This is a genomic window from Actinomycetota bacterium (assembly GCA_030019255.1).
Lineage (GTDB): Bacteria > Actinomycetota > Geothermincolia > Geothermincolales > RBG-13-55-18 > Solincola_A.
Genome location: JASEFK010000007.1, coordinates 1 through 57,671 on the forward strand (window position 1 = coordinate 1; position 57,671 = coordinate 57,671).

Annotated in this window: 52 protein-coding genes (1 of these 52 running past the window's edge); 6 read left to right on the forward strand and 46 right to left on the reverse strand. The window is 65.0% G+C overall.

Features of this window, described 5'->3' with window-relative positions:
• From QME84_07495 to QME84_07505, 3 genes are all read left to right on the forward strand, one after another.
• On the forward strand, window positions 1-544 hold a 544-nt coding region (locus QME84_07495; protein ID MDI6874110.1), incomplete at its 5' end, for a methyl-accepting chemotaxis protein.
• Between the two features lie 611 nt (window positions 545-1,155).
• A complete protein-coding gene (locus QME84_07500) occupies window positions 1,156-2,124 on the forward strand; it encodes a protein-glutamate O-methyltransferase (protein MDI6874111.1) in 969 nt (322 codons plus the stop codon).
• A complete protein-coding gene (locus QME84_07505) occupies window positions 2,121-3,230 on the forward strand; it encodes a chemotaxis response regulator protein-glutamate methylesterase (protein MDI6874112.1) in 1,110 nt (369 codons plus the stop codon). The genes QME84_07500 and QME84_07505 overlap by 4 nt, the downstream gene beginning before the upstream one ends.
• 118 nt (window positions 3,231-3,348) lie before the next feature.
• On the opposite strand, the gene QME84_07510 is transcribed toward QME84_07505, so the two are convergent.
• The 14 genes from QME84_07510 to QME84_07575 all read right to left on the reverse strand — a co-directional run bounded on the left by QME84_07510 (window position 3,349) and on the right by QME84_07575 (window position 15,537).
• Window positions 3,349-3,990: a response regulator transcription factor gene (locus QME84_07510; GenBank protein ID MDI6874113.1), complete on the reverse strand. Its 642-nt coding sequence runs from the start codon at window positions 3,988-3,990 to the stop codon at window positions 3,349-3,351.
• Window positions 3,991-4,542: 552 nt separating this feature from the next.
• Complete coding sequence (locus QME84_07515; protein ID MDI6874114.1) at window positions 4,543-4,869, reverse strand: hypothetical protein; 327 nt, start codon at window positions 4,867-4,869, stop codon at window positions 4,543-4,545.
• Window positions 4,870-4,974: 105 nt separating this feature from the next.
• On the reverse strand, window positions 4,975-5,250 hold the full coding sequence (locus QME84_07520; GenBank protein ID MDI6874115.1) for a hypothetical protein: 276 nt from the start codon (window positions 5,248-5,250) through the stop codon (window positions 4,975-4,977).
• A 55-nt stretch (window positions 5,251-5,305) separates the two neighbouring features.
• Window positions 5,306-6,334 carry a hypothetical protein gene (locus QME84_07525; protein ID MDI6874116.1) on the reverse strand — a complete coding sequence of 343 codons (1,029 nt, stop codon included), beginning with the start codon at window positions 6,332-6,334 and terminating at the stop codon, window positions 5,306-5,308.
• Between the two features lie 36 nt (window positions 6,335-6,370).
• Complete coding sequence (flhA, locus tag QME84_07530) at window positions 6,371-8,458, reverse strand: flagellar biosynthesis protein FlhA (protein MDI6874117.1); 2,088 nt, start codon at window positions 8,456-8,458, stop codon at window positions 6,371-6,373.
• Between the two features lie 99 nt (window positions 8,459-8,557).
• On the reverse strand, window positions 8,558-9,625 hold the full coding sequence (gene flhB / locus QME84_07535) for a flagellar biosynthesis protein FlhB (protein MDI6874118.1): 1,068 nt from the start codon (window positions 9,623-9,625) through the stop codon (window positions 8,558-8,560).
• Window positions 9,626-9,675: 50 nt separating this feature from the next.
• Entirely contained in the window at window positions 9,676-10,431 is a 756-nt protein-coding gene (locus QME84_07540; protein MDI6874119.1) for a flagellar biosynthetic protein FliR, read from the reverse strand.
• Window positions 10,432-10,602: 171 nt separating this feature from the next.
• Window positions 10,603-10,857, reverse strand: a complete 255-nt coding sequence (gene fliQ, locus QME84_07545; protein ID MDI6874120.1) for a flagellar biosynthesis protein FliQ — start codon at window positions 10,855-10,857, stop codon at window positions 10,603-10,605.
• A 66-nt stretch (window positions 10,858-10,923) separates the two neighbouring features.
• Window positions 10,924-11,757 carry a flagellar type III secretion system pore protein FliP gene (gene fliP, locus QME84_07550; GenBank protein ID MDI6874121.1) on the reverse strand — a complete coding sequence of 278 codons (834 nt, stop codon included), beginning with the start codon at window positions 11,755-11,757 and terminating at the stop codon, window positions 10,924-10,926.
• Window positions 11,718-12,548: a flagellar biosynthetic protein FliO gene (locus tag QME84_07555; GenBank protein ID MDI6874122.1), complete on the reverse strand. Its 831-nt coding sequence runs from the start codon at window positions 12,546-12,548 to the stop codon at window positions 11,718-11,720. The genes fliP and QME84_07555 overlap by 40 nt, the downstream gene beginning before the upstream one ends.
• Window positions 12,549-12,553: 5 nt before the next feature.
• Complete coding sequence (gene fliY, locus QME84_07560; protein MDI6874123.1) at window positions 12,554-13,669, reverse strand: flagellar motor switch phosphatase FliY; 1,116 nt, start codon at window positions 13,667-13,669, stop codon at window positions 12,554-12,556.
• 202 nt (window positions 13,670-13,871) lie between these two features.
• Window positions 13,872-14,240, reverse strand: a complete 369-nt coding sequence (locus QME84_07565; protein ID MDI6874124.1) for a response regulator — start codon at window positions 14,238-14,240, stop codon at window positions 13,872-13,874.
• Between the two features lie 120 nt (window positions 14,241-14,360).
• Window positions 14,361-14,840 carry a chemotaxis protein CheD gene (locus QME84_07570; GenBank protein ID MDI6874125.1) on the reverse strand — a complete coding sequence of 160 codons (480 nt, stop codon included), beginning with the start codon at window positions 14,838-14,840 and terminating at the stop codon, window positions 14,361-14,363.
• An 88-nt stretch (window positions 14,841-14,928) separates the two neighbouring features.
• A complete protein-coding gene (locus QME84_07575) occupies window positions 14,929-15,537 on the reverse strand; it encodes a chemotaxis protein CheC (GenBank protein MDI6874126.1) in 609 nt (202 codons plus the stop codon).
• 347 nt (window positions 15,538-15,884) lie between these two features.
• Here QME84_07575 and QME84_07580 point away from each other — a divergent pair, with 347 nt between their 5' ends.
• Window positions 15,885-17,504 (forward strand): ATP-binding protein, encoded by a 1,620-nt coding sequence (locus QME84_07580; GenBank protein MDI6874127.1) that lies wholly within the window; start codon window positions 15,885-15,887, stop codon window positions 17,502-17,504.
• Between the two features lie 35 nt (window positions 17,505-17,539).
• Here QME84_07580 and aroA read toward each other — a convergent pair whose 3' ends face one another.
• The 20 genes from aroA to QME84_07680 all read right to left on the reverse strand — a co-directional run bounded on the left by aroA (window position 17,540) and on the right by QME84_07680 (window position 43,193).
• Window positions 17,540-18,826: a 3-phosphoshikimate 1-carboxyvinyltransferase gene (gene aroA / locus QME84_07585; GenBank protein MDI6874128.1), complete on the reverse strand. Its 1,287-nt coding sequence runs from the start codon at window positions 18,824-18,826 to the stop codon at window positions 17,540-17,542.
• Window positions 18,827-18,939: 113 nt separating this feature from the next.
• Entirely contained in the window at window positions 18,940-20,064 is a 1,125-nt protein-coding gene (locus QME84_07590) for a prephenate dehydrogenase (protein MDI6874129.1), read from the reverse strand.
• A 153-nt stretch (window positions 20,065-20,217) separates the two neighbouring features.
• On the reverse strand, window positions 20,218-21,228 hold the full coding sequence (gene aroF / locus QME84_07595; protein MDI6874130.1) for a 3-deoxy-7-phosphoheptulonate synthase: 1,011 nt from the start codon (window positions 21,226-21,228) through the stop codon (window positions 20,218-20,220).
• Window positions 21,229-21,937: 709 nt separating this feature from the next.
• On the reverse strand, window positions 21,938-22,300 hold the full coding sequence (gene aroH, locus QME84_07600; protein MDI6874131.1) for a chorismate mutase: 363 nt from the start codon (window positions 22,298-22,300) through the stop codon (window positions 21,938-21,940).
• Between the two features lie 176 nt (window positions 22,301-22,476).
• A complete protein-coding gene (locus QME84_07605) occupies window positions 22,477-24,132 on the reverse strand; it encodes an AMP-binding protein (protein ID MDI6874132.1) in 1,656 nt (551 codons plus the stop codon).
• 215 nt (window positions 24,133-24,347) lie between these two features.
• On the reverse strand, window positions 24,348-25,052 hold the full coding sequence (locus tag QME84_07610) for a pseudouridine synthase (protein ID MDI6874133.1): 705 nt from the start codon (window positions 25,050-25,052) through the stop codon (window positions 24,348-24,350).
• A 74-nt stretch (window positions 25,053-25,126) separates the two neighbouring features.
• The gene (gene scpB, locus QME84_07615) at window positions 25,127-25,903 is read right to left on the reverse strand and encodes an SMC-Scp complex subunit ScpB (protein ID MDI6874134.1); all 777 of its coding nucleotides are present in this window, start codon (window positions 25,901-25,903) and stop codon (window positions 25,127-25,129) included.
• Window positions 25,894-26,718 (reverse strand): segregation/condensation protein A, encoded by an 825-nt coding sequence (locus QME84_07620; GenBank protein ID MDI6874135.1) that lies wholly within the window; start codon window positions 26,716-26,718, stop codon window positions 25,894-25,896. The genes scpB and QME84_07620 overlap by 10 nt, the downstream gene beginning before the upstream one ends.
• 10 nt (window positions 26,719-26,728) lie before the next feature.
• The gene (gene trpS / locus QME84_07625; protein MDI6874136.1) at window positions 26,729-27,709 is read right to left on the reverse strand and encodes a tryptophan--tRNA ligase; all 981 of its coding nucleotides are present in this window, start codon (window positions 27,707-27,709) and stop codon (window positions 26,729-26,731) included.
• A gap of 473 nt (window positions 27,710-28,182) precedes the next feature.
• Window positions 28,183-28,725 (reverse strand): hypothetical protein, encoded by a 543-nt coding sequence (locus tag QME84_07630; GenBank protein ID MDI6874137.1) that lies wholly within the window; start codon window positions 28,723-28,725, stop codon window positions 28,183-28,185.
• 29 nt (window positions 28,726-28,754) lie between these two features.
• Window positions 28,755-29,417, reverse strand: coding sequence for a site-2 protease family protein (locus QME84_07635; GenBank protein ID MDI6874138.1), 663 nt, complete (start codon window positions 29,415-29,417; stop codon window positions 28,755-28,757).
• 5 nt (window positions 29,418-29,422) lie between these two features.
• Window positions 29,423-32,050, reverse strand: coding sequence for a CBS domain-containing protein (locus QME84_07640; GenBank protein MDI6874139.1), 2,628 nt, complete (start codon window positions 32,048-32,050; stop codon window positions 29,423-29,425).
• A gap of 458 nt (window positions 32,051-32,508) precedes the next feature.
• A complete protein-coding gene (locus QME84_07645; GenBank protein MDI6874140.1) occupies window positions 32,509-33,687 on the reverse strand; it encodes a phosphopentomutase in 1,179 nt (392 codons plus the stop codon).
• A 36-nt stretch (window positions 33,688-33,723) separates the two neighbouring features.
• Complete coding sequence (locus QME84_07650) at window positions 33,724-34,668, reverse strand: hypothetical protein (protein MDI6874141.1); 945 nt, start codon at window positions 34,666-34,668, stop codon at window positions 33,724-33,726.
• A gap of 1,143 nt (window positions 34,669-35,811) precedes the next feature.
• Complete coding sequence (locus tag QME84_07655; GenBank protein ID MDI6874142.1) at window positions 35,812-37,164, reverse strand: radical SAM protein; 1,353 nt, start codon at window positions 37,162-37,164, stop codon at window positions 35,812-35,814.
• A 198-nt stretch (window positions 37,165-37,362) separates the two neighbouring features.
• Window positions 37,363-38,328 carry a site-specific tyrosine recombinase XerD gene (gene xerD / locus QME84_07660; GenBank protein MDI6874143.1) on the reverse strand — a complete coding sequence of 322 codons (966 nt, stop codon included), beginning with the start codon at window positions 38,326-38,328 and terminating at the stop codon, window positions 37,363-37,365.
• A gap of 54 nt (window positions 38,329-38,382) precedes the next feature.
• A complete protein-coding gene (gene ald, locus QME84_07665) occupies window positions 38,383-39,543 on the reverse strand; it encodes an alanine dehydrogenase (GenBank protein MDI6874144.1) in 1,161 nt (386 codons plus the stop codon).
• A gap of 151 nt (window positions 39,544-39,694) precedes the next feature.
• On the reverse strand, window positions 39,695-40,243 hold the full coding sequence (locus tag QME84_07670; GenBank protein ID MDI6874145.1) for an NUDIX hydrolase: 549 nt from the start codon (window positions 40,241-40,243) through the stop codon (window positions 39,695-39,697).
• Window positions 40,243-41,367: a M20/M25/M40 family metallo-hydrolase gene (locus QME84_07675; GenBank protein MDI6874146.1), complete on the reverse strand. Its 1,125-nt coding sequence runs from the start codon at window positions 41,365-41,367 to the stop codon at window positions 40,243-40,245. Before QME84_07675 ends, QME84_07670 begins: the two co-directional genes overlap by 1 nt.
• A gap of 185 nt (window positions 41,368-41,552) precedes the next feature.
• On the reverse strand, window positions 41,553-43,193 hold the full coding sequence (locus QME84_07680; protein ID MDI6874147.1) for a CTP synthase: 1,641 nt from the start codon (window positions 43,191-43,193) through the stop codon (window positions 41,553-41,555).
• Window positions 43,194-43,924: 731 nt separating this feature from the next.
• Here QME84_07680 and QME84_07685 point away from each other — a divergent pair.
• Complete coding sequence (locus tag QME84_07685; GenBank protein MDI6874148.1) at window positions 43,925-44,674, forward strand: flavodoxin family protein; 750 nt, start codon at window positions 43,925-43,927, stop codon at window positions 44,672-44,674.
• Between the two features lie 133 nt (window positions 44,675-44,807).
• Here QME84_07685 and QME84_07690 read toward each other — a convergent pair whose 3' ends face one another.
• The 8 genes from QME84_07690 to QME84_07725 form a co-directional block, all read right to left on the reverse strand.
• Entirely contained in the window at window positions 44,808-45,623 is an 816-nt protein-coding gene (locus tag QME84_07690; GenBank protein ID MDI6874149.1) for a metal ABC transporter permease, read from the reverse strand.
• Between the two features lie 190 nt (window positions 45,624-45,813).
• Entirely contained in the window at window positions 45,814-46,626 is an 813-nt protein-coding gene (locus tag QME84_07695; protein ID MDI6874150.1) for a metal ABC transporter ATP-binding protein, read from the reverse strand.
• A complete protein-coding gene (locus QME84_07700) occupies window positions 46,623-47,474 on the reverse strand; it encodes a metal ABC transporter substrate-binding protein (GenBank protein MDI6874151.1) in 852 nt (283 codons plus the stop codon). Before QME84_07700 ends, QME84_07695 begins: the two co-directional genes overlap by 4 nt.
• A 324-nt stretch (window positions 47,475-47,798) precedes the next feature.
• Window positions 47,799-49,493: a DNA repair protein RecN gene (gene recN / locus QME84_07705; protein MDI6874152.1), complete on the reverse strand. Its 1,695-nt coding sequence runs from the start codon at window positions 49,491-49,493 to the stop codon at window positions 47,799-47,801.
• Between the two features lie 27 nt (window positions 49,494-49,520).
• Window positions 49,521-50,378, reverse strand: coding sequence for an NAD(+)/NADH kinase (locus QME84_07710; GenBank protein MDI6874153.1), 858 nt, complete (start codon window positions 50,376-50,378; stop codon window positions 49,521-49,523).
• Window positions 50,379-50,403: 25 nt separating this feature from the next.
• Complete coding sequence (locus QME84_07715; protein ID MDI6874154.1) at window positions 50,404-51,264, reverse strand: TlyA family RNA methyltransferase; 861 nt, start codon at window positions 51,262-51,264, stop codon at window positions 50,404-50,406.
• Between the two features lie 78 nt (window positions 51,265-51,342).
• A complete protein-coding gene (gene dxs, locus QME84_07720; GenBank protein MDI6874155.1) occupies window positions 51,343-53,229 on the reverse strand; it encodes a 1-deoxy-D-xylulose-5-phosphate synthase in 1,887 nt (628 codons plus the stop codon).
• Window positions 53,226-53,387 carry a hypothetical protein gene (locus QME84_07725; protein ID MDI6874156.1) on the reverse strand — a complete coding sequence of 54 codons (162 nt, stop codon included), beginning with the start codon at window positions 53,385-53,387 and terminating at the stop codon, window positions 53,226-53,228. Before QME84_07725 ends, dxs begins: the two co-directional genes overlap by 4 nt.
• 285 nt (window positions 53,388-53,672) lie before the next feature.
• On the opposite strand from QME84_07725, the gene QME84_07730 reads away from it, so the two are divergent.
• Window positions 53,673-54,974, forward strand: coding sequence for a M28 family peptidase (locus tag QME84_07730; protein ID MDI6874157.1), 1,302 nt, complete (start codon window positions 53,673-53,675; stop codon window positions 54,972-54,974).
• A gap of 18 nt (window positions 54,975-54,992) precedes the next feature.
• On the opposite strand, the gene QME84_07735 is transcribed toward QME84_07730, so the two are convergent.
• The 4 genes in view from QME84_07735 to QME84_07750 are tightly spaced (at most 46 nt apart) and all read right to left on the reverse strand, a layout consistent with a single transcriptional unit that may run on beyond the window.
• Entirely contained in the window at window positions 54,993-55,472 is a 480-nt protein-coding gene (locus QME84_07735) for a hypothetical protein (protein MDI6874158.1), read from the reverse strand.
• Between the two features lie 46 nt (window positions 55,473-55,518).
• Entirely contained in the window at window positions 55,519-55,938 is a 420-nt protein-coding gene (locus QME84_07740) for a secondary thiamine-phosphate synthase enzyme YjbQ (GenBank protein MDI6874159.1), read from the reverse strand.
• Window positions 55,939-55,954: 16 nt separating this feature from the next.
• A complete protein-coding gene (locus QME84_07745) occupies window positions 55,955-56,386 on the reverse strand; it encodes an ACT domain-containing protein (protein ID MDI6874160.1) in 432 nt (143 codons plus the stop codon).
• Window positions 56,387-56,397: 11 nt separating this feature from the next.
• Window positions 56,398-57,671, reverse strand: partial view of a phenylacetate--CoA ligase gene (locus tag QME84_07750; protein MDI6874161.1) — the 3' portion only. It continues 25 nt past the right edge of the window; 1,274 of the gene's 1,299 nt are visible here — the last part of the coding sequence; its start codon lies off the right edge, out of view; its stop codon occupies window positions 56,398-56,400.

Here is a 57,671-nt window from a genome sequence, read left to right on the forward strand (position 1 = left end):
GGAGGCCGGGAGGGGCTTCGCCGTGGTGGCCGAGGAGGTGCGCAACCTGGCCATGCGCTCCGCGGAGGCGGCCAAGAGCACCGCCGCTTTAATAGAGCAGGCGGTGGGAAGCGCCGAGGGCGGGGTGCGGGTCTCCTCCGAGGTGGCCGAGGTGCTCTCGGAGATCAACTCCTCCTTCGAGAAGGTCTACAACCTGGTGGGGGAGATCGCCGCCGCGGCCCGGGAGCAGATGCAGGGCATCGAGCAGGTCAACCAGGCCATGGGGGAGATGGACAAGGTCACCCAGCAGAACGCCGCCGCCGCCGAGGAGGCGGCCTCGGCCTCCGAGGAGTTGGCCGCCCAGGCCTCCCAGCTGCAGGAGATGGTCTCCTCCTTCAAGCTGCGGGGAGGCATGGAGGTCTCCTCCCCAGCGCGGGAGATGCGCAAAAGGAAGAAGGTGGCCGTGCCGTCCGGGTCCTCCCTTTCCGGGGGGGACGGGAAGACCACCCGCACCGAGCTCTCCCCGGAGGAGGTCATCCCCCTCGAGGACTTCGAGGAGTTCTGAGGTCCTCCGGTGACCGGAATGTTGAGCCGTATTCGAGCCTCCGCGAGCTCGAGGACTTGGAGGAACCCTTGGCCCTCCGGAAAGGGCGTTCGGGTGACCGGCGCATCGAGCCCTACCCGGGGTCTTAGGGGAACTCGATGACCTGAGCGAGGCCCTGAAGGGGTTATCTCCTCCGGAGGGTCACCGGGAGCACCGCCTTCCGGCCCGGGTCCCCGAAAGCCCCGGCAGGGCGATGGCCCCCGGAGGAAAAAAAGAACCGGGGAGTCCCGGCAGGGGCCGGAGGGGATTCCCGAAGGCCCCGCGCCGGAGGGAAACGGAAGGGGCGGCAGGCGTCCCGGGACAAGTAGGGATAGAGCCATACACGCCCCATCGGGAAACTGCCACCGGCCGCCGATCCCCATCACCGGGGCAGGCTCGGAACGCGCCCTTTACGGACCGCTTGATAACTCGTTTTATCCATCCTTTTTCCACACCCGCACAACCGTTTTTCCGATGCCGGGCGGCCCTTCCAATCCTATCCTTGTCCTCGAAACGGCACGTAACGGGGCTTGCTCGCGCGTCGCGGAGCGCGCCTCCCTCTTACATTGTCCGAGAGGAAGCGAATATGGGCCTTGGCGAAAAGGCGAGCGGGAAGCCGTGACCCCTGCCGGGAGATGCAGTTGTTCGAGGATTACGAGCTCGGGGACGGGGAATTTCGACGCATCAGCACCCTGGCCTACGAGGAGGCGCGACTGAACCTGCACCAGGGAAAGAAACTGCTGGTGCAGAACCGTCTGCGAAAAAGGTTGCGCGCCCTGGGACTGCCCGGCTTCAAGGAATACCTGCGCTTCCTGGAGGATAACCCGGAGGAAGTCCGCACCATGGTGGATTGCCTGACCACCAATTTCACCCGCCTCTTCCGGGAACAGGAGCATTTCGACTTCCTTCGGGAAGAGGTGATACCCTGGCTCAACGCCTCGGGTTTCGAGAGGATAAGGTTCTGGAGCGCGGGATGCTCCAGCGGCGAGGAACCCTATTCCCTGGCCATTTACCTCCGGGAGTACCTGGAGGAAGTGGACGATAGGGACGTCCTCATCCTGGCCACGGACATCTCGCTGCGCGCCCTCTCCAGGGCCAGGGAGGGGGTCTACCGGGAGGATCAGCTCGCGGACGTACCCGCCGCGTGGAAGTTCAAGTATTTCCGTAAGTGCCGGTTGAACGGGGAAAACTGCTTCCGGGTGACCCCGGAACTCGCCCGGCTCATCCGCTTTCGCTACCTGAACCTGGTGGGCGACTGGCCCATGAGGGGTCTCTTCCAGGTCATCCTGTGCCGCAACGTGATGATCTACTTCGACAAGGCCACCCAGCAGGAGCTGGTGGGACGCTTTCACCGTTACCTGGTCCCGGGAGGTTATTTCTTCGTGGGCCATTCCGAGAGCTTAACCCGCATCCGTCATCCCTTCCGCTACTGCCGGCCCTCCGTCTACCGCAAGGCTGAGGAGGCGGAAGAGTCGCGCGGCCTGTCTCGCCGGGGGGGAAACGAGGTCAGCGGGAAAGCCCGCGCCGCGGAAAAGCAAGGCAAGGAGGTACCGGAGGAATGAGGGGCCTTTTCTCCAGGCCGGTCAGGGTGCTTGTGGTGGACGATTCCGCCATCGTGCGCCAGATACTCACCCGCGAGCTGTCCGCGGACCCGGACATCGAGGTGGTGGGGGCGGCTCCCGACCCCTTCATCGCCCGGGACAAGATCGTGAGGCTCAGGCCGGACGTCATCACCCTGGACATCGAGATGCCCCGGATGGACGGGTTGACTTTTCTCCGCAAGCTCATGAAACACCATCCCCTCCCGGTGGTGGTTCTGAGTTCCCTGGCCCCCGAGGGTAGCCAGACCGCCCTGCAAGCCCTTGACCTGGGCGCCGTGGAGGTGATGAGCAAGCCCGGTGGTCCCTATTCCGTGGAGGAGGTCATCCTGCAACTCCGGGAGAAAATTAAGGCCGCCGCCCTCGCTGACCTTTCTCGTCTCCGCTCCGCATCCGTGTTCTTCCCAGGGGAAGAAAAGGCCCTCCCCTTCTTGCCCCCCTTGAGGACCACCCTGAAGCTGGTGGCCCTGGGCGCTTCCACGGGTGGGACGGAGGCCATCCGCAGGATCATCAGTCGTTTCCCGGCGGGGGGGCCACCCACGCTCATCGTCCAGCATATGCCGGAGATGTTCACCCGTTCCTTCGCCGCGAGCCTCGACTCCGTCTCGGAGATGGACGTGCGGGAGGCATCCGATGGCGACTACCTGCGCCCGGGACTCGTTCTTTTGGCTCCCGGCAACCGGCACATGGTGCTTCGTCGCAGCGGCGCCCGCTACTACGTGCGGGTGAAGGACGGCCCCATGGTCCACCACCAGCGGCCCAGCGTGGACGTCCTCTTCCACTCCGTGGCCCGCCACGCGGGTCCCAACGCGGTGGGGGTGCTCCTCACGGGCATGGGGGAGGACGGGGCGGAGGGCCTCCAGGCCATGCACGAGGCTGGTGCCTTCACCATCGCCCAGGACAGGGAGAGCTGCGTGGTCTACGGCATGCCGCGGGCCGCCGTTGAGCGCGGGGCGGTGGACCTGCAGCTGCCGCTGGATTCCATTGCCCCGGCCATCTTCCGCCTCCTTGCCTCCGGGGAAGAAACCGGGGAGGGACGCGAAAACGCGGGAAGGAGCGGGGCGAGGTGATCACCGCGGGGGGAGGCTGACGCTTCCGCCGTAGCCTGATCCCGTTTAATGGGAACCATGGAAGTTTAACCTTGAAATTCCCCGGGCAGGCCCTTGGCAGTCCGCCGGCTTTCCACCCTCATTCCACCAGGCCCTTGCGCAGGGCGATGGCCACCGCCTCCGTGCGGTCGTTGGCTCCCAGTTTCTGGAAGATATGGATGACGTGGCTCTTGACCGTCTGCTGGCTTATGAACATCTTCTCGGCGATCATCTTGTTGGTGTAGCCGTAGGCCAGGAGCTGGAGGACTTCCAGCTCCCTGCGGGTGAGGTTGAACTGGGAGGCCTCCTCCTCCATCTTCCGTCGGAACTGGTTGATGACCTTCATGGCCGCCTCGGGGCTTAGGGGTGACTTATCCTCCATGGCCAACTTGACGGCCCTCACCACCTCGTTCACGGGCATGCTCTTGAGGATGTACCCGCTGGCCCCGGCGGAGATGGCCTCCAGGATGCTGGCCTCGTCCTCCATCATGGTGAGCATGACCACCCTCACCGCGGGCAGGGACTGCTTGATGAGGCGGCAGGCCTGGATGCCGTTCATGCGGGGCATCTTCACGTCCATGAGGATCACGTCCGGGTTCAGGGACTTGGCCTTCTCCAGGGCCTCCCTTCCCGAGCCCGCTCCTCCAACCACCTCGAGGGCGGCCGAAGTGGCCAGGGCGGTCATGAGACTCTCCCTCACCAGCGTGTGATCGTCGACCACCATCACCCTGATCCTCGACATAGGCACCCCCTTTTCCGGAAAATCCCAGCGATAGCTACGCTCCCGTCTCGCCCGGTGTTCCCGCCCGCTGACGACGGACGCCGGCTCACGGCGAGGAACTAACGTGCGCCTCTCCACCGCTCGTCTCCGAACTTCCTCCCAGCCGTGTGGCGGGCAAGGGATCCATTTCTATTGCCTAACTCCCTGGGGTTTTACCTGCGAAACCGCGTGTTCATCCTCTTTCGGCGCCGTGCGCTTGAACCGCGCGCTTGCATTCTTCGGCCTCTTCCGCCGGTACCACGCGTTTTAAACCAAAGGCCTTGTCGCGTGGGAACCGCGTGCCCGGCGTCCCGCGAAGCCCTTCGCCCGCAACCCGCTGTCCCGCCTCACCGGACCTCGCGTTTCCCTCGACACCGTACTTATCGGAACCCGAGGGCTTGCCCTGAACCCCTCCCGTGACGCGCGGTCCGGGTCCCCCTCCCGGTAACGGGGACATTTCCGGAGGATGGCCGGCCGCCTTTCCCCCGCTCCCCCGCTGCCGCCGTGGAAGCACCGTCCAGGTCGCGAAACGGCTCAAACCATCAGGTCATGCTCCCCCTCCTCCGCTTCCTCCAGGCGGTGGAGGTTCGCCTTGCCGTTGTAAAGCGAGCCCTTACCTCCCCCGTCTCCTCTCCTCCCCCCTTCCCTTTCCCTCTCCCGGGAGGCGTTCTCCTCCACCCGCTTGTCCTCCCCCTTGGCCACCTCCCTCACCCGCCGGGACTCCCGCTCCACCTTCTTATCGTAGGCTTGCGGTATTTCCTGTGCCTGGTGGTGCTGCCGCACCTCCTGGAGACGCTGTATCCTCTCTATCTCCTTGGACATGGCTACCATGTGCTGGAAATCAACGGGTCCCAGGCTCATGCCCTCACCCCCTCACGCCGGCGTGGGCATCCCGGCGGCGCGCGGAAGACCGGGCGACTTCCCACAACCTTCTCTCTACCGCCTTGGCCGTTCGCGCCGCTAAGCTCATGCCTCCCGCACCTCCTCGCTCTTGGGGCCGCCCCGCGACTCCTCCCCCGCATCCGAATTCCCTTTCTGGCTCTTCCTCCGCCCTCCGAAGGCCAGGAAAAGGGCCATCACCAAGCGGGCCACCAGACCGGTCACGTACACCACGGCCATGGCCTCCAAGGCCCTGACCAGGCAGTCGTCGAGGGGACAGTTCCGGAAAAGCCCCCACCAGAAGGCCACCAGGCCCAGGCCCAGGGCAAGATAGACGCTGACGATGTCCACGAGCTCCTTCACCGTCGGTTTCACCTACTATTATTTACCACATGGGCACGTCCCCCGTTCCGCCCCTTCACCTTGCCCTCCGGACCCGCTTTTCGCCTGGGTTCCGGGAAGCCGTTCCTTTCGACCCGGCGGTCGCGTTCTCCCCGCGCCCCGTTTCCCTGCGCCTGGATGGAGAACCCGACGCCAGCGGCTTGAGGGGCACGTTGATGGAAGGGTGGTCGGTGAAATAGGCCCTGGTTCCCGCGAGCTCCCCCGACCACCGCGAACGCCTGGAGGGCAGGGAAACGGTGTCCATCTTGCACGCCACCACCCTCACATCTTCCATTGTTTGGCATTGCCTCCACAAGCCACGGAACTCCTCGAAATCCATACACGCGTCCACGGCCAGGAAGGGAACCAGCGAAAATTCCCGGCAGGCCGCCTTGATCTCTTCCAGTTCCTCACCCCGGAGAGGGGGTGTATCCACGAAAACCACGCCGCCCTCCTCCAGGGCTACCTCGCGGAGCCCCTCGAAGCCCTTCACGGGGACAAAATCCACGCCCAGGACCTCCCAGAAGGCCTTCCACCTCGTCGCGCCGCTAAGCCTTCCCTCCTCCTCCACGCTGACCACCCACACCCTCTCCCGGCCGCTGTAGAACCAGGCGAGCCGGCCCAGGGCGGAGGTCTTCCCCGCCCCGGGAGGGCCGAAGAAAAGGGCGCGGCGCGGCATCCCACCTTCCTCGCAGGCTATGCCCAAAGGTAGGAAGTCTCTGATCTCCCCCCGGCCGTGGACCCTGCCCCCACCCGGGAGAGCGGCGGAATCCCCTGTTTTCCCGCCCCCGGCGGGGGTTCGGGACGGGCCCGCGCCCTCTCCGCCGCGCCCGTCCCGGGGGGGAAGCTCCCCGGGAAGGGTGAGGTCCAGTTCCCTGCGTTCCCCTCCCGGCGCGTCCGACGCCGCCATGGCCAGGATTTCCACCACCTTGGTACCGAAGAAACCGAGGAGACCCCCCTCCACCTTCTCCTCCGTTTTCACGATAACCGCGTCCTTGCCCAACTCCCTCCGAATGCGGCGCAGCACGGTGGGCACGTCGGGCCCAACGTATCTCCTGATTCTCACGTCATCTCACCTCCTGCCGCCGTGCTTCCGCCTTTTTCAGTTTCCCGTTTTCCCTCCCGGCGCACCCATGGTCTCGGGTTCCCCTATGTCCACCGTTCCCAGGGACTTTATCTCCACCCCCGGGGCCACCTCCTCGTAGGAGATCACCGCCAGGTGGGGCATGATGCGGGCCAGCATGCGCCGCAGGAAGCGCCTGGCGCCCGTGCCGCAGAGCAGAACGGGCTGGTTTCCGGTCCCCGCCGCATCCCCTACCACGCCCGCCAACCTGGAGATGAACCTCTCGGCGAGCGCCGGGTCCATGGCCAGCACCGGCTCTCCGCCCACCTGCTGCACGGATTCCTCCACCGTCCTCTCCAGGGCGGGGTCCAGGGTCACCACGTACAACACCCCGTCCTCGGACAGGTACTTCCGGGTGATGGTGCGGGAGAGCGCGCGGCGGACGCTTTCTGCGAGCTGGTCCACGTCCCTGGTGAACCGCGACCGGTCCCCGAGGACCTCTAGGATGGTCACCAGGTCCCGCACCGGGACACCCTCCTCGAGCAGTCTCTGCAGCACGCGGTGCACCTCGCCCACGGTCAGTTGCCCGGGAACTAGTTCCTCCACCACCACCGGATTGTCCCTCTTCACCAGGTCCAGCAGGGCCTGGGTGTCTTGCCGGCTCAAGAGCTCGGCGGCGTGCCTCCGGATGGTCTCCGTGAGGTGGGTGAGCAGCACGGAGGCCGGGTCCACCACCGTGTACCCGGCGGACTTGGCGGTCTCCGCCATGTCCTCGCCTATCCAGAGAGCCGGAAGGCCAAAGGCCGGCTCGGTGGTGGGCACGCCGGGGAAGGTGGTGTCCGCCTCCCCGGCGTTCAGGGCCAGGTACCCCCGGGTCCGCAGCTCCCCCCTGGCCACCTCGGCACCCCGGATGAGTATGCGATAGGTGTCGGGAGAAAGGGTGAGATTATCGCGCAGGCGGATGGGCGGCACCACTATGCCCAGTTCGAGGGCGATCTGGCGACGGACCAGGATCACCCGGTCCATGAAGTCGCTGCCCGAACCGGGGTCCACCAGGGGGATGAGGTCATACCCCAGTTCGAGCTCCATGGGGTCCACCTTAACCAGCTCCAGCACCTCCTCCCGGCTGCGGGGGCCGAGGGGTTCCTCTTCCACCTCGGCCTCGGGCACGGCCTCCTTGACCTCCCTTCTCATGGCCAACGAAACCCCGAAGGTGCCCAGGGCCATGGCCAGCAGGGAAACCTTGGGCAACCCCGGGAGGAGGGCCAAGAGCCCGATGATCCCCGCCCCTATCTGCAGGGCCCTAGGCTGACGCAGGAGCTGCCGCGAGAGGTCCGAGCCCAGGTTGGCCTCCGCGGCCGCCCGGGTGATGATCACCCCCGTCGCCGTGGAGACCAGGAGAGCCGGCACTTGGACCACCAGCCCGGCACCGATGGTCAGCAGGCTGTAGGTGTTGACCGCGGCGTTCAAGTCCATGCCCTTCTGGAAGGCCCCCACCGCCAGCCCGCCCAGGAGGTTCACGAAGACCACCACGATGGCCGCGATGGCGTCGCCCTTCACGAACTTGCTGGCCCCGTCCATGGCCCCGTAGAAGTCGGCCTCCCTGGCCACCTCCTCCCTTCTCCTCCGGGCCTCCTCCTCGCTGATCAACCCAGCGTTGAGGTCGGCGTCGATGCTCATCTGTTTCCCGGGCATGGCGTCCAGGGTAAACCTGGCCGCCACCTCGGCCACGCGGTTGGCGCCGCTGGTGATGACCACGAACTGCACGATGACGATGATGAAGAAGACCACCAGCCCGACGATGAGGTTCCCGGAGATGACGAAGTTACCGAAGGCGCGGACCATGGAGCCAGCGTTGGCGTTTACCAGGATCTGCCTGGTGACGGCGATGTTGATGGCCAGCCGGAAGACGGTGGCCAGGAGCAGCAGGGTGGGAAACACGGAGAAATGAAGAGGCTCCTGGGTGTACATGGTCACCAGCATCACCAGGAGGGAAAGGGCGAAGTTGAAGGCGATCAGGAGGTCGAGGATGAAGGGAGACAGGGGCACGAGGATCATGACGATGATGAGGACCACGATCCCCGCGGTCAGAAAATCGCTGTACCGGTCCAGGCGCGAAGCGTTCATCCTTCGTTCCTTGCGTCCTTGGCCAGGCGAGGCCCCATGCCTCTTCCTTTCCTCCTCCCTTCACGCTTACTCCCGGTGGACGCGGCCCCGGGGCGTTTTTCAAGCTATCCTGGCCGCCATCCTCACGTCCACGCTGATGAGGTAGGCCAGCACCTCCGCCACCGCCTTGTACAGCTCGGGCGGAATCTCCTGGTCCACCTCCACCGACGCGTACAGGGCCCGGGCCAGCGGAGGGTCCTCCACCACCGGGATGCCCAGCTTCTCCGCTTCCTCTCGAATGCGCAGGGCCAGGAAATCCGCTCCCTTGGCGATCACCTTGGGAGCGGGCATGCGTTTCCGGTACTGGAGGGCCACGGCGTAATGCCGGGGGTTGGTGATCACCATGGTGGCCTCCGGCAGCCTCTGCATCATCCTCCTCCTGGCCAGATCCCGCATGCGCGAGCGAATGGCCGCGCGGAGGTTGGGATCCCCTTCCGTCTGCCGGAACTCCTCCTTGATCTCCTGGCGGGTCATCCGGATGTTGCGCTCGAATTCCCATTTCTGGTAGCCGTAGTCGGCGCACCCCAGGACGAACATCACCAGGGCCACCTTCAGCGCGGCGCTGAAGATAACCCTCATGTAGGCCGCCAGGGCCTGGGCGACGCTCGCCCCCACCATGGCATGAAGCTTGACGTAATCCGATCTCACCGAGGCGTAGGCCACCGCTCCCACCAGGCCTACCTTCAGCATGTTCTTGGCCAGTTCCGCCAGGGAACGCGGCGAGAAGAGCCTCTTCAGGCCCAGCAGCGGGTTGATCCTCTCCCCTCTCGGCTTCAACGCCTTGGGCACGAAATAAAGCTTCACCTGCAGGCCGTTTACGAGCAGGGCCACGGCGAGCAGGGCCAGGCAGAGAGGGGCGAGGGTGCCCATGATTCCCACCAGCCCCGCCCTGAGGTTCTGGAGGATGGCGGAGGTGGTGGCCTCCCCGCCCGCCGTGGCCAGCCCCGCTTCCACCAGGGAGGCGAAGTACCGGAAGAGGGAAGGGCCCCAGAGCCGGAGAAAAAAAACGGAAAAGAGGAACATGACCCCGGAGGTGAGATCCGCGCTCCGGGCTACCATGCCCTCCTTCTTGCGCACGTCCTCCCTTTTCTTGGGAGTCGCCTTTTCCGTCCTCTCCTCCCTCGGCACTCCTTAACCCCCTCTCCGCGATCCTTTCCCGTCTCCTCTCGCCCTCCCGCTCACCAGGCTCCCGCCAGCCACCCCTCGAATCCCTCGAAGAGGTGGCGCAGGAAAACCACCGTGGCGGGCAGGGTCACGGCCACCGCCAGGAGCCCCAGGAGAACCTTGAGGGGAATCCCCAGGACGAACACGTTGAGCTGCGGTACCGAGCGGGCCACCAGGCCGAAGACCACGTCGGCCACGAAAAGGGCCCCCATCACCGGCGCGGCCACCTTGACGGCCACCACGAAAACCTCCGCCGCCGCCCGGGCCGAGGCGGTGGAAATTATTTCCGGTAGAGCCAGGCTTCCGGCGGGGAAGACCCGGTAGCTGGCCAGCACGGTAACCACCAGCAACCGGTGCCCCCCGGCCAGGTAGAAAACCAGCACCGCCAAGAGCAGATAGAAGCGGGCCAGGATGCTGGCGTAGGACCCCGCGTGGGGGTCGAAGGAATGGGCCAGGCCGAAACCCATCTCGAAATCCAGCACTCCCCCGGCCATGCTCACGCCGCTAACCACCAGGGTGAAGAGGTATCCCAGGAAAACCCCCACCAGGACCTCGTAGGCCAGCCGCAGGGGAAAGGCCAGGTCCAGCCGCAGGGCCTCCGCTCCCACCAGGGGGGCCAGGAAAAGGGTGAGCACAAGGCAAAGGGCAGCCCTCACCAGCACCGGCACCTGCCCCCTCCTGAAGAAGGGCGAGGCGGCGACGGCTCCGGAAACGCGCCCCAAGACCATCAGGAAGGCGGAGATGGAGGCCTCGCTCACCGGGAAGTACATGTCAGCCGACCTCCTCGCTGGATGAGTAACCTTTCACCGCGTCCATCGCCCTCCATCCCCTACGCCTTCCCCCGAAACCGCGGCATCTTATCCCGTTCCCGCGGTTGATTTCCGGCGGATTTATCCGAATCCCCGTGGAACGTCCTCGACGCTCCCATCCTCCCCCACTCCTCAACGTATGAACTCCGGCAGGCTGCGAAATATCTCCAGGGTGAAATTGACCAGGGTCCGGATGATCCATGGTCCGGCCAGGATGATCATCAGAAGGGTGACGAACAGCTTGGGAATGAAGGTAAGGGTCATCTCCTGGATCTGCGTGGCGGCCTGGAGGATGCTGATGATCACCCCCACCAGCATGGTCACCCCGAGGAGGGGCAGCAACATCATGAGGGCCAGGAAAAAGGCCCTGCCCACGATCTCCAGCATCGGCTCGCTCCTCCCTTTTTCGGTTCCGGTCCCCTTTTTCCGAGCCCTCCCCTCCCTCCGCCGCACTCACTTGAAACTGCTGATCAGGGAACGCACCACCAGCCCCCATCCGTCGACCAAGACGAAGAGCAGCAGCTTGAAGGGGAGAGAGATGATCATGGGGGGAAGCATGAGCATCCCCATGGACATGAGGGTGCCCGAGACCAGTATGTCCACGATCAGGAAAGGGATGAAGATCAGGAAGGCGATGATGAACGCCTTCTTCAACTCGCTGACCACGAAGGCGGGAACCAGCACCATGGTGGAAACTTGCTCCGGGCTCTCCGGTCTTTCCTCCGAGGAGAGGTTCAGGAAGAGCTCCAAGTCCTTTTCCTCCGTCTGTCGTAGCATGAACTCCCGCAGGGGCTCCAACCCGCGCCGGAAGGCCTCCTCCCTCTGGATGGACCCCTCCATGTAAGGCTTCACCGCCTCGTTGTTTATCCTGCTCACCACGGGCGACATGATGAAAAGGGAGAGGAACAGGGCCACCCCGATGATCACCTGGTTGGGCGGAAGCTGCGCCGTGCCGATGGCATTGCGCATGAAAGACAGGATAACCACCACCCTGGTGAAACAGGTCATGCACAGGAGCACGGTGGGGATCAGGGCCAGGAGGGTGATCAAGATGAGCAACTGCACCAGGGAGTTGCTCCTCGAACCCTCCTCCAGCGTGTTCACCAGTTCGTCCTCCTCGGGTTGGGCCGAGGCGCGCTGCATCCCCGAGGCGAGGAAGGCCATGACCAGCAGGAGCACGAAGGCCGTTCCGGCCGCCGCGAGGAGGACGGGTTTCCTTCTCCTTCCCATCCATTTTCCACCTTCGTTCATCTCCACGCGGGCCTGCGCCTTCTCGCCGTCTTCCATCTCAGCTCCTCGAGGAGGTCACGCTTCCCGGTCCGAGATTCCGACCTCTCGTGCGGCGGCGCCATTTCCTCCCTCAACAGGGCCAGGAACTCGTCCTCCAGGAACTCAGCCTCCTCGGCCTCCACCAGCGCCTCCGTGTCCACCTCCCCCAGGAGGGTGAGCCCCTTCTCCGCTTCGCCGATCATGAGAATCCTGTTTCCCGCCCTCACCTCGTAGATGCCCGAGGCGGGGCCCAGGCGGGTATAGCCGACCACCTCCAGCCTCCCCCCGGCGGGAAGCCTCTTTCTCCCGGAGCTCCTTGCCGCCACGAACCTGGTCGCCAACAGGAGCGCCGCCACCACCGCCAGCCCCAGGAAGACCTTGAGGAGGCTTCCCCCGAGGTCGAGGGAAGGGGTTTGGCCGGAGACCTCCGGTGGGAGGGTTTCCCCTTCTCCCCCCGTGATCGATCCCGGGAGCGTCTCCCCTTCCGGTCCCTCCTTTTCCGCTTCCCCCTCCGCCGGGGATTCCGCTTGTCCGCCCACGGAGTCCTGCGGGGCGGATTTCGCCGTGGTCACATCCCTGCCGGAGTTTTCCGCTTCCCCCTCGGCCTTCGCCGCCGCGGCGTCCCCTTCCCCTTCCCCCAGCGCCCGGGCGGCGCTCTCTCCCGCCTTCAGCCTGCCGGAGATAAAGGACACCGCGACCATGAGCAGGACCAGGAGCGCCAATCCCACCAGCGCCCTTTTCCATGGATCCTTGGCCGCCCCACCCACCGGGGATACGCGCCGCTGCGACGTCACGGCACTGCGCGACATGGTCCTCAAGGCTGTTTCCTCACGATCTCGGTAACCCGGACGCCGAAATCCTCGTCGATCACCACCACCTCGCCGCGAGCGATGAGCTTCCGGTTGGCATATATTTCCACCGGCTCCCCCACCACCTTGTCCAGCTCGATGATGGAGCCCTCGCCGAGGGAGAGCACGTCCTTTATCCTCATGCGGGTGCGCCCCAACTCCACGGAGACCTCCAGCTCGATGTCCAGGAGCAGCCGGATGTTGTCCTCCTCGGAACGGTCGCCCCCCGCCCCACCGCCGAGGGGCAAGAACTCGGCGCGACGGACCTCCACCTCCTCCTCCGAAGCGGTGGTCGGCGGGCCGGCTTCCCCGGATTCGCCCCGCTCCGCCACGCGCTCCTCCTCGCGGGGAAGCTCTACCTCCTCGTCCTCCTGGAGGATCATGTCCGCCAGCGCCTGGGCGAAACCCACCGGCATGAGCTGGATCATCTCGCTTTTCAAAAGGTCATCCACCCGGAACTCGAAGGCTATCTGCACCAGGTCGCCCTCCCCGTAGGACGGGGCGGGAGGGGTTTCGTCCCCGGAGGAAAAATCCAGTACCTGGATGCGAGGCGGTTGGATACTCATTTCCAGGCCCAGCATCTCGGACATGGCGTAAACGGCTCCCCCCACCATCTGGTTCACCGCTTCCCCCACCACGCTCTGCCGGTACTCGTCCAGGGGTTCCTCCAGGTCCCTTTCCTCCTCGTCCATGATGTTGGCCACCAGGTTGGCGTCCCGCTGCGAGAGCACCAGCACCGTGCTTCCCTCCAGTCCCTCCTTGAACTCCACCCAGACGACCACGCAGGGCACGGGATGGGAGGATACCATTTCTTTCCAGTCAATCCAGGACACGCGCGGGGTGGTGATCTCCACGTCCCTTCCCAGGATGGTGGAGAGGACGGTGGCCGCACGGCCCATGGCGATGTTGAAGAACTCCCCCAGGGCGTCGAGCTGGTCCTCGTCCAGGGGATGTTCATCCCCTTCCCCCGGGGAGGATCCGTCGCGCGACGTCGGAGGAAGCCCGGCATCCCCACCGGAACTTCCCGACTCGCCCCTTACCAAGGCGTCTATCTCCTCCTGGGAAAGGGGTTCCTCGGCCATTTGCGTATCGACCTCCCTCCGCCGATCTCGTCTCACGGCGGCCCGTCACGCCGCTTCCGTTCCTCTCAACCTCGCCAAAAAAAGCGGACGGCAGCGATGCCGTCCGTGGCCCGGGGCGTGTCCTCAGCCCCGCTTTTCCCCTTCCTCGTCCCGCGGAAAGCATGGCGGGCGACCGGGGTTCTCCCGCCCCCGCCCTGCCAGCCTATCCCGCTTCCAGAGCCCTCCTCACCGTCTGGATGACCCTGTCCGGCTCGAAGGGCTTGACTATGAAGTCCTTGGCCCCGCTCTTGATGGCCTTGATGACCATGGATTGCTGGCCCATGGCCGAGACCACCACCACCTTGGCCTTGGGATCCAGGTCCATTATCCTCTGCAAGGCCTCGATGCCGTCCATCTCGGGCATGGTGATGTCCATGGTCACCAGGTCGGGGGAGTGCTGCTGGTAGAAATCGACGGCCTCCTTCCCGTTCTCCCCCTCGGCCACCACCTCGTAACCGTGTTTGAGGAGGATGTTGCGTATCCTCTTGCGCATGAAGGCCGCGTCATCGACGATCATTATCCGCGCGGTCACTCCCCTTTCCTCCTTTCCCACATCCCCCAGGATAATTCCCTCGCCTATCCCTTCATCCCCCCGATGTCCGCCGGGGAAAGGAAAATGGGGGGATTTGCCACCGGAAAAGGAAGCCGAGCCTCAGATCACCTCCGCGTGGTCGCCGGAGACCTTGACGATCACCCTTCCCGTCCCCACTTCCACGATCACGTTCCTTCCGACCTCTCCCCCCACCCTCTCGGCCAGGATGGGGATGTTCAACTTGCGGAGGGCGGCGCGGGTCACGGCGACGTTCCGCTCCCCGATGTTCTGCAGGCTGTTCTCGCCGAACAGCCTGGCTCCCCCGCAGAGCTTGGCGTAAAGGTCGTCCTTGCGGGACCCCCGGCGCATCATCTCCCGGACCAGGGCGAGGACGCCCGGCCCGGCGTACTTGGCCTTCCGGTTCCCCACCAGCATCCCCTTGGTCCTCTCCGGGAGCATGATGTGGGCCATCCCGGTCAGCGGGCCGTTGCGATCGAGCAATATCACCCCCACGCAGGATCCCAGGACGCTGGTGAGCACGTCGCCCGGGCTATCGCTTATCTCCAGGTCTCCCATCTTGACGATAATCCGCCTGGGCATCCCTTCCCATCCTTTCCGCGCCTCGCCGCCCGCGTGGCCGGGTGCGGCGCCATGATACCCTTCCTGGGTACACCGCGAAATGGAAGCCCTATTCCTCCTCCACCCTCTGTACCAGCCTCTTCAGGGCCTGGTTCTCGGCCAGGAAGAGAACGTACCCCACCGAGGAAAGTCCCTCCCCGCGAAACTGCGTCTCCAGTACCAGGGTGTACTCACTGTCCTCGCAGATCTCCAGGAGCACGGTGTTCACCACCGCCTCCAGCATGTCTGCGGCGCAGGCGGGAGTCCCCGGGTAGAGCTCCAATCCGCTGGTCCTGGAGACCGCGGTGAGGTAGGCGTTGAAGAGTATGTTCCCCGTCTCGGCGATGGCGGAGAGGTTGTCCGGGGAAAAACCCCACTTCCGGTCCTCCGGATCCAGGAGGATGTCCAGAAGGGCCTTGGCATCCTCCAGGGCAAGGGTGTAGAGAAGGTGTCCCGTTATCTCCCCGTTGACCCGGGAATAGACGCAGATCACCGCCTGCAGGGGATCCCCGATATGCTCCGCCACCTCCTCCACCGGAACCAGGAAAGCCTGGGGCACGTCGAGAAGCATCTCTCGATCCAGCCACTTCTCCATGGAAGCGGCGGCGTGACCGGAACCAATATTGGCTATCTCCCTGAGGACGTCGACCTCCTCGTCCTCGAGGATCATCTCCGACATGATCTCACCTCGCTCCCGAGGGAACGGCCGGCATCGCCGCCACAACCCGGAGTCCTTGCGCTTGGACTGTTTTTCTTTTCCTGGGGAAACTAATACCAGCGCAGCCGTCTCCCCATCCTCCCCTTTACGTCCCCCCGCGACGCGCCAAAAGGTGGATAATCCCGATCGGGAAAACCCGAAATTCACCCTTTTGTGTGCCGGAACGGGGAAATTGGGTCGATATAAGGTTTTCCTTATTCCGGCGATAATGCCTGCAGCGGGCGGGTTGCACCCGGGTTCCGAGATGGGAGCGACGTTTTGCGTCCGTCCCGGTAGATATCGAGAGTACTCACGCCGAGAGAAAGTGAATGCCGATAATGAAGGGGGAAGGAAAAGAATCCGCGTCATCCACCCTTAACCTGGTGTCCTTTTCCGGAACGGCATCCGTGGACGCGGCACTCCAGCGCCATTCCCAGAACCTGAAAAGGGAATACCTTAGCCTGGCGCCGGAATCCTACCGTCCAGCCGCGGTACTGGACGACCAGGGGAGGATAGTGCGCTGCAACGAGATCTTCGCCCGCGTGCTAGGCCTGGAGGAGGACAAGGCCGGGTCGATAACCTTCTTCGACCTCCTGGAAGAGGAGGAAAGAGCCAGGCTTTCCCCCCTATTCCGGGAACTGCTCGAGAGGCCGGGTTACTCCTTCCTCTCCTCCACGCGCCTCCTGTGCGGAGTGGAACTGGCCTTCAACGCCGCGCTGCTGTTCAGGAACCTGACCGACCATCGCGAGATCGGGGGTATCGTCCTGGAAATCCTGGACCTCTCGGGATGCGCGCGGGCAAAGAAGACCCTCGACGAGATCAACCGCCTCTTCTGCCGGCTGGGTCCGAACGCGGCGGAGAACTTCCAACTGGTCGTGTCCTCGGTCCGGGAACTTTTCGAGGCCGACTCCTGCTGTTACTTCCGTTGGGAAAAAGACCGTCTCCAGCTCTATCCCTCCCCGGGAACCCCCCTCGTTGATCCAAGGGAGGAAAATCCCCAGCGATTCCTCGTCCTGCGGATACTGGGGCGGCAGGCGGAAGAGCCCCTATACCTCCCCGACCTTGCCCTGCACGATGAACTTCTCACCGATCCTGTGGCCCTTTCCTTGGGGGCGCGCACCTTCTACGGACAGCCGGTCATGCACGCGGGCAAGGCGGCCGGAGCCCTATGCCTGTACCACAGGAACGCCCGCGTGTACACCCGGGACGAGAAGGACTGCCTCAACCTGCTTGCCCGGTTCATCTCCCTGGAGGAAGCGCACCTGCAGCACGAGCTTTCCCTCCGGGACCTCATAGACGTGGTCTCCCACGAGCTGCGGCATCCCATATCCATCATCCTCGGCTACGCCCATACCCTCAAGAGCCACCGGAACCGCCTCGACCAGGGAATGGTGGAGGAGATCCTCTCCCGCATCGAGAACGGGGCCAAGCGACTGGAACACACCACTATGGAGATACTGGAGGTCTCCAAGCTGGAAAAGGGCATGCTCTCCCTGCGGAGAGAGGAAACCGACCTCCAGCCGCTGCTGGAAAGGGCCGTGGAGGAGATGCGGGCCAAGGGGACCAATCATCCCATGTACGTGCACCCCGCCCTTGGACTCCCTCCCGTGAAGATCGACGCGGACAAGATCCTCAAGGTCCTCATCATCCTGCTGGATAACGCGGCCAAGTATTCGCCCGACGGAGAACCCATCGAACTGACCGCCGAGGTCCTGGCGGACGAGGCGGTGATCTCGGTGAAGGACCGGGGACCGGGCATCCCCGTGGAGGACCGCCTGCTGGTATTCGAGAAGTTCTACCAGGTGGAGGAGGCCATGCACCATTCCCTGCCCGGCATCGGGCTGGGGCTTTACCTGGCCCGGGAGATCGTGCAGGCCCACGGGGGAAGGATATGGTGCACGGAGAGGAAGGGCGGGGGTTCCGTTTTCCGCTTCGCCCTTCCCCTGTAGGCGCATTCCGACCGAGCGGGCGGGAACACCCGCTTTCAGCCACCGACCAGCAAGCGCAAGGTGTCCAGGAAATCGGGGAAGGAGATATCCACGCACTCCCACCCGGAGATGACCGTCTCCCCCTCTGCGCAGAGGGCAGCCACGGCAAGGGACATGGCGATGCGGTGGTCCCCGTGGGAGTCCACCCGCGCCCCCCGCAAGCTCACCGGGCCACTGACCACGAAGCCGTCGGGAAGCTCCTCGATGGAGGCGCCCATCTTGCGCAGCTCCCCGCAGACGGCGGCGATACGGTCGCTCTCCTTGACCCGCAGCTCGCCGGCTCCCCTGACCACCGTCTCCCCCCGCGCCCGGCACCCTAGGACGGCAAGGAGGGGCACCTCGTCGATGAGGGCAGGTATCCGCCACCCATCCACCTCCACGCCACTGAGGGAGGCGCTTCCAACCTCCAGATCTCCACGCGGCTCGTTGCACACCTCCCGGTAGTGGGATTCGAGAACCAGGGCCCCCATGGAATTGAGGACGGAGAGGAAACCGGCCCGGGTGGGGTTAAGCCCCACATCCTTGATGATCAGCCGTGAACCCGGCACCATCGCCGCAGCCGCCAGGAGAAAGGAGGCGCTGGAGAGATCCCCGGGAACGTCGATCTCCACGGGCTCGAGCTCCGACCTCCGGATGACCAGGGCACCGTCCTCCCCGAAGGAGAGATCGGCGCCCATGAGCAGGAGCATCCTCTCGGTGTGGTCGCGCGAGGAACGCCCGCCCAGGATGCGCGTCTCCCCCTCTGCCTGTAGGCCGGCCAGCAGCAGCGCCGATTTTACCTGGGCGCTGTCCACCTCCATGCGGTATTCTATCCCCTTGAGTTCCCCGCCTCGGATGACCAGGGGTGGTCGGTCTCCTTCCCCCATGGCCTCTATCTCCGCCCCCATGAGCCGCAGGGGACGCACGATGCGCCCCATGGGCCGGCGCCGCAGGGAATCATCCCCGGTTAGCTCGCAGCGGAAGGGCCTCCCGGCAAGGGCGCCGGCTAAGAGACGCATGGTGGTGGCGGAGTTCCCGGCGTCCAGGGTCTCCGCGGGAGCTTTCCATCCCTCCGGACCCTTCCCCCTCACGGTCAGGGTATCCCCCTCCAGGTCGGCCTCCACCCCCAGCCGGAGGAGGCAATGCAGGGTGCTCAGGCAATCCCCGGAGCGGAGGAAAGGTCGGGCCACGGTGGTGCCCCGGGCCATGGCCCCCAGGATGGCCGCCCGGTGGGAAATGGATTTATCCGGGGGGACCCTCAACTCCCCCCGCAGGGAGCGCCTTCCGCTGATGGTGATTTCCATTCCTTACCTCTGGCGTGGCCGTTTCCTCCGCCGCCTCACCGCATCCGCCGGCTCCGTCCGCCCGGTCGCACCGCAGAAGACGACCGCCTCCGCTCCCCACCGACGCTCACCTCTCAATGTTCTCCCATCGCCCTGCCCAGGGTCACTCGGTAACCGCGGGCGCGCAGCGCATCCATGGCCCTCCGCGCGTTCTCCTCCCCGGTTATGGAGAGGCGCAGGATCCCCTGGCCGCTCTCCAGGGGATGCACCAGCTCCAGGTCGTCTATGTTGATACCCATGTCCCCCACCGTCAGCGTGACCTCGCTGATGACCCCCGGCCGGTCCTCCACCGGCAGGGTGAGGAGGTACATCTCTCCCAGGGATTCCCTCAGGGCGGGAGCAAGGTTCCGCCGCCCCACGCTGGCCCTCTCCAACCAGGAAAAAAGTTCCGTTTCGCGGCCCGCCCTCAGATAGTCACGTATGCGCTCCAGGTTCCCTAGGACCTCCTCGAGCGTCTCGCACACCGCCTCTCGGTTCTCGGCCAGGATGTCCAACCACAACCGGGGATCGGAAGCGGCAATGCGGGTCACGTCCCGGAAGCCTCCCGCGGCCAGCCTGAGGAGCGGGAACTCCTCGGCCCTTCGCAGGGCCAGGTTCATGAGGGCCATGGCCATCACGTGGGGCACGTGGCTGACGACGGATACCGCCCGGTCATGCAGGCGCGGCTCCATGGCTATCACCCTGGCGCCCAGCGAGGTGAGAAGGGCATGCAACCGGGAATAGGCCTCGGCATCGCACTCTCTAGTAGGGGTAAGCACGTAGTAGGTCTCCCGGAAGAGATCGGGGTCGGCGAACTCCACCCCCCTCTGTTCCGAGCCGGCCAGCGGATGGCCGCCCACGAAGTGGCAGTAGGAGGGGAGTATCCTCGCCGCCGCCTTCACCACTCCCTCCTTCACCGAGCCCACGTCGCTCACCGTGGTCCCGGGGCGCAGGAAGGGGGCTATCCTCTCCAGCACCCCGGGGATGGCCCTCACCGGGACGGCCACCAGGACCAGGTCGCAACGGGGGACCATCTCCTCCGGGCGTTCGAAGGCCTCCTGGACGGCGCCCACCTTCAGGGCCCTTTCCAGCATCTCGGCATCCACGTCGCTGCCCAGGACCTTCCCCGCGGCTCCAGAGGCCTGCATGGCCAGTCCCAGCGAGCCGCCGATGAGCCCCGTGCCCACTATCCCTACGCGTTCATACAGGAGATCGGACATTCTATACCATTTCCTTCCAGAAGCCGCTTTACCCGCCCTTCACCGCGCTCCGCGGGAACCGGGCCGCCTTCCCGTGCTTTCACCACGTGCCCGGCTGCATGAAACGCCGGTAAGCGGGGCGACGATGCCCGGGCCCGGCCGGCTCCCGCATTTTCACCTCCTGCCCAGGAACGCCGCCAGCCGCGACACTTCCTTCATCATGGAGCGGAAGCCCTCCGGGGTCAAAGACTGGGCGCCGTCGCAGAGGGCCTCGCGCGGTCGCGGGTGCATCTCCACCATCACCCCGTCCGCCCCTGCCGCCAGGGCCGCCAGGCACAGCGGCGGAACCAGGTCCCGGATGCCGGTGGCGTGGCTCGGGTCCACGAACACCGGCAGGTGGGAGACTCCCTTGACCGCGGGGATGGAGGAGATGTCCAGGGTGTTCCTGGTCCCGGTCTCGAAGGTCTTGATGCCCCTCTCGCAGAGGATGACCTTGGAGTTGCCCTCCTTGAGGATGTACTCCGCGGCCATCAACCATTCCTCCACCGTGGCGCTCATGCCCCGCTTGAGGAGCACGGGCTTGTCCTGCCTGCCCAGCTCCTTGAGCATCAGGAAGTTCTGCATGTTACGCGCCCCCACCTGGAGGACGTCGGCGTACCGGTAGACCAGCTCCACGTCCCTCACGTCCAGCACCTCGGTGACGATAGGCAGGCCGGTCTCCTCCCGGGCCCGGGCGAGAAGCCGCAGCCCCTCCTCCCCCAGCCCCTGGAAGCTGTAGGGCGAGGTGCGGGGCTTGAAGGCCCCTCCCCGGAAGAGCCGGGCTCCCGCCTCCTTGGCGATGCGCGCCGACTCCACCACCTGCCCCTCGTTCTCCACCGAGCACGGGCCGGCGATGACGGTGAAGGTCCCTCCGCCGATTTCCACACCGTCCACCTTGATGACCGTGGGTTCTTCCTGGAACTCCCGGCTGGCCAGCTTGTAGGGTTTCAGGATGGGGATGACCCTCTCCACCTGCCGGTAGGCTTGGAAGGGGACCTGCATCACCAGCTCGTCGTCACCGATGACCCCGATGACGGTGCGGAACTCACCCCTGGATACGTGGGCCTCCAGCCCCTTTTCGTGCAGAAGGTCCACTATCTCCTGGATCTCCTGTTCCGTTGCCCCGGAACGCATCACGATGACCATGCCACTCACTCCCCTTCCCTGAAATTCGTTCTATCGCCGGGCTATCGCAGGGCCATGGCAAGCATCCTTCCCAACTTTTCCTTTTTTCTTCCTCGGCACCCTCGCCGAGACGGCTGCCTGCGGGGTTCGCCTTGTGGATACCTGGCTCGAGGGAAACCCCGCGGTGTGTATCCACCATTATAGGAATCAAAGATTGTTCACGCACCTGTTTTCTTGCTCCCGAGGCTTGAATCTCGAAACCGGACAGCTGAGGACCGAAAGGATTACCTTGGCTCCAACCGGTATCTTTCCGCCGGGGAGTCGTCTTGCGTATCCCGCCGCCCGTCCATCCCTTCCCCGCCGTAGGTCGCCCGATTAAATACCGTTATTTACCATAAACAAAATCGGCAGCGCTTCCTCCACCCGTTCCTCATTCATGGGGCGGCCCGAAATCCCGTTCCCGTCCTTTCTCCACCGCCCCGAGGGCTCTCTCCGGCCATGCATCACCGCTCCCCCTCTCTCCGGAATCCCCCGAACACCCTTGCGTAAACGGCGCATGAACCTGTGGTGCATGCCGCGGCCAGGATTTTCCTCGCCGGAGGTCGAAAGCGCCCTCCCACAGGGAGGGCGACGGAACCATGCTGAAAATACCTTACCCCTCGATGGTTACCCGCGCTTCCCCGGAAATCCGCTGCCGGGAAAGGACGTTCAGTACACTCCTCCCCGGCGCCTACTCGGGGAGGTCGGTCCTCAGCTGCCGCGCTCCCTCCAGGTAGGGGTGGCGGAGTTCGTGGGGATGTTTCCGGGTGTAGAAGTGCATGAGGACCCTTATGCAACGCGGCGTGCCGTCGACGATGGAAAGCTCACGGGCGCACAGCAGCGGCACGTGGGTGAGGCCGATGTGGCGGGCCGCGGCGGCGGGGAACTCGGCGGTGAGGTCCTCCGTGGCGGTGAAGATGACGTCCACGATGTCCTCCGGGCGGATATCGTTGCGCTTGATCATCTCCCGGAGGAGCTGCGCCGTCCTCTCCACGATCTCTTCCTTGGTGTTCTCCCGGCAGAGGATGGCTCCCCTCAAGGCTCGCAGCTGCATGTCCTCCTCCTTTTGCCTCAGCTTAAAAGTCTATCACATCATCTCTCGCCCACCCACCCTGTTCCGGTTCCGGTACAAGAAAGGTTGACGGGATTGACCCGCCCGTCAAGGCGGGCATTTCTCCGGCCCGACCACCTTTCTCCCGGACCGCCTCGACCTTCACTGGCGACCTTCGTCTAGCGGGGCAGCTCCTCCACGATGTGCAGTTCCCTTATCCTTTTATATCGCGCCAGCTTGCGGTTGGCGTAATCCAATATCTCCCCCGCCTCCGCGGACACCCCCGGTCTCAGTCGGATGTAGGCCACCGGGACCTCCCCGTACCGGGCGTCCTTTTTACCCCTCACCACGGCCTCGGCGACCGCGCGGTGGCCGCACAGGACCTCCTCCAGCTCGCGGGGATAGACGTTGAACCCCTTGCAGATGAGCATGTCCTTCTTGCGGCCCACGACGTAAAGGTAACCGTCCCGGTCCATTCTCCCCAGGTCGCCAGTATGCACCCATCCTTCCCGGAATACGCGGGAGGTCTCCACCGGCTTTCTCCAGTATCCGGGCGTGACCTGCGGCCCCCTGACCAGGATTTCCCCCGTCTCTCCCTCCTTGACCGGGGTCTTCCCGTCCAGCGGGTCGACCAGGCGTATCTCGGTATCCGGAAGGGGCAGACCCACCGACCCGGGGCGCACGCGCTCGCGCGAAGGAGGATTGGCGGTGCATCCCATGGTGCACTCCGTAAGCCCGTAGCCCTCGCACACCAGGCCCGGCACGCGGCGCATGAGCCGGCGCAGGACTTGCGGCTCCAGCGGCGCAGCCCCGGAGACCACCAGCCGTATTCCTTCCAGGTTCTTCCTGTTGAAGGCGGGGTTTTCCATGAGGGGGACGAAAAGCTGGGGAGGACCACCGAACCCGGTGGCGCTGTACTTCCCTATGTCCAGCAGATATTGATCCGGGTCGAAGCGGGCGGAGACGATCATCGTCCAGCCGTTCATGACCTGGATGTTGAAGAAGGCCACGATGCCCATGACGTGGGTCCAGGGAACCACGATGAGCGATACCTCGGCTCCCCGGCGCATGACGTGATGCTCGGGACGGTCGCCGGGAAGCCTTTTCACCACCAGTCTACCCTTACGCCAGGAGACGTCCCCGCCCACGAACCAGTGGGCGAACTGGCAGCAATTGGCAACCACGTTGAAGTGAGTGGTCATGACCCCCAGTTCCCTTCCCGCCACCCCTCCCGTGTAGACTATGTGCGCCAGGTCCTTCTCCACGTCGAGGGATAGGTCCGGCGGCTCCTCGGGATAGTAGGAAAGAAGCTCCGAGAAATCCAAGGCCTGGGGAGGGATGGCCGTCTGGCGCAGCGGCTTCACGGGCCGGGACACCCTCGGATAGCAGTCCGCCAGGCTGGTGAGTATCACCCGTCGCACGGGGGTGCGGGAAAGCACTCGACGGGGCATGCGGAAGGTCATGTCCAGCCCCAGGTAGGTTTCCACCTCCGCGTCCTGAAGCTGGTAGAGAAGCTCGCGCTCCGATAGATGCTGGTCCAGGGGCACGAAGACCGCTCCCGCCTTCAGGAGGCCGTAATAGGCCACCGCGAACTGGGGACAGTTGGGAAGGTGGATGCCCACCCGGTCCCCCTTGGCCACTCCCATGTCGGCCAGCGCGGCGGCGAAGCGGTCAGAGAGCAGGTCCAGCTCCCGGAAGGTCAGCTCCATCCCCCCGAACACCAGGGCGTTCCGTCCCGGCCACTGGGCGGCGGTGGAACGGAGCAGCTCAAAGACGGGGATGCGGGGATAACGCAAGTGGCGCTTCACGCCCTCCGGCCAGTATCCGCCGCCCATCTTTCCGTCTCCACTCCGCGAGAAACTCCACCCCGGATGAACTCACGAGCTGGTTCGCCGAAACCCTACCCTATTTTCCCCTCCCGCGGCAGGCGGGACAACCTCGCGACATGAAGTTATTGACCCGCATGGCATTGGTCCCGCCCGTTCCGGTGAGGTATTTTCCGCCGTCGCCGGCAGGGCAGGGTTCCCGGGAAGACCAGGACAGGTGGCCCTCAGTCCAACTCCATCAGCTTCCGGACCTCCTCCGGGGTGAGGGGGCGGTACTCGCCCTCCTTCACCCCCCGCAGGTTCAGGGGGCCGAACCGTGTCCGTACCAGATCCCTCACCTCGAGGCCCACCGCGGCGCACATGCGCCTTATCTGCCTTTTTCTCCCCTCGTGGACGGTGAACTCGAGGAGGCACCGGTTACCTTTTTTTGCCAGCACGCGTACCTTGGCCGGGGCGGTAGTCCCCTCCTCCAGGCGTACACCTTTGCGCAGGCGGGAGAGTCCCTGCGGGGTGAGGTAGCCCTCCGCCTCCACCAGGTAGGTCTTCTCCACCCCACGACTGGGATGCAGAAGCCTGTGGGCCAGGTAACCGTCGTTGGTGATCAGGAGAAGGCCCCGCGTATCCTTGTCCAGGCGCCCCACCGGGAAAAGCCTCCCCTCCTCGCGGAGCAGGTCCATGACCGTGGGGCGGCCTCGGGTGTCCCTGACCGTGGTGATGTAGCCGGGAGGCTTGTTGAGGAGGAAATATTTCTTCTCCCCTCCCGCCCTGACAGGAATGCCGTCCACGGTGACACGATCCCGCGCCGGGTCCACGCGGTCCCCCAGGCGGGCCGGTTGCCCGTTCACCGCCACCCGGCCGTCCTCGATGAGCTTCTCGCAACGCCGCCGGGAACCCAACCCGGCCTCCGCCAGGAACTTCTGCAGCCGCACCGGGGCGGCTCCACCGCCCGATGCACTTCCGGCCGCCTTCTCCTTGCCCCGGGGACCCTTATCAGCGACAGGCGTCATGGTTGCTGCTCTTTTGTCCCTTCCCCCTCCGCTTCCGGCGCCCGTGCGGGCCCCTCGGTGGGGCCGGTGATCTCCCGCAGGGCATCCTCCACCTCGGAAGCCTGGGGGCTGGATTCCTCGACCATCTCCGCCCCAACCTCCTGTGCCTCCCCGCGCCCGGACAGGGAGCGGGCGATGCGTTCCACCGTCTCCCGGTCGGGCTCGAACTCCTCGAGGGGTGGAAGCTCCTCCAGGCTGCGGAGCCCGAAGTGCTCCAGGAACTTCTCCGTGGTCACGTAGAGGGCGGGCCCCCCCGGCGCCCTCTCCTTTCCCGCCTCGGCCACCAGGCCCATCTCCACCAGGACCTTGACCACGTTCTCCGACTGCACGCCCCGGAGATTGGCGATCTGGCTCCGGGTTATGGGCTGTAGGTAGGCGATAATGGCCAGGGTCTCCACGGCGGCACGGGTCAGCCGGGCGCGTTTCGAGGAGAGGAGCAGCTTCTCCACGTAGGAGGCGTAGGCGGGATGGGTGTGCAGGCGCCATCCGCCCCCCACCACCCGCAGCTGTATGCCCCGGTTCTCGGCCTGGTATTCCTCGCTCAGTTCCTGGAGGGCGGAGACCACCCTCCCCTCGTCGCAGCCCAGGGCCTCCGCCAGGCGGCGGGGCGTGAGGGGCTCGCCGGACACGAAGAGCATGGCCTCCAGGGCCCCCTTGATGCCCTCCATCTCCTGCAGCCGTTCCTCGCCGGCTCCCGTCTTCCACATCCTTCCGCCTATGGGTCTCAACTCCATGCCTCTCCCCTTCCCGCGGAACCGATCGTACCGTCGCCCGCCGCACCGGCCTCACCTTCCCCAGGCTCCTGGTCGAGCCCCGGGGCCACCGGAGCGAAGCCCTTCAGGGGATGGACCTCTATATCCCCGAAGCGCACCGCCTGGCTGATGTCCACCTCTTCCCGCTTGTACAGCTCGAGCAGGGCCAGAAAGGTGGCGATTATCTCGATGCGCAGCGCGCAGTCGGCGGTCAATTCCCGGAAAGTGGTGCGTCCCCTCTCGGCCAGCACCCGCCGCACCCGGTCCATGAAGTCGGAGACGTTCACCCGGATGGGAGCGATGTAGGAGACGTCCACCTCCTCCTCCGCCTGCACCAGCTCGCGCGCCGCCCGCACCAGCTTCTCCAGGGTGAGGTGGCGGAGGACATCGGGCACCAGGTCCCGGAAGGGCTCCTCCAGGTCCACCTCCCGGTAATAATACCTCTCCTCCCTCTCCAGGCGGGAAGCCAGCTCCGCCGCCGCGTTGCGGAACTTCTGGTATTGCACCAGCCTCCACAGGAGTTCCTCCCGCAGCTCCGCGGGGGAAACCTCCTCCCCCTCCTTCTCCGGGGCCGGGAGGAGGGAATCGGACTTCAACTTGAGGAGGGTGGCGGCGATGAGCAGGAACTCGGTGGCCACTTCCAGGTCCAAGCGCTGCATGTCCTGGATGTACCGCAGGTAGTCGTCGGTGATCTCGGCGACGGAGACCTGGTAGATGTCTATTTCCTTGCGCCCGATGAGGTGAAGCAGGAGATCGAAGGGACCCTCGAACACTTCCAACTTCACCAGGTAGGACACGGCACGCACCTCAATCCATGCCCATGCGCCTGCGCACCTCGCCCAGCACTTCCCTGGCGATGGGCCGGGCCTTCCGCAGGCCCGATTCGAGCACCTCCCAGGCGACGCCGGGCTGGTTTTCCAGTTCCTTCCTTTTCTCCCTGAAGGGCCCCAGGAAATCGGCTATCCGCTCCGCGAGGACCTCCTTGCACTCCACACATCCCCATCCCGCGGTGCGGCACTTGCCGGCGATCTCCTCTAGCCTGTCCGCGGTGTACAGCTTGTGCAGCTCGTAGACGCTGCATTTCCCGGGATCACCGGGATCCCGCCGCGTGCGCCGGGCGGGGTCGGTGATCATGGACAGCACCTTGCGGCGGATCTCCTCCGGCGGGTCGGAAAGGGAGATCTGGTTCCCGTAGCTCTTGCTCATCTTGCGCCCGTCGGTCCCCGGGATGCGGGGAGCGGTGGACAGCAGGGACTGGGGCTCCGCGAAGGTCTCGCCATAGAGGTAATTGAACCTCCTGACTATCTCGCGGGTCAGCTCCAGGTGGGGCAGCTGGTCCTCGCCCACGGGAACCCCCTCCGCGCGCACGATGAGGATGTCCGCCGCCTGGAGAACGGGATAACCCAAGAAGCCGTGGGTGGCGATCTCCCGTCCCTTGAGCTGTTCCTGCTGTTCCTTGAAGGAGGGGACCCTCTCCAGCCACCCCAGGGGGGTTATCATGGAGAGATAAAGCTGGAATTCCGCCACCTCGGGAAGGTCGGACTGGCGGTAGATGGCCGCCTTGTCCGGGTCGATCCCCGCCGCCAGCCAGTCCAGGACCATCTCCTCGGTGAAGGTCCTCAATCGCGAGGGGTCCTGGTAATCAGTGGTCAGGGCATGCCAGTCGGCGATGAAAAAGAAGCACTCCGCCTCCTCCTGCAGCTCGATCATGCGCAGGAGGTTGCCGTGCAGGTGCCCCAGGTGCAGCTTGCCGGTGGGGCGGTAACCAGTGAGAATCCTCGTCGCCAAGCCGTCTCCTTCCTCTTCCTCTGCCTTACACGCGGGTGTCGCCGGGATCCCTCCCGCCCGGAAGTCCCGGGGCCAATCTCTCCCGATCCGGATTCAGGCTCAGGTATCCAAGACCGTATCCTCCCATACCTTTGAACAATATTCTATACTCCCTCCCTGCTCCCCTCGACGGAAGGGGCCGCCGCTTGAGAGGCCTTCCCGATGGACATCCCGGTCAGGCATTCCAAGGGATAGCGATGGGGCGCGGGCCTTTGTAACCACGTCATCCGCGTTCCCTTAAAGACGCCGCACGTTCGCTTGTGAAGTTCGTCCCGACCCGTATTCCCGACCCCGCTCCCAAGAGCGGAGATGCTACGCTGGACCTTGCCCCGGAACGCTATCGAGCCTGCCGGGATAACCGGCTTTGACCTAGCGCGAAACGGGGGATGCGATCGGCATCAGGGTCACCATACGACAAGGATGCAAGCGGCGTCTCACAGGGCGTCGTCCAGCCGCCGCAGCCGACGTGACCTCTCGTCGCGCGGCTCCCCCTGGTGCTCGCGGACCAGCTGCACCAGCTCCTCCTCGCTTCCGGCGAGCTCAAGCAGGGCGGCCCCCACCTCGCCGTGATGGACCTGCACGTACAATCCCCTTCGCCAGCCGGGGGGGAGGCTCCGCATCCGCTCCAGGACATCCTTCCCCCGGGCCTCCTTTTCCACCCTCTTCACCAAACGGGCCAGCAGGCGGGGCATAAAAACCTCCAGGAAGGTGTAAGCCCACCGTACCCATAGATGAAGCTCCGCGGTCAGCTTGCCACAATCGTGAAGCAGGGCGGCGCGGAAGAGAAGGGGGTCGTCGCGCAGCCGGGAGGCCACGGCCAGTGAGTGGGCCCGGTCGTAGCGGTCCATGGACGCAAAGAGGCGCCTTTCCTCGGTCGTGAGTTCGGCACTGGCCCGCTCCCCCCTCCCGCGGAGCCGAGGGTCCATGGCCAACAGGCTCACCCATGCCTTCCCGGGCAGGTTGCGCCAGGTGTTCACCGCTCCTCCTTCCGCTTCTCAAGCCGGGTTCAGAAGACCCTCGGAAGCCCGAAGACGCTGAGAATGAGGTTGGCCAGCCCGCCCACGATGTCCGAGAGGACGAAACCGAAGAGCATGACCAGCACCAGGATGAGGAAGAAACCGTAGGGCTCCAGGGACTGGTAGGCGCGCCGGGCCTCTCCCCGGAGGAAGTAACCCACCACCCTCGAGCCGTCCAGGGGAGGTATGGGAACCAGGTTGAAGACGAAAAGGAGGATGTTGATGTAGGCAATGAACAGGCAGGTGTAGGCGGCGCGCTCCAGGAAACCCCCTCCCTCGAAGAGGGTGAGCAGGCGCAAGATCCCGATGAAGATCACCCCCAGGGAGAGGTTGGAGAGGGGTCCCGCCAGGGAAACCCAGATGATGCCCCGCGGCTTGCGGAAGAGGAAGGGGTTGATGGGCACCGGCTTGGCGTAGCCGATGATGAAGGTTCCGTGCCCCAGGAGGCTCAGAAGGAAGAGCATGCCGGGAAGGATGAGGGTCCCGAAGGGGTCCACGTGGGCCATGGGGTCCAGGGTCAGGCGCCCGGCGCGCTTGGCGGTGGGATCCCCCATACGGTAGGCCACGTAGCCGTGCATGTACTCGTGGACGATGACCCCGATGATCAACCCCACCAGCATGTAGAGGGCCATCTCCACCTGGGAGGGACCCAATCCTCTCACCTCCTCGAGGCCGAGTCCACCAGCCTCCGCGCAAGGGCCAGCTCCTCCTCGCGGCTTCTTATCTCCCCATCCAGCAGGGCCCTCCTGATCTCTGCCAGAATCTGGGAATACAGCCTAGAGGGGGGCAGGCCCATCTCCTTGAGCTCACGGCCGCTCACGCTGGGAACCAGTTCCTTCCAGCGGGTCAGGTAGGCGGCTACCCTCTCCCTGGCCGCGGGTCCAGCCAGGGCATAAAGATATGTTATGGCCTCCGGACTCAGCGGGTCAAGCAGGGTCACGGCGCGGCTGGGCACCAGGTCCTTTTTCGAGAGTTCCTCCACCGCTCGAGGTATTTCCTCAAGGCACTGCCGTACCGCTTCCGCGTCCTCCCGGCGCAGGCGCATCTGGTGACACCACTTCAGGCCCTCCCCGGAGGAAAGGTCGGCCAGCATGGCCGCGGCCACCGGTATCCATCGCCTGCCCTCCCTCCCCACCAGGTCCCAGGCCTCCTCCAGGTGACGTTCCAGGAGCTGGAAGCGGTGGCGCATGGCCCGGCTCACGGAAAGATCGGGGTGGAGGGTACGCAGGGCCCCCAGTTCCTCCAGCCTCTCCAGGGCCTTCAGGGGTAAGGGAAGGGGCTCGAGAAAGATGTCCTTGAGCTCGTCCCGAACCCGCGAGTTGGTCAGGCGTCCCACGATCTCCATCTCCACCGCCCGCCGGGCCAGCATCTCCGTCTGCCTTTCCATGCGGAACCCGTAGCGCTGTTCGAAGCGCACGGCCCGGAAGATGCGGGTGGGGTCCTCCACGAAGCTCAGGTTGTGCAGGACACGTATCTGCCTCCTCTGCAGGTCGCGCAGCCCGCCGAAGTAGTCCAACAGTTCGCCGAACCTCTCCCCGCTCACGGCGATGGCCATGGCGTTGATGGTGAAATCTCTGCGGTACAGGTCCTGCCTTATGGAGGAAACCTCCACGGTGGGCAGGGCCGCCGGTTGCTCGTAATACTCGGTGCGGGCGGTGGCCACGTCTATTCTCCTCCCCGTGGGGAGGATGACCACGGCGGTGCCGAACTTGCGGTGGCTGCGTACCCTGGCCCTCAGCTCCCGGGCTAGGCACCGGGCGAACTCGATACCCTCCCCTTCCACCACCAGGTCCAGGTCCAGGTTGGGGTAGCCCAGGAGCAAGTCCCTCACCACCCCGCCCACCAGGTAAACCTGGTATCCCTCCCGCTCCGCCACCCGGGAGATGAGCCGGAGGAGGCTCTGGATCTCTCCCGGCAGCTGCCGCTGCATCATCTCGACTATCTCCGAGCGGGTATAGGCGGGCGTCCCCCCCACCGGGGCGACGCCCCGGAGATATTCTCCCCCGTGCATGGCCCTCAGCAGGTCCTTGCGGGTCACGATGCCTACCAGCTCGTTCCCCCTCACCACCGGGACCCGGCCTATGGCGTTCTCGGTCATCAACCTCTGAACCTCCTGCAGGGAAGCGTCCTCCTCCACGGCGATGAGCGAGCGGGACATGAAACCTTTCACCGGGGCGTGCCCCAGGCCGTGGTGGCCAGCCTTGTCCAGGTCCTTGCGGGAGATCATGCCCACCAGGTTCCCTCGGTCGTCCACCACGGGAAAGGCGGTATGGCCAGTGAGTTCCATGCGCCGCGAGGCCTCGGCTATGGTGGTGTCCTCGTGGATGGTCCTGACCGGGCCGCTCATGATCTCCCCGGCGGTGACGCGGGGCGGCACGTTCTTCTCCAGGAGCTCGAGCAGCTCCCGTTCCACCTTTTCCAGGCTGTAACCCTTGAGCACCGCCGATCCGGCCTTGGCGTGACCTCCCCCGCCCAGGCCGGAAAGGACCCGGTCCACGTCCACCTGGCCCATGCGGGACAAACCCGTCACCACCACCCGCCCCTGCATTTCCACCAAGGTGAAAAGGATCTCCAGGTTCTCCAGGTCGGCCAGGCGGGAGGCCACCGCCGAAGCTCCCTCCACGTAATCCTCCATGCGCGCCCTGGCCACGGCCACCAGCACACCCCGCACGCGGTGAAAGCGCAGCCCGGAAAACAGGCGCCGCATGAGCTCGTGCTGCGGGGGCGAGAGTTGCTTTCCCAGGAAGTGCATGATCACCTCCAGGTTGGCCCCCCGCCGCATGAGATAGGCCAGCGCCTCGGCGTCCTCGGGAGTGGTGCCCGCGTAGGTCAACGAGCCGGTGTCCTCGTGGATTCCCAGGGCGAAGAGGGTGGCCTCGAAGGGGCTGATAGGGATCCTCTGGCGCTGGATGATCCTCACCAGCACGGTGGTGGTGGATCCCAGGCACTCGCTGTAATCGTGGATCCCCTTCATGTCCTGAGGTGAGGGTGGGTGATGGTCGTAGACGAAGACCTCCACCCCTTCCTTTCCCGGAAGGTCGCGGAACTCGCCCAGGCGTTCGGCGATGCGGTTGTCCACCACGATGAGGCGGGTTATGGCCTCGCGGTCCAGAGAGCGGGGATCCATGAACTCCAACACGTCCCCGTGGAGGGCGATGAACTCGCGCACGTTGCGGTTTACCGACCCGGCGAAGACCATCACCGCCTCCGGGTACAGCTTCTTGGCCGCCACCATGGAGGCCAGGGCATCGAAGTCCACGTTCACGTGGCCCAGGATGACGTCCAAGCCTCTTCTCCTCCTCCGGAATTCCCGTCGTTTTATCGAGCCCCGAGCGCTTCCGGTCCCGGGCGGGAAGGACGTTTTCCACCTTCAGGATAAACCTTCCAGCGGGGGAACTGAAGCCAGGTCCATCCCGCGGGGCACCTGCACGAAGTAATCGTGTTTTAACTTGTTTCAAGCCGGGAGCTTTCACTTTCCGTCACTTTCCGTCCACCCTTCACCCCGGGCCCTGGTTCCGGCATCCCCGGGCGTGAACCGCGGACCTCCCGCTCCAACCATCGTTCCGCGTCCGACCAACGGGTCGAGGGAGGAAAGGCGCACGCCCGATTCCCAATGCGAGCCCACCAGCGATAACTGCAAATGGCATTTTCTGGTAATAGCCTTCGGCAGCCCTAGCCGGCGATGGGTTCCTTCCCCCGCGGCCTGGCGTACCAAGGGAGCGACTGCAAGCCGTTCCCCGTGCCTCAAAGCAAGGCGGCGAAGCTATTCCCGTCCAGGGAGGAGCCGTCCACCCCCAGGAGGTCGGCTACGCTCTTCCCCACGTCGGCGAAGGTCTCCCTGGTTCCCAGGTCCACCCCGCGGGACATGGAGGGTCCCCAGAGGAGGAGGATCCCGTATTCCCGGGTGTGGTCCGTGCCCCGGAAAGTGGGGTCGCAACCGTGGTCGGAGACCAGGAGTAGAAGATCGCGGGGATCCATGGCCTCCTTGAGCTGGGGCAGGAAGTCATCCACCTCCCGCAGGGCGGCGGCGAAACCCTCCGGGTCCCGGCGGTGACCGTAGAGCATGTCGAAATCCACAAGGTTGGCCATGAGGATACCACGCCCGCCTGCTTTCACCTCTCCCAACAGCCGCTCCATGGTCTCCTCGTTTCCCGAGGTATGTGGGCTGCACAGGAATCCCCGTCCCGCGAAGAGGTCGCCCACCTTCCCCACCCCGATCACCGACAAACCAGCTTCCCGGCAGAGGTCCAGGACCGTGGGACGGGGAGGGGGGAGGGAGAAGTCCAGGCGCTCCGCCCCGACGCGCCGGAATGACCCCGGCCGGCCCACGAAGGGCCTGGCGATCACCCTGCTCACCGCGTGCTCGCCTTGCAGGAGCTCCCTGGCCACCCGGCACATGCGGTAAAGTTCCTCCAGGGGTATCACCTCCTTGTGGGCGGCCAGCTGGAAGACGCTGTCCGCGGAGGTGTAGAGGATGGGCCTTCCGGTGTTCAGGTGTTCCTCCCCCAGTTCTTCGATGATGCGCGTGCCGGAGGCGGGGCGGTTTCCCAGGACCTTCCTCCCGATGCGCCTCTCGAACTCCTTCACCACCTCCGGGGGGAAGCCGTGCGGGTAGAGGGGGAAGGGACGCTCCAGGATGATACCCGCCAGTTCCCAGTGCCCGGTGGTAGAATCCTTGCCCGGCGAGGCTTCCCTCATTTTCCCGAAGGCCCCCTCCGCGTCCCGGCGGGGCCTCAAGCCCCTCGCCGGGGCCAAGTTTCCCAGGCCGAGGGCCTCCAGGTTGGGTAATCTCAGCCCGCCCACCGCCTTCGCCGTGTGGGCGATGGTGTGGGCTCCCCGGTCCCCGTAATCGCCAGCGTCTTGAAGCTCACCCGCTCCCACCCCGTCCAGGACTATCCAGATGACGCGCCCAACCCTGTCCAACCCTCCGACCTCGCTTTCAGGAGATCCTGGCCGGGCTCAATCCCGAAGCAAGCCCATGTCCGCCAGGGCGTTCCTCACGGTGTCGACCAATTCGCTTTCCCGCCCCTTAAATGGAAAGCCCTCGGCATCGCGTCGCCCGGCGGCCATGGCGTCCACCGCCCGGCGCAGCTTTTCCGGTTCCGAGAAATACGCGTAAAGGATGTCCACCAACTCCAGGAGGTCGCTTCCTCCCAGTCCGGCGGTGACGAAGGCCTCCTCCAGCACGCTGAAGGCCTCCTGGGCGGCGGCCGCATAGCTACGGTCTTCGAGCAGCTGCTCCACCTGTCCCCAAAGGATGCCGAAACGCATCTGCATCTCGGGGTGGCGCGCGTTAAGCATGTGGAGCTCGAAGAGGTCCCGGGCGAACTGGGAGGAAGCCCCGGCATAGTGGTCCGCCAGGTCCGCCTCCGCCTCCACGTCCTCCTCGTCCAGGGACCGGAGTTCCTCCCGCACGCGGTGAAGCTCCTCGAGGTCCTCGTCCAGGCGACGTACCAGGTCCTCCGTCAGCCCTTTCCAGCTCGGGGCACCCCAGGAAGCCAGTAAGCGGCGGACGAGGTTGAGGAACTCCAGGGCCTGCACGGTCTCCAGGTCATCGGCCGGTCGGGCGAGCTCTTCGAATTCCGCTCGGGGATGCAACGCCGCCCTTATTTCCGCCTCACCGACCAGGAAGGGGCTGAGGGGTCTGGCCAGCTCCTCCTCCGCCTCTCCCAGGTCCTTGAGCGCGTCCACGGTCTCTTGAAGGGAACCCTGGGCCTCCTTCAGGGCCCGTCCCACCTCGCCTTCCTTCAGGAGGCGCTCCACCTCCTTCCAGCGGCGGGTGCAGGCTCTCCTGTTCTCCTCCCGCCGCACCGCTTCCCGCACCCGTCCCTTCAGTCGCGGAGAAGCCGGCCGCTCCCCCAATAGTCGGTCCAGCCATCCCTCCCCGAAGAGAAGCTCCTCCATCCCCTCTCCGTCCTCTTGCGCGCTCGAACGACGACAAGGGTATTATATGGCTTTTACTCATGGCTTACCTGGACATTCCGCCGACTACCGGTCGGACCTCTAAGCGCCGCCGCAGGCAATCGTTAACCCGTCCGAGCAATCGATAACTTATCGATTATTTATCCGACACGAATATTTCCTCGACAGGCTGACCGAGAATCGAACTCTTGCAGGATGAAACCAGGTGTTTTTCCAGTTCAATACCGACAAACACACGGTATACCTGCGTCATTCCGTCGTTTTCCGGTCACCCTGCCAAATCCCCGTCCCGATATTACCTTCCCGACTCCGTCCACTCGCACATCCTGTGACCTCCGGAGACGGGAAGGCCGTCCCGCGAGGCCATGAAATGTTAAATCCTTCCATCCGTTCCCAGCCCGGTTTCCTTCGACCGCTCATAAGAGGCGCGCCAGCGAATCGTTTATCCAGGCCCCGTAATCCCGCGAACCCTTATACCTTTTCCCGGTGCCGAGCAGCGCTTCTGTCCCTCCTCCCTCCCTGGGCCGAAACGTCGACTGCCCGGCACGGGCAAAAAAAGCGTCTGTGTGAGGGGAAAAATCCTGATAGCATACCTGGCACATATCGAAGCGAACCGAACCGGCGCTCCCGCAGCGGCTGCAGTCCCCGTACCCCATATACCCTCCTTGCCCTCGAAAACCCTTCCATTCCGAGTGGAATCTTCCGGTGGTGAGTATGTCGAAAGGCGCAATCCGGATCTCTTTAATGGATCAGCTCTTTATGATATTCCTGTTCCCTCTATCCTCCGCCTCCACCATATGGTGGAGGCGGCGGGTGAAAAATGGTTAAAAGCTAACGGCATTTGAAAATCCGCCCGAGGACCGGAGCTTCCGGGAGGCCCGTCAGGGGACAGGGATAACCCCATGGAGAAAGGTCCGGAAGAGGGTAAAAAAGCCGTGCCCTTATCGAAATCGATGGGCCACACGTACGCGGACGGCGTTTGCCGGAAGGAATGAAAAAGGAAGGAGGCGGGTTATGACGTCGATAGCCTAATTCGGGCGGTGGCACGGACGGCGTGTGCCGGAAGGAATGAAAAAGGAAGGGCCGCCCCCTCGGGCGGCCCCCCAATTTCACCGCTTCACCGGTTCAGGCCGTGGCTCCCCCTTCCGCCCGCTGGTGAGGCTGCTGGTAATGCTCCATCCACACCTCGTCCGCGAGACGCCCGTACTCCTCGCTGTAGCGATCGAGGTCGGGGGCCAGCTCGGTGAGGATGCCCTCCGCCTCGGGGTGGGTGGGACGGGCGCCGCTCAGGGCCACGCACTCCCGCAGGACGTAGGGATGGTCGATGATCATGCAGGGGCGCAGCAGGTTGGGATGGTAGGGACGACGGCTGCGGATGGCCCGGAAGAAATCGGAGTTGAGGGCCTCGGCCAGGGGCTTCTCCTTGATGTTGTCCACCGCGAAGTGAGCGAAGACGCAGGGCTCCACGTCCCCGTTCTGGTTGATGTGCAGATAGTTGTGTCCCCCGGCCATGCATCCTCCCACCAGGGGGCCGTCGCACCAGAAGTCGGAGATGAGGGCCCTCCTCTCCCTTCTCATACGGTTGATACGCTCCCAGCGCTGGATACGCTGCTCGGGGGTGGTCATGAGGTCCAGCGAGGGGCGGGTCCCAATGGGCATATACTGGAAGTACCAGCCGAGGAAGCACCCCTTCTCCTCCATGTAGAAATCGACGAATTCCTCGCTGGTGAGGAGGTCGGAGTTGAAGCGGGTGACGGTGGCCGAAAAGCCGTAGAGCGCCCGCGCCTCGCGGAGGTTGTCCATGGCCCGGAGCACCTTGGCGTACACCCCCTCGCCCCGGCGCTGATCCGTCTCCTCCCGGTACCCCTCCACGGAGATGCAGGGGATGACGTTCCCCAGCTCGGCGATCTCCTGGGCCAGGTTCCGGTCGATCAGGGTGCCGTTGGTATACACCTGGAAGGTGACATCGTTGTGCCTACGGAAGATATCCAGGAGCGGTCCGTAGAAGAAGGGCTCCCCCCCGGAGATGACTATAAAGTAGATGCCCATCTCCTTGGCCTCGCGGATCACCCGGTCCAGGACCTCCTCCGGGAGGTCGTCCTTCTTGGAGTACATGCCGGCGTAGCAACCCACGCACCTCAGGTTGCAGCGCATGGTGGGGCTGATGACCAGGAGCAGGGGAGGGCTGAATCCCTCCCGGCGCTCGAACTCCTCCCTCACCCTGGCCTTGTAGAAGAGGGCGTCGGTGAGGAAATTGATGGCTCCCCGGCGCACGTTCCGGTGCAGCTCGGGCAGCCTTCTCTTCACCTGCAGGATGAGGTTCCTGACGAATTCCTGGCCGTCCGGCCACCGGATCTCCCGGACGAACTTCTCGGCGAAGGAGAGCAGCTTGTCGTCCGGCACGTTGGGAAGAACGAAGATTAAGCCGTTGATGGTCTTCTTGATCATGTAGTCCCGGAAGGCGGTAACGTCAGGCATGCTTCACCTCCTTTCCTCTTTCCCGATACTTGTATTTCCTAATTCCCATCACCTCCCCTCGGAATCAGATAAAAAGATTTCCATCCCCTTCCTTCCAGGTAACAACAACACCGGGGAAAAGCGCCCGTTTCACTTGCTCCCTTCACTTTCTCCCTATTATAACCAAAATCACGTGAAGCCAACCCTGCCCCACCGCGATCAGGAACCTTCCGGTCGGCCCGGAAGCCCCCCGGCGTGAGGGTGGGACTTCAGATACACCTCCTTCAACCGCTTCCGGCTCACGTGGGTGTAGATCTGGGTAGTGCTCACGCTGGCATGCCCCAGCAGCTCCTGGATGTAGCGCAGGTCCACCCCGTTCTCCAGCAGGTGGGTGGCGTAGCTGTGGCGCAGGGTATGGGGCGTCATCCTGTCCCCCAGGCCCACCCTGCTTGCGTACTTGCGCACCACTCCCCAGGCCCCCTGGCGGGTGATCCGGCCTCCCCTCGAGTTTAGGAACAGCGCCCTTTGGGAGGGGTTCCGGGACAGCCTGGGCCTGCCGTGCGCCAGGTAGGAGACCAGCGCTTCGGCGGCCCTGCCGCCCACCGGCACCACCCTCTCCCGCGACCCCTTGCCCAGCACCCGCATCTCCCCCTCCTCCAGGTCCAGGTCCTCCAGGTCCAGGGAGACCAGCTCAGAGATGCGTATCCCCGTGCCGTAGAGGGTCTCCATGAGCGCCCGGTCCCTCAGGCCCAGGGCGTCTCCGGGCATGGGCTGCTCGAGGAGGGTTTTCACCTCCTCCTGGCTGAGGACCGCGGGCAACTTCATCGCGTGCCGGGGATAGGGCAGGTCGCCAAGGGGGAGAAGCTCTCCTCCGCCCTCCTCGACCAGGAAGCGCTGAAAGGCGCGCAAAGAGGCCGTAAGGCGGGCCAGCGAGCGCGGGGAAAGTCCGATCTCCTCCATCTCCTCGAGGAAGGCGGTGACCTGTTCCCTCCTCACCTCCCCGGGCGAGGAAACGCCGCGCCGCACGGCGAATTCCACGAAGCGCCCGATGTCCCTTCGGTACGCCTCCACGGTACGCTCCGAGAGCCCCCTCTCCGCCCGCATGTAGACCAGGAACTCCCGCAGCAACGCAGGCCAAGCGGTGCCCCCGCCGCCGGTAACCGCTTCTTCCACGCCGTCTTCCAAGGCAGGCACCTTCACGGCCCTCCTCGGTCCTGAAGCCCCTTCAAGCCTTCCCCTTCAGCCCGTTGAGAGGTAACCCCGGTAGTCGGCCTCGGGGAATTCAAGGGGCAGTATGTACTCCAGGGGTTCGTAATCCAGGCCGTGAGCCTCGGCCACGGGCCGATTGGTTATCCTCCCCTCGATGGTGTTCACGCCCCGGGCCAAGCTTCTGTCCCTCCGCACGGCCTCCGCTAGGCCCAACCCGGCCATCATCTGCACGTAGGGGAGGGTGACGTTGGTGAGGGCGAAGGTGGAGGTGTGGGGCACCGCACCCGGGATATTTCCCACGCAGTAATGGAGCACGCCGTGCGTCTCGTAAACGGGGTCGGAATGGGTGGTGGGGCGGGAGGTCATCACGCAGCCCCCCTGGTCTATGGATACGTCCACCACCACGGAACCAGGGCGCATGTCCCTCACCACCTCCTCCCCCACCAGCACGGGACAGCGGGCGCCCGGTACCAGGACCGCGCCTATCACCAGATCCGCGTCCCTGACCGCCTGGCGGACGTTCATCTTGTTGGAGATGAGGGTGGTTATACGGCCGTGCAGGATGTGCTCCAGGTAACGCAGCTTGGTCACGCTCTTGTCCAGGACGATGACGTGGGCGTCCATGCCGGTGGCCAGTATGGCGGCGTGGGAGCCCACGATGCCTGCCCCCAGGATGACCACGTTGGCCGGTGGAACGCCGGTGGCTCCCCCCAGGAGCAGGCCCCTTCCCCCGTTCATCTTCTCCAGGTAATGCGCCCCCACCTGGGGAGCCATGCGCCCGGCGACCTCGCTCATGGGGGCCAGCAGGGGGAGGGACCCGTCGTCCCTCTGGACCGTCTCGTAGGCCACCCCGACGACCCGCCTCTTCAGGAGTTCCTCGGTCAGCCCGCGGTTGGCCGCCAGGTGCAGAAAGCCGAAGAGCACCTGGTTTTTCCTGAGGAAGGGGTATTCGCTTTCCTGGGGCTCCTTGACCTTGAGAACCAGCTCAGATTCCCCGTATACCTCCTCCGGGCCCGCCACCACCAAGGCGCCCGCCTCACGGTATTCCCGATCGGAGATGCTGGAGCCCTCACCGGCTCCCCTCTCCACCAGTACCTTGTGGCCCTCGTGCACCAGCTCGTGGGCGCCCTGGGGGGTGAGGGCCACCCGGTACTCCTGATCCACGACCTCACGGGGCACACCTATGATCATCGCTCCCCCTCCAACTCCACAGACTCGCGAGAGACCGCCGGGCCGGATACACGAAATCCACCCGGACCCGCCGTCGGGCCTCCTCGAGCTCGACCCGCCCCGGGATACGGACAGGGGCAGTACCTCCATGCGAGACCTGCACGCCCGTCCCTCACGTGTACCTGCCCTCCAGGCGGAGTGCGGCCAGGGCCAGCCCCGCCACCGTCTTGGAATCCTTAACCTCCCCTTTCTCCACCAGTCCCAGGGCCTGGTCCAGGGGCATGCGCACCACCTCGAGGAACTCATCCTCCTCCGGGGACGCCTCCCCTTCCTGGAGATCGAGGGCCATGTAGAGGTGGAGCATCTCGTCGGAAAAACCGGGCGAGGTGTAGAAGGAGGCCAGCTTCACCCACTCGCCGGCCCGGCATCCTACCTCCTCGAGGAGCTCCCGCTCCGCGCAGCGCAGGGGTTCCTCGCCGGGCGACAGTTTTCCCGCCGGTATCTCCAGGAGCATCTCCCCGGGAGCGTGCCGGTACTGGCGGACCAGGATGACCCTGCCCTCCGCGTCCACGGGGACCATGCCCACCGCTCCCCAGTGGAGGACTACCTCCCTCTCCGCCTCCCGGCCGTCGGGCAGGCGTACCCTGTCCACGTAGAGGCGCACCACTTTCCCCTCGAAGACGGTGCGCCTTTCCAGGAGCCTGTGTCCGTGTCCCTCCATCACTTTCCCCTCAGTCTTCCCGCCGCCCCGGCTATCTCCCGGCACAGCCGTTCCAAGCGGTGCAGGTCCTCTATCTCCAGGTACTCGTGGGTGGTGTGGGCCTCACGGGAGCCCATGGTGAGCACCAGGGATTTTATTCCCGCCGCGTTCAGGAAGTTGGCGTCGCTCCCCCCTCCCGAGGAACGAACTTCCATCCTCATGCCCATGGCCTTCCCGGCCTCCTCGGCCAGGAGAACCAAGGGGTCGCGGGGATCAATGCGGAACCCCTCGTAAGCTCGCTCGGTCCTCACCTCCACCCCCACTCCCACTGCCGCTTCCGCCTCCATGGCGGCGCGTATCATGCTTCTCCTCTGTTCCTCCAACTTCTCGTGGTCCAGGGAGCGTACTTCTCCCTCCACCACGGCGCGCTCGGGAACGATGTTCACCGCCCGGCCACCGCGTATTATCCCCACGTTGGCGGTGGTCTCGGAGTCGATGCGCCCCAAGCGCATGAGGCTCACCGCCCAGCAAGCCCCGTAAATGGCGTTGATGCCCTTTTCCGGTTCCACTCCAGCGTGCGCCGCCCGGCCAGTGAAGACAAACTCCAGGTTGTCCTGGGTGGGGGAGGCGTTTATGATCCCCCCCACCCCGCCCGAACCATCCAGGACGAAGGCGTGGCGCGAACGGATGCGGTCCCATTCCAGGTTGCGTACGCCCTGGAGCTGCTTCTCCTCAGCGATGGTGAAGAGGAATTCCAGCGGCCCGTGGGGAAACCCCCCCTCCCCGGCCAGGCGGATAAGCTCCAGCATCACCGCCACACCCGCCTTGCAATCGGCTCCCAGCACGGTCTTCCCGGCGGATATGATCCTTTTCCCCTGCACCATGGGCTCCACGCCCCGGCCCGGGCTCACCGTGTCCAGGTGGGAGCAGAAGAGCAGCGGAGGCGCCACCACGCCGTCGGCGGGGACGTACACGTAAACGTTGCCCGCCTCCCCGCCCACCGCCTTTCCCGCATTGTCCACGTAAGCCTCAAAACCGTAGTCCCGGGACTTCCGTACGACGAAGTCCACCACCCGGCCCTCGTGGAAGGTCTCGCTGTCAATTTTTACCAATTCAAGGAAGGTCTCCAGGAGCCGATCTTCCATCTCCACCGTTCCTCCCGTATTTTGAGCCCCGGGCCTTGCACTCCTCCCCGCCGCTTTCCGGCATCCGGATGGCGCAGCACCCGTCCCCAAGTCTCCATGCGCTTCGATCCCGCAATTTCGGCCTTTGCAACCCCCGCCGCCCGGCTCCGCAGGCTGCGGGTAACGGAATCCCGACTGATCTCGCCTCAGCCCGCTACCCTGAGATCTGGAGCCTCGGCCTGTCCCATGCGCCGGCGCAAGGCGGCGCCCACGAATTCCCTGAAGAGGGGATGGGGCCGGTTGGGACGGGACTTGAACTCCGGGTGAAACTGGCAGGCCAGGAACCATGGATGGTCCCGCCTCTCGATGATCTCCACCAGCCTCCCGTCCGGTGAGACCCCGGAGAACACGATCCCCGCCTCCTGCAGCGCAGTACGGTAGTGATTGTTCACCTCGTAGCGGTGCCGGTGCCGCTCGTAGATGACCTCCTCCCCGTAACAGGAATAGGCCAGGGAGTCCTCCGACAGCTTGCAAGGGTAGAGGCCCAGCCGCATGGTCCCACCCATCTCGTCCACGTCCCTCTGGCTGGGCAGGAGGTCGATTACCGGGTCCGGCGTGGCGGGGTCGAACTCGGAACTGTTGGCCTTCTCCAGTCCGCAGAGGTTGCGTGCCGCCTCGATGACCGCGCACTGCAGGCCCAGGCAGATGCCCAGGAAGGGAACGTTGTTCTCCCGAGCGTAACGGATGGCCTCCACCTTGCCGTCCACGCCCCGCACCCCGAAACCTCCGGGAACCAGGATACCGTCCAGCCCGGAGAGGACGCTCTCCGCGTTCTCCCGGGTGACGTCGTCGGAGGCCACCCACACGATGTTCACCCTGGCGGAATGGGCGAAGCCCCCGTGCTTGAGGCTTTCGATGATGGACAGGTAGGCGTCCGGGAGGTCCACGTACTTGCCCACTATCCCGATGGTCACGTCACGGTCGGCAGCCTTGATGCGGCGTACCATCTCCTCCCATTCCGAGAGATCCTCCTCGTGGCCCTCCAGGCCCAGGTGCCGGGCCACGTAATCACCCAGGCCCTCGGCGTGGAGGATGAGGGGCACCTCGTAGATACAGTCCGCGGTGGGCGCGGATATGACGGCCTCGATGTCGATGTCGCAGAGGAGGGATATCTTGTCCTTGAGGTCCATGCCGATGGGCTCCTTGGAGCGGCAGACGATGACGTCGGGCTGGATACCTATGGAACGCAGCTCCTTTACGCTGTGCTGCGTGGGCTTGGTCTTCATCTCCCGGGTGGTCTCCAGGTAGGGGACCAGGCTGACGTGCACGTACATCACGTTCTCCGGTCCCACGTCCTTCTTGAACTGGCGGATGGCCTCCAGGAAGGGGAGGCTCTCGATGTCGCCCACCGTCCCCCCGATCTCCGTGATGACCACGTCCACCTCCGTGGAGCGGGTGAGGCGCAGGATGCGCTCCTTGATCTCGTTGGTGATGTGGGGGATGACCTGAACCGTGCCCCCCAGGAACTCCCCCTTGCGCTCGCGGGTGATGATGGACCAGTACACGCTGCCGGTGGTGACGTTGTTCTCCCTTCCCAGGTGCTCGTCGACGAAGCGCTCGTAATGGCCCAGGTCCAGGTCGGTCTCCGTGCCGTCGTCGGTCACGAAGACTTCGCCGTGCTGAAAGGGGTTCATGGTCCCGGGGTCCACGTTGATGTAGGGATCCATCTTCTGCATGGTCACCCTGAGGCCGCGCGCCTTGAGCAGGCGGCCCAGGGAGGCCGCGGTTATCCCCTTCCCCAGGGAAGAGGAGACCCCGCCGGTCACGAAGATGTATTTCACCGGCATTCTTCAACCTCCCCCATGAATCGGCTACCGTTCACCCATCATCCACGTCTTCCTCCATGCCGCAATCCGGACCGCGGAGCTCCAGCCGGTTTTCGCCCGGCAGGTTCCGGCCCTGCGGAAATTCCCCTGATTTATCCTTTAAAAGATTCTTTAAAAGGAGACGGAATCCCTACGAACCTCAGGGATTCCGTCCTCCTTCCGTCCTCGGTATACGCGCCTACGGTTATGACCGCTCACCCCGCTTTCCGGTCATCATCCCGCTTTTCCAGTATAGAGCATACCGAACAGCCCTTCAACCGAACGAATTCTGCCGGGATGACAGGGTGCTTCCCAGCTTTTTTCAATCCCGAAAGCGCCTGCTTGAACGATAAAACATCCGAGGCGTGACGGTCCGTGCCGCTATGTCTTTCCCGTAAGATCGATGCCAACGGCATCCGACCGCCGACTCTCCGTACGAATGGCGGCGAAGAACCCTGGCCACTCGCCCGTCCCGGAGTCTCATCAAACCTCAGCGCCAACAGCGAGGTATGGCACGGGCATCCGAGCCCTGCGGCCCGTAGGCTGCGGCGGAATTCAGGTCCCTATCGCGGGGTAGCGCCTCGCGGAACACCATCCGAGGTCTGAAGTCCGAGGGTTGCCGAGGTTTTCTGAGGGCTGCGCGTTCCGCTATCCGGGGCGTAAGGGCGTATAAATCCTTTAGGCAGGAATCCTCATGAGCAGCGGAAACGAAGATGGAGATAGCGAGGGTGAAGAGGGAAAGCAAGTACGTCCTGGCCTTCAACTCCAGCCCCCGCAAGGAGAAGGGGTTGACGGCCCTGGTGCTCGAGCGCTTTATGGCTGGAGCCGCCTCCGCTGGAGCGGAGACGGAGACCGTGTACCTGGCGGAGAAAAAAATCGCCGACTGCCTTGGTTGCCTGCAATGCTGGTTTAAGACCCCGGGTGTGTGCCGTCACAAGGACGACGTTCCGGAGCTGCACGCCAAGATGTTGCGGGCAGACGTCCTGGTTTACGCCACCCCCCTTTACATCTGCACCATGAACGCGATTATGAAACGGTTTTTGGACCGCATCATGCCCCTGGCCGAGCCCTATCAGCATTACGAGGATGGAGTGTGCTCTCACCCCCGCAAAGACCAGCGCGAGAATGAGCAACGCACCGTCCTGGTGTCCACCTGTGGGTTCCCGGGACTCAGGAACTTCGATCCCCTGGTGTTCACCTTCCAGCGCATCGCCGAGGTAGGCGGGGGAAACCTGCACGCCTCCATCCTCTTCCCCTCCTCGCCGCTTCTGGCGCGCGACCCTTGCCCCGCCTCCGAACAGCTGGAGCACGTGTTCCGCGCCGGACGGGAAGTGGTGGGAGACGGTATCAGCGAGGAGACCCGGGCCGGCTACAGCCGTCCCTATGTGGACCCCCGGGAATACGTGGAGGAGATGAACGCCTTTTTCCGCGCCCTGCGCGAGAACGCGGCGCGACCTGCGTAAGGGGATTACCTATCATGTTGGTAAAACTCGCCCATTTATTTATCCGGCTTGGATCTTGATGATCTACATCCCTTGCGCCGCACGGGCCGAACGTAAAATCCCCAAGTGTTAGAGGTACCGCCCTAAGCGACGATCATCTTCCCCGGCGGCGCAGGTACTTTCTACGCGGCGATAGGGCGTAGGCGAGGAGAAAGAGGAAGAAGAGGACCAGGACGATGGACGCGCCGGAGGCCACGTCGAAGAGGTAGGAAAGGTAAAGCCCGGCGACCACCGAGGCTGTCCCCACGACCTCCGCGGCGACCAGGACCCCACGGTAATTGCGGAAGAGTTGCATTCCCGCCGCGGCGGGGATGACCAGCAGCGCGGACACCAGGATTATCCCCACCAGCTTGATGGAGACCACCACCACCAGGGCCAGAAAGACCAGGAAGGCGTAATCCACGCTTCTCACTGGAAGCCCGCTCGCCATGGCCGTCTCCCGGTCGAAGGCTATGAACAACAACTCCTTGAAGAAGAGGGACAGAAAGGCCAGGGAAAGGAGGGCTACCAACCCCATGATCAGCACGTCCATCCAGCGCAGGGCCAGTATGCTTCCGAAGAGATAACTCATCAGGTCCAGGTTGTAGGCGCGGGCCGCCCGGACCAGGACCACGCCCAGGGCCATGGCCGCGGCGAAAAGGATGCCGATCACGGTGTCCTCGTGCACCTTCCCCCTTTCGCCCAGCCACCCTATGCCCAGGGCCACCAGGACGCAGAACCCTCCCGCGGTGAGCAGGGGGTTCAGGCCTGAGGCCAGCCCCAGGGCCACGCCCCCGAAGGCGGCGTGGGAGATGCCCATACCCACGAAAGCCATCCTCCTGACTACCACCAGGAAGGAGAGCAGGGAACACACTGCAGCGATGATCACGCCCCCCACAAGGGCTCGCTGGGCGAACCCATAGGCCAGCAATACGTCCTCCTTTCCCGCTACCTATAGCCTTCTCGCGGCTGCTTCCTCGCTCCGCGCCGCGGGTGGCGCGTGCCACATCCGGCTCCACCTTAACGCCTCATCCTCCGGATTGGAGCAGTCCATGGGCCCAAGGGTCGGGGTAACTGACGCTCCATGGTCCTGACGCCGCCGGTTTTCCGCACCCGCCCACCTATTCCGGCGGGCTTCCGCATCCCGCCCCGGCCAGAAAATCGAACTCGCAGCGGTAGGCTTCCCTCAGCCTCTCGCTCCCCAGGACCTCTCGAGGTGGTCCGTGCAGGTGCATGCTGCGGTTGATGCAGACGATCTCGTCCGCGAAGCGGGCCAGGACGTTGACGTCATGGGACACGAAGACCACCGTCAGCTTCTTCTCCTCCTTCAGCCTCACCAGAAGGTCCATGAACCTGGCCTGTGACTCCAGGTCCAGTCCCGCGGTGGGCTCGTCGAGGAGCAGGATACTGGTTTCCAGGCACAGGGCCCGCGCCAGGAAGGCCCTCTTCTGCTGCCCACCGGAGAGTTCCCCGATGGGTTTTCTTTCCAGTCCCTGCAGGCCCACGTCGGCGATGCTGCGGAGTACCGCCTCCCGGTCCGCCCGGGTGGGGAAGCGCAAGGGCCCGATGCAGCAGGCCCGCCCCATCATCACCACGTCGTAGACGGATACCGGGAAACGGGGATCGAAGAGCACCTGCTGGGGCATGTACCCGATGTGGTGCAGTTCGTGTCTCAACTCCCGGGGGCTGAGGCCCAGCACCCGGATGCTGCCCCTCTCCGGGGTAACCAGGCCCAGGACGGCCCGGAGGAGGGTGGTCTTCCCGGCTCCGTTGGGGCCGATTATCCCCAGGAAACTCCCCTCCCGGACCTGAAAGGTTATGTCCTCCAGGATGGTGTGGCCGTCCCTGCGCACCCATAGGTCCCGGACCTGGATGACCTGGCGAGCCTCCTTGTCCTCCGCGGTCAGGAACTCGCGCACCCGACACCTCTTCACCGCAATGCCTCCTCCATGATGTCCAGGTTATAGCGGATGAGCGCGCAGTAATCCCCTCTCTCCAGGTCCCCCAGGTCCCCCAGGGGATCCAGCATCCACACCCTTACCTCCCCCTCCGATTCCTCGGCCACGGCCTCCGCTACCCGGGGGTTGAACTGCTCCTCGGCGAAGACGGCCTTGATCCCCCGACCCCTGGCCAGCTCCACCAGGGCGGCGATCTCTCCCGCCGATGGCTCCTTGCCGGGCAGCTCCTCGATGACCCCCGCCTGCCGCAACCCGTAACGGCGGGCGAAGTAAGTCCAGCTGGAATGGAAGGAGATGAATTCCCGGTGGGTAAAGGCCGCGGTACGCCGGAGAACCTCCTCGTGGAGGGAGGTCATCCTGGCGCGCAATTCCGACGCCCTTTCCCGGAAGTATTCCGCGTACTCCGGACCCGTTCTCACCAGGCCCTCCTCCACGGCATCCACGATGTGCAAGGCCAGGACGGGGTCCAGCCACAGGTGCGGGTCGTAGATGCCGTGCCCGTGGCCACCCGCTTCCTCCTCCTCTCCGTGGCTGTCCGACCCTTCCGCCCGGGCGGGAAGCAACTCCTCGGGAGGCACGGCCTCCGCCGCCTCCACCACCACGAGGTCCGGGTTTCCCACCCGGGAATGTATATCCTCCGCCCAGGGGATGAGACCTAGGCCGTTTATCACCAGCAGGTCGGCCCCGGCTAAAAAACTCACCTGCCCCGCCGAGAGCTCGTAGGTATGGGGGCTGGAACCGGGAGGCACCAGCACCTCCACCTCCACGTGATCGCCTCCCACCTCCCGGCAGATCATGGCCAGGGGCACGATGTCCGCAGCCACACGGAGCTTTCCCTCCCGCGCCGCATCCCGCCCACAGCCGGGCGAAAGGACCGACGCCAGTACGGCCAAGAGCGCCGTCAGGATCGTGAATACTCGTTTACCCGGCAAAACTTACCTCCCGGACGATCCCGGCATGGCTCACTCCCCTAAATCAATTCCCGGTAAGCCGAACCTCCCTGCCCTCGTTCCGCCCACTCCAGGCCTACGAAGGAAGCGCTACGTTGAGAGCCCCTCCGCCCGGAACGCCCGTCTCATAGCCATTACCATGTTTTACCAATAAACATCGGGCTACCCATCTCCCGGCCGGCGCCCCGCAACCTCCACTCAACCCTCCTTTCCACCCTCCACCGACGAGGCCCTTCCACCCAGCATGGCCAGGGCATGTTCGCGGGCCGTCCTTTCCTCCCCACCCAGCATGCGCACCAGCTCCCCCACCCTCCCCGACCCGTCCAGCCTACGGATCTCGGTTATTATTCCCTTTCCGGTCTGCCTCTTTTCCACCGCCAGGTGGACGTCGGAAGCCGCGGCTACCTGAGGGAGGTGGGTGATGGAGAAGACCTGGTGAAAACGGGAGATGCCGGAGAGCTTGCGGGCCAGGACATCGGCCGTGGCGCCCCCTATGCCGGCGTCCACCTCGTCGAAGACCAGGGTGGGAACGGCGTCCGCTCGGGCCAGGGCCAGCTTCAGGGCCAGGGCGATGCGCGAGAGCTCCCCGCCGGAAGCGATGCGGGCCAGCGGACGGTAGGGCAGGTCCTTGCCCGGGGAAACCTCGAACTCCACGCGGTCGCCCCCACTTTCCCCGTATTCTTCCAGGACCTCCATCCGCACGCGGAAGCGCATGCCTCCCATGTTCAGCTCCTTGAGCTCCCGGTTGACCTCCCGGGTCAGCCGTTCCGCCAGCCGCGCTCGGGAACCCCTGAGGGCTTCCGCCGCCCTCTCCACCTCACCGCGGAGCGATTCCGCCTCCGCCCGGAACTCCTCCCTCCTCTCGTCCAGGGCCTCCAGGTCCTCCAGCCTCCGCCTGGCCCTTTCCAGGTAGGAAAGAATGTCCCCGGTGTCGCTCCCGTACTTCCTGGCCAGGCCGGCCAGATCCCGGAGGCGCGCTTCCACCTCCTCCAAGCGCCCGGGCTGGAAATCCAGCGCCTCCAGGTAGGCGTGCATCTCCCTGGCCAGCTCGGAGAGGATTCCCTCCACCTCCTCCAGGCGAGCGGCCCACCCGGAGAGGTCATCGTCCAGGGACGCGGCCCTCTCCAGCAAGCGGCGGGCTTCCCCCAGGCGATCCAGGGCTCCTTCCCCCTCCTCTCCTCCGGAGACCGCGCCGTAGGCCTCACGGGCCGCGATGAAGAGCTCCTCCCGGTTTTGCATCCTCCTCCGTTCCCTGAGAAGTTCTTCCATCTCCCCCTCCTCGGGGTTCACGGCCTCTATCTCTCGCACCTGGTAGCGCAGGAGGTCCATCTCCCGCAGCCTTTCCGCCTCCTCCAGGCAGGCCGCTTCGTAGCGCTCCTGCGCTTCCTTCCACCGCCGGTAGAGGCCGTGGTATTCCTTCAGAAGGGCGTCGTGTTCGGAGGGCCCGTATCCGTCGAGGTACTCAAGGTGGGTGGAGGGCCTCAGCAGGCGCTGGTGCTCGTGCTGCCCGTGGATGTCCACCAGGTATTCCCCCAGCCGGGCCAGGGTTCCCACGGGACACATCCGTCCGTTGACGTAGCAGCGACTCCTCCCGTCCGAGGATATCACTCGGCGTAGAATGATTTCTTCCTCCGGCTCCATGCCTTCGGCCTCCAGGAGCTCCCGCCACCCCTCTCCCGCCGGAGGGTCGAAGGCCGCCTCCAGCTCCATCCTCTCCGACCCGGGACTCACGAAACCGGCGTCCCCGCGTCCCCCCAGGAGCAGCCCCAAGGCCTCCACCAGTACCGTCTTTCCCGCCCCCGTCTCGCCGGTGAGCACGTTGAGTCCGGGCCCGAACTCGAGGCGCGCTTCCCTGATCAGGGCCAGGTTACGTACCTGCAGCTCCCTCAACATCTCGCACCTCCGGACGGGCTTCTCACATCACTTCCCCTCGGGGAACTCGAACTTCTCGAGCAGCAAGGAGTAGAAGGAGTATCCTGCCTTCTTGATCATCTTCAGGCGGCGGGGGGCCTTGCGGATGAGCACCTTTCCCCCGTGAGGGAGTTCCACCTCCTCCCTGCCGTCCACGGATATGGAGGGCATCACCTTCTCCCGCCGCGCCAGGACCTCTATCTCGCTCTGGGGGGAGATTATCACCGAGCGGTCCACCAGCGAATGGCTGCAGATGGGGGTGAGGATGATGCATTCCAGGGTGGGCTCCACTATCGGCCCGCCGGCGGACAGGGAGTAGGCGGTGGAACCGGTGGGGGTGGAGAAGATGACCCCGTCGCCGGAGTAGTAATGGAAGTAATTGCCATTTATCTCCACCTCCAGGCGTATCATCCTCTGCAGCTCCCGCTTCCCCACCACCACCTCGTTGAGGGCGTACAGCGGCCGGCCCCCACAACCCTCCCTTATCCAGCACTCCAACAGCATCCGCTCCTGCAGCAGGTAGCGCCCCCGGAGGACCTCCTCCAGCCCGGGATACATGCCCTCCATCTCCAGGGCGGTGAGGAACCCCTTCTTGCCCAGGTTGACCCCCACCACGGGGGCGTCCGCCCGGTAGGCGAAGGAGGAGGCGCGAAGCATGGCCCCGTCCCCACCCAAGGATATCACCAGGTCCAGGTCGCGCAGGAAATCCCCCTCTTCCAACCCGCAGTCCGGACACCCCGAGGCCTCGGCGTCCTCCCGGAGCATCCTCACCTCCAGTCCCATCTTCTCCAGCCAGCGCCGCAGTTCTCCCGCGGCCCGCAGGGTCTCCTCCTTGTAAATATGGGGCATGATGCCCACGTTTCTCACCGACCGTCCTCCTTTCCTTCTGAGGCTAACTCGAGGGCTCTGCTCCTTCCCGTTCCCGCGGCCGACCGGGGTCACCGCCCGCTCTCTCCTCCTGCAGGGAGTCCTCCACCGCTTCCCGTATCAGCTCCTCCCACTCGCCGTCGGGAATCCCTCCCTTCCCTCCCGAGGACCACCAGGCGAAGTACTCCCGGTTCCCGTCCGCCCCCGGCGGACGGGAGGGCGCCAGCCCACGCAGGACCAGGCCCAGCTTCCGTCCTTCCCGCAATACTTCCCGCAGCACCTCCCGATGAACTGCGGGGTCGCGGACCACGCCACCCTTGCCCACCTTCGCCCGCCCCGCTTCGAACTGGGGCTTGACCAGGGCCACCAGGTCGCCCCCGGGACGTAGTATATCCCGCAGGACCGACAGCACCTTGCGCAGGGATATGAAGGAGAGATCCGCCACCACCAGGTCGGGGGCGAAGGGTAGGTCCTCCGGGCGCAGGTGGCGGACGTTCCGCCCTTCCATGACCGTCACCCGGGGATCCCGCCTGAGATCCCAGTGCAGGAGGCCCTTCCCCACGTCCAGGGCCACCACCTCCGAGGCTCCGCTCCGGAGGAGGCAGTGGGTGAAGCCGCCGGTGGAGGAACCCACGTCGAGGGCCCGCTTCCCCTCCACGCGGAGGCCGAACCTCTCGAGGGCCCCTTCCAGTTTCTCCCCTCCCCTGGAGACGTAACGGGGACGGGAGCGCACCAGAACCCGGTCTCCGGGGCGCACCCTGGTGCCCGCCTTGAGGACTTCACCCCTCCCCTCTATCTCCACCTCTCCGGCCATGATGGCCAGCCGGGCCTTCTCCCGGGAGGGGAAGTAGCCCTTGTCCACCAGCCAGCGGTCTAGTCTTTCCATTAGCTCCTGCCGCGTCCCGCGCCGTCCCCGGCGGGCCGCTGTGGGAGAACGGCACGGTGCCGTCAGCTCCCGCCTGTCTCAATCCTCGCTCCCCAGGCCCCGTAGCACCGCGCCGGCCACGGAGGGTGCGTCCAGGCCCAGCGAAGCGAGGAGCTCCTCCACCTTTCCATGTTCCACGAAACGGTCCGGCAAGCCCAGGCGCACCAGCCGGCAGCCGGCCTCCTCCTCCTTGAGCAGGGTGGCCACCGCCTCCCCGAATCCCCCGTGGAGCACGTTCTCCTCCAGGGTGACCAGGAGGCGGCGCTTTTCCGCCCGTTCCCTGACCATATCCTCGTCCAGGGGCTTGACGAAGCGGGCGTTCACCACTTCCGCCTCCACGCCGCGGCGAGCCAGCATCTCCGCCGCTTCCAGGGCGATTCCCACCATCCGTCCCACGGCGATGATGGTCACCTCGCCCTCCCCCTCCCGGACCACCCGGCTGCGCCCTATCTCCAGAGGCCTCGGCCGGGAATCCACCCGCTGCGAGCTCCCGCTTCCCCGGGGATAGCGGATGGCCACCGGGCCCTTCAACTTGAGGGCCGCCCACATCATGTCCCGCAGCTCCTCCTGGTCGGCGGGGGCCATGACCGTCATGTTGGGGAGAAGGCGCAGGTAGGAGAGGTCGAAGGCCCCGTGATGGGTGGGCCCGTCCTCGCCCACCAGGCCGGAGCGGTCCAGGGTGAAGATCACTGGGAGGTTCTGCAGGCACACCTCCTGCACCAGCTGGTCGAAGGCCCTCTGCAGGAAGGTCGAATAAATGGACACTACCGGCCGGTACCCCCCCAGGGCCAGCCCGGCTGCTAGGGTCACCGCGTGCTGTTCGGCTATGCCCACATCGAAAAAGCGGCTGGGATACAGGGCAGCGAAGTCGTCCAGGCCGGTGCCCAGCTTCATGGCCGCGGTGATGGCCACCAGTCGGGGCTCCTCCCGCGCCATCTCGCACATCACCCTGCCGAAGGTCTCCGTGAAGGTGGGATTGCCTCCGCCCCCCTTGAGCTCCCCCGTTTCCACCTCGAAGGGTCCCACGCCATGATAAAGGTCCGGTTCCCTCTCCGCAGGAGGGTATCCCTTTCCTTTGCGGGTGACGACGTGAATGAGCACCGGGCCCTCCACCCCCCGGGCCAGGCTGAGGTCCTTTTCCATGGCCCGGATGTCGTGGCCGTCCACCACCCCCACATACTTGATTCCCAGTTCCTCGAAGATGAACTCGGGGATGAGAAAGTTCTTGACCCTCTCCTTGAGGGAATGGATGAAGCGATCGGTAGGCGCACCGACCAAGGGCACGCTCTCGATGAGTTCCTTGATCCCTCCCTTGACGCGCACGTAGCGGGGATTCAGCCGCAGCTGGGTGAGGTAGGTGGACATGGCGCCCACGTTGCGGGAGATGGACATCCCATTGTCGTTGAGCACGATGATTAGGTGCTTTTTCAGGGCCCCGGCCTGGTTCAGGGCCTCGTAGGCCAACCCCCCGGTGAGGGCTCCGTCGCCGATGACCGCCACCACCTCGTAGTCCTCCCCGCTGAGGTCCCGGGCCAAGGCCAGACCCAGGGCATAGCTGATGGCCGTGCTGGCGTGCCCGGCGTCCACCACGTCGTGGGGGCTTTCGTCCCTGCGGGTGAATCCGCTGCAGCCACCCCGGCTCCTGAGGTTTCGGAAGGCCTCCCGGCGCCCGGTGACCAGCTTGTGGGCATAGCTCTGGTGTCCCACGTCCCAGACTATGCGGTCCCGGGGGCTTTCGAACACCCGGTGCAGGGCCAGGGTCAGCTCCACCACCCCCAGGCTGGGAGCCAGGTGACCCCCGCAACGGGCGGCGGTCTCCACGATGACCGACCTTATCTCCTCGGCCAGGATCTCCAGTTCCCGGTAATCGAGGCCCTTGAGGTCCGAGGGCCCGGAAAGCGAATCCAGCAGCGGGGTGGACCTCACTTCTCCCCCTCCAGTTCCGCCCCCAGGCCTTCCGCTTCCTCCACGGCTTCCTCCATCAGGTCCACGGCCGCGTCAGCGTCCTCCTCGCGGTCCAGCGCTTCCATTTTTTCCCTTATGGCCCTCAAGCGGCTCGAAAAATCGGCATTCTCCGTCAACACCTCAGCACCTCCCGTTCCATGACCGCCGGCAACCTTACGACTCTCGGCGCCCCCTTCGAGGGGACCGCTCGCCCTTCACTATTCTATTCCCTTGCCCGGGCCTTATCACCTGCAGCGACTCCAGGCACCGCATCACCGGAGGGTCGGCCTCTCGGGTCCACACGCGCAGGTCACGCGCTGTATGACGTTGAAATATTGTATGATGTTCACGGTCCGGCCGCGGGCCTAGGCGATTCCCGGCCCTCCAGCCGGGAACGCAGAACCCCGATCCGAAGGTCAACGGCGGTGGAAGAAAAGGACGGGATACTTCAGCACACCGTCTCCGCATCCCGGGAGTCGAGATCCAGGCGGTGGGAGAAGAGCATCGCCTGGCCCGCCCGGCACCTGGCGGCGGACATCGGGCCCCGCCCTCCGGGAAGCAGGGGCGAGAACCGTGCGGCCCGCTTCGTGCGGCGGGAGCTCGAGGAAATGGGTTTCCAGGTCGAGGTCCAGGATTTCCGCACCCCCGTCACCACCGCCTGGGGAAAGGCCCTGGACCGACTGCTCATCGTGGTGGGTGCTCTCCTCTTCCCGTTGAACGGGCATCTCTCCTACGCCTTAGTGGCCGGCGGGTTTCTCGCCTTCCTCCTCGAACGCTACGGACGGAGCCCCTTTTTCTGGATAGCGCCCCTCGGACGTTCGGAGAACGTCGTGGCCAGGGCGACACCTGCCAAGGAACCGGAGGTCCGCCTGGTGCTCATGGCCCACCTGGACAGCCACTGGAGCGCCTTTTATTACCGTCCCGGCCTCGTCTCCTTCTACCGCCCGTTCCGCGCCGCGGACACGGCGTCCCAAGGACTCCTGTTCATCATCTTCACCCTGGCTTACGGGGGGCGTCTTCTGAGCATGGACCCTTCGAAGCTGGGCTTCTTGTGGCGGACGGGACTGGTCACCTCCGCCGTCCCCTTCCTGTCCATGCTGGCACTTTTTTCCAAGGCGGTCTCCGGCCGCTCCTCCCCGGGCGGGAACCACAACGGCTCTGGGGTGGCCCTCCTCCTTGAGCTGGCCCGCGCTTATTCCCGCCACCAGCCTCACGCTGCGGAGCTGTGGTTCGCCTTCACCGGCGCCTCGGAGACCAACGGCCGGGGAGCTCGTGTGCTGGTCCGCCGACACCGCCGGGAACTGCGCGGCGCCTATTTCCTGGTCCTGGAAGGGGTGGGGCGGGGCTTTCCGGCCTGTCGCTTGAAGGAGGGGCCTTTCCCGGGGTTCCATGCCGACCGGCGCTTGCTCAGGCTGGCCCGCTATATCATCGAGTCCTATGCCCACTACAGCGGCGGCATGTCCTCGAACCGCCTTTATCCCGGGGAGACCTTCCACCTCCTCTCCCGCGGCCACCGGGCCATGACCGTCACGGGCAGGGAAGAGACGTCCGTCCCCCGTTTCTGGAGGTGGGAACGGGACGACCAGGCCAACGTGGACCCCCGGAACCTCAGGTTGGCGCTGGATTTCGTCCGCGCCCTGGTGGATGCCGCGGATCACGGCGGCTTGCGTCGCGGAAGGCTCGGGGCGCGAGGCGTAAGGAAAAGGACGAACCGGGAAAGGCACTGAACCCCAGGGTGGGGTTTCCTATCTCTTTCTTCTCCTCCGGCGCGGGCCGCGCCGGCGCAAGCCCTTTCTTCCTCCCCACCAGGCGGAGGCCAGGAAGGTAAGAACCAGGCCACTGGTGGTGAGGAGGCGCTCCCATGCGCCTCTGCCCGCCGAAAGGCCGTACCAGGCTTTCCAACTTCCCCCTTCCGCCAGGGAGTAGATGAACCCCAACCCGAAAAAGACCGCCGCGTAGCAGGCGAAGGACTCCAGGCCCCGGGAGAGGGAGCGGCCCAGGCTGTGGCGGCTCCAGAACCAGGGGGGAAGGGCGCAGAGCAGGAGGTAGGCCAGGATCGCCAGGGTCACCAGCAAGGTATCCCTTACCCCCAGCAGCTGCCGGGACAGGTTCTCGTCCAGGTACCCGTGTACCAGGTAGCGGTAGAGGAAAAACAAGAGGAGATAGTAAAGGACAACGCGCAGGGAATAAGGCACCCTGCTCCAACGGGAGGCGGTTCCGGCCATATGCCTCTCTTTCCCGCGAGTCCGGCGGTCCCCGGCGACCCGTCCCTCACTCGCCCATGACCTGGACGATGAGGACCCGGCGCCGGGGCCGATTGTCGAAATCCACGAAGGCGATCTGCTGCCAGGTCCCCAGGATGAGCCGCCCCTCCCGAAAGGGGACGCTGAGGGAGGGCCCCACCAGGGAGGCCCGCACGTGGCTGTACCCGTTGCCGTCGCCCCAGGTCCGGTCGTGGTGATAGGCCCCTTCCCTCGGCGCCAGCCGCTCGAAGGCCTCTCCTAAATCCCGCACCAGGCCGGGCTCGTATTCCAAGGTCATGACCCCTCCGGTGGACCCGGGCACGAAGACGGTTACCAGCCCCTCGCGGAGCCGGGAACCGGTGAGGCTCTCCTGTACCTTTCCGGTGATGTCGATTATCTCCGATCCACCCCGGGTGGAAAGCTCCAGGCTGGTGGTGTAGACGGGCATCGTCGTACCCCCGCGCTCATATCCGGTAGACGTCCTCCTCGCGCATCACCGTGAACCCGCTTCCCTGCAGGGCCTGGATGGCCCGGTCTATCTGCTCCACGCGGAAGACCACGATGGCGCTCTCCCCGCTCTTCTCCACGAAGCAGTACAGGTATTCGATGTTCACGTTGGCCTCGTAAAGGGGAGCCAGGACTCCCGCCAGCCCTCCCGGGCGGTCCGGAACCTCGACGGCGATGACCTCCGTCTCGCTCACCGTGAAGTTTTCCTCCGTGAGCACCCTCACCGCTCTGTCCGGGTCGTTGACGATGAGCCTCAGAACGCCGTAATCGGCGGTCTCGGCTATGGCCAGGGCGCGGATGTTGACCTCCGCCTCGGCCAGGCACTTGCAAACCTCGTATAACCTTCCGGACTTGTTCTCCAGGAATACGGAAACCTGCCTAACCTTCAACCCGGTACCTCCTACATCTTCCGCCTGTCTATTACCCTCACCGCCTTGCCCTCGCTGCGCTGAATGGAACGGGGCTCCATGAGCCGGACCTTGACGCTCACCCCCAGGTAGCTCTGGACTTCGTCGGCGATGCGGCGTTCCAGTTCCTCCAGCTTCTTTATCTCGTCCGAGAAGACCTCCGGGGAGACCTCCACCTGGACTTCCAGCACGTCCAGGTTCTCCACCCGGTCCACCACCAGCTGGTAGTGGGGGCTGAGGCCGGGGATCTGCATGAGCACCGCCTCCACCTGGGAGGGGAAGACGTTGACCCCCCGGATGATGAGCATGTCGTCGGTGCGTCCGGTGATCCTCCTCATGCGCACATGGGTGCGCCCGCAGGGGCACGGGGAGACGTCCAGGGCGGAGATGTCCCGGGTGCGGTAACGCAGGAGGGCCAGGCCCTCCTTGTTGATATTGGTGAAGACCAGCTCCCCCCTCTCTCCGGGAGGAAGGCTCTCCCCGGTATCCGGGTCGATGATCTCGGGGATGAAGCAATCCTCGAAGACGTGCAGTCCGTTCTTCTCCCCGCACTCTATGGAAACACCGGGACCCACCACCTCGGAGAGACCGTAGATGTCGTGGGCGGAGATTCCCAGCGTCTCCTCGATCTGTACGCGCATCTCGTCGGTCCAGGGCTCCGCACCAAGAATACCCGCCTTGAGTTTTATCATGTCCCTGGTGACCCCCATCTCCTTCATGACCTCGGCGATGTTCAAGGCGTAGGAGGGGGTGCAGCAGAGGATCGTGCTTCCAAAATCTACCATAAGGCGGATCTGCCGCTTGGTGTTGCCCCCGGACATGGGCAGAGCGGTGGCCCCCAGCATCTCCGCCCCGTAATGCAGCCCCAGGCCCCCGGTGAACAACCCGTACCCGTAGGCCACGTGCACGATGTCGTCGGGGGTCCCCCCGGCGGCCACGATGGTCCTGGCCACCAGGTCCGCCCACACCTTTATGTCGTTGGCCGTGTACCCCACCACGGTGGGCTTGCCGGTGGTGCCGGACGAGGCGTGGATGCGGACGATATCCCGCATGGGCACGGCGAAGAGGCCGAACGGGTAATGGTCCCTGAGGTCGTCCTTGGTGGTAAAGGGCAGCTTCTTGAGATCGGACAGGTTCCGGATGTCCCCTGGCGAATATCCCACCTCATCCAGTTTTTTCCTGTAGAAAGGCACCTTCTCGTAGAGGCGGTCCACCGTCTCCCTCAGGCGCTGCAGCTGGAGTTCCTCCAGCCTTTCCCTGTCCAGGA

Coding starts and splice junctions, on each gene's coding strand:
- QME84_07505 (MDI6874112.1), top strand. CDS start 2,121: ATGAGGGGCCTTTTCTCCAGGCCGGTCAGGGTGCTTGTGGTGGACGAT.
- QME84_07510 (MDI6874113.1), bottom strand. CDS start 3,990: ATGTCGAGGATCAGGGTGATGGTGGTCGACGATCACACGCTGGTGAGG.
- QME84_07515 (MDI6874114.1), bottom strand. CDS start 4,869: ATGAGCCTGGGACCCGTTGATTTCCAGCACATGGTAGCCATGTCCAAG.
- flhA (MDI6874117.1), bottom strand. CDS start 8,458: ATGAACGCTTCGCGCCTGGACCGGTACAGCGATTTTCTGACCGCGGGG.
- QME84_07540 (MDI6874119.1), bottom strand. CDS start 10,431: ATGTACTTCCCGGTGAGCGAGGCCTCCATCTCCGCCTTCCTGATGGTC.
- fliQ (MDI6874120.1), bottom strand. CDS start 10,857: ATGCTGGAGATCGTGGGCAGGGCCTTTTTCCTGGCCCTCATGATGTTG.
- fliP (MDI6874121.1), bottom strand. CDS start 11,757: ATGGAAGACGGCGAGAAGGCGCAGGCCCGCGTGGAGATGAACGAAGGT.
- QME84_07555 (MDI6874122.1), bottom strand. CDS start 12,548: ATGTCGCGCAGTGCCGTGACGTCGCAGCGGCGCGTATCCCCGGTGGGT.
- fliY (MDI6874123.1), bottom strand. CDS start 13,669: ATGGCCGAGGAACCCCTTTCCCAGGAGGAGATAGACGCCTTGGTAAGG.
- QME84_07570 (MDI6874125.1), bottom strand. CDS start 14,840: ATGCCCAGGCGGATTATCGTCAAGATGGGAGACCTGGAGATAAGCGAT.
- QME84_07575 (MDI6874126.1), bottom strand. CDS start 15,537: ATGTCGGAGATGATCCTCGAGGACGAGGAGGTCGACGTCCTCAGGGAG.
- QME84_07580 (MDI6874127.1), top strand. CDS start 15,885: ATGCCGATAATGAAGGGGGAAGGAAAAGAATCCGCGTCATCCACCCTT.
- aroA (MDI6874128.1), bottom strand. CDS start 18,826: ATGGAAATCACCATCAGCGGAAGGCGCTCCCTGCGGGGGGAGTTGAGG.
- QME84_07590 (MDI6874129.1), bottom strand. CDS start 20,064: ATGTCCGATCTCCTGTATGAACGCGTAGGGATAGTGGGCACGGGGCTC.
- aroF (MDI6874130.1), bottom strand. CDS start 21,228: ATGGTCATCGTGATGCGTTCCGGGGCAACGGAACAGGAGATCCAGGAG.
- aroH (MDI6874131.1), bottom strand. CDS start 22,300: ATGCAGCTGCGAGCCTTGAGGGGAGCCATCCTCTGCCGGGAGAACACC.
- QME84_07605 (MDI6874132.1), bottom strand. CDS start 24,132: ATGGGCGGCGGATACTGGCCGGAGGGCGTGAAGCGCCACTTGCGTTAT.
- scpB (MDI6874134.1), bottom strand. CDS start 25,903: ATGGAGTTGAGACCCATAGGCGGAAGGATGTGGAAGACGGGAGCCGGC.
- QME84_07650 (MDI6874141.1), bottom strand. CDS start 34,668: ATGGAGGAGCTTCTCTTCGGGGAGGGATGGCTGGACCGACTATTGGGG.
- QME84_07655 (MDI6874142.1), bottom strand. CDS start 37,164: ATGCCTGACGTTACCGCCTTCCGGGACTACATGATCAAGAAGACCATC.
- ald (MDI6874144.1), bottom strand. CDS start 39,543: ATGATCATAGGTGTGCCCCGTGAGGTCGTGGATCAGGAGTACCGGGTG.
- QME84_07670 (MDI6874145.1), bottom strand. CDS start 40,243: ATGGAGGGACACGGACACAGGCTCCTGGAAAGGCGCACCGTCTTCGAG.
- QME84_07675 (MDI6874146.1), bottom strand. CDS start 41,367: ATGGAAGATCGGCTCCTGGAGACCTTCCTTGAATTGGTAAAAATTGAC.
- QME84_07680 (MDI6874147.1), bottom strand. CDS start 43,193: ATGCCGGTGAAATACATCTTCGTGACCGGCGGGGTCTCCTCTTCCCTG.
- QME84_07685 (MDI6874148.1), top strand. CDS start 43,925: ATGGAGATAGCGAGGGTGAAGAGGGAAAGCAAGTACGTCCTGGCCTTC.
- recN (MDI6874152.1), bottom strand. CDS start 49,493: ATGTTGAGGGAGCTGCAGGTACGTAACCTGGCCCTGATCAGGGAAGCG.
- QME84_07715 (MDI6874154.1), bottom strand. CDS start 51,264: ATGGAAAGACTAGACCGCTGGCTGGTGGACAAGGGCTACTTCCCCTCC.
- QME84_07735 (MDI6874158.1), bottom strand. CDS start 55,472: ATGGCCGGAACCGCCTCCCGTTGGAGCAGGGTGCCTTATTCCCTGCGC.
- QME84_07740 (MDI6874159.1), bottom strand. CDS start 55,938: ATGCCCGTCTACACCACCAGCCTGGAGCTTTCCACCCGGGGTGGATCG.